50 protein-coding genes, 1 tRNA gene, 1 pseudogene and 1 riboswitch (2 of these 53 running past the window's edge) are annotated in these 56,186 nt (G+C 73.0%); of the genes and pseudogenes, 27 read left to right on the forward strand and 25 right to left on the reverse strand.

Annotated elements, in window-relative coordinates; translation table 11 throughout:
- The 4 genes from ACZ6JS_RS28305 to ACZ6JS_RS28320 form a co-directional block, all read right to left on the reverse strand.
- Window positions 1–1,639 carry the 5' portion of a DUF4118 domain-containing protein gene (locus ACZ6JS_RS28305; protein WP_469302048.1) on the reverse strand. 1,076 nt of this gene lie to the left of the window's left edge, so 1,639 of the gene's 2,715 nt are visible here — the first part of the coding sequence; its start codon is at window positions 1,637–1,639; its stop codon lies off the left edge, out of view.
- 206 nt (window positions 1,640–1,845) lie between these two features.
- Window positions 1,846–2,631 (reverse strand): DUF3710 domain-containing protein, encoded by a 786-nt coding sequence (locus tag ACZ6JS_RS28310; protein ID WP_469302050.1) that lies wholly within the window; start codon window positions 2,629–2,631, stop codon window positions 1,846–1,848.
- 1 nt (window position 2,632) lies between these two features.
- Window positions 2,633–3,178 carry a dUTP diphosphatase gene (dut, locus tag ACZ6JS_RS28315; RefSeq protein ID WP_469302051.1) on the reverse strand — a complete coding sequence of 182 codons (546 nt, stop codon included), beginning with the start codon at window positions 3,176–3,178 and terminating at the stop codon, window positions 2,633–2,635.
- On the reverse strand, window positions 3,178–3,762 hold the full coding sequence (locus tag ACZ6JS_RS28320) for a PaaI family thioesterase (RefSeq protein ID WP_469302054.1): 585 nt from the start codon (window positions 3,760–3,762) through the stop codon (window positions 3,178–3,180). Before ACZ6JS_RS28320 ends, dut begins: the two co-directional genes overlap by 1 nt.
- A gap of 58 nt (window positions 3,763–3,820) precedes the next feature.
- On the opposite strand from ACZ6JS_RS28320, the gene ACZ6JS_RS28325 reads away from it, so the two are divergent.
- Complete coding sequence (locus ACZ6JS_RS28325) at window positions 3,821–4,276, forward strand: DUF3093 domain-containing protein (RefSeq protein WP_469302056.1); 456 nt, start codon at window positions 3,821–3,823, stop codon at window positions 4,274–4,276.
- Between the two features lie 216 nt (window positions 4,277–4,492).
- Here the strand turns inward: ACZ6JS_RS28325 and ACZ6JS_RS28330 are convergent, their stop codons facing one another.
- The 4 genes from ACZ6JS_RS28330 to ACZ6JS_RS28345 form a co-directional block, all read right to left on the reverse strand.
- Window positions 4,493–5,416: a hypothetical protein gene (locus ACZ6JS_RS28330; RefSeq protein ID WP_469302057.1), complete on the reverse strand. Its 924-nt coding sequence runs from the start codon at window positions 5,414–5,416 to the stop codon at window positions 4,493–4,495.
- A 12-nt stretch (window positions 5,417–5,428) separates the two neighbouring features.
- Window positions 5,429–5,725: a DUF4193 domain-containing protein gene (locus tag ACZ6JS_RS28335; protein ID WP_030036261.1), complete on the reverse strand. Its 297-nt coding sequence runs from the start codon at window positions 5,723–5,725 to the stop codon at window positions 5,429–5,431.
- 383 nt (window positions 5,726–6,108) lie between these two features.
- Complete coding sequence (locus ACZ6JS_RS28340; protein WP_469302058.1) at window positions 6,109–7,353, reverse strand: sensor histidine kinase; 1,245 nt, start codon at window positions 7,351–7,353, stop codon at window positions 6,109–6,111.
- A gap of 4 nt (window positions 7,354–7,357) precedes the next feature.
- Entirely contained in the window at window positions 7,358–8,011 is a 654-nt protein-coding gene (locus ACZ6JS_RS28345; protein WP_030008767.1) for a response regulator transcription factor, read from the reverse strand.
- A 246-nt stretch (window positions 8,012–8,257) separates the two neighbouring features.
- Between ACZ6JS_RS28345 and ACZ6JS_RS28350 the strand changes: the two genes are divergently transcribed.
- On the forward strand, window positions 8,258–8,437 hold the full coding sequence (locus ACZ6JS_RS28350) for a hypothetical protein (protein ID WP_031146582.1): 180 nt from the start codon (window positions 8,258–8,260) through the stop codon (window positions 8,435–8,437).
- A gap of 86 nt (window positions 8,438–8,523) precedes the next feature.
- Here ACZ6JS_RS28350 and ACZ6JS_RS28355 read toward each other — a convergent pair whose 3' ends face one another.
- Window positions 8,524–9,327 (reverse strand): inositol monophosphatase family protein, encoded by an 804-nt coding sequence (locus ACZ6JS_RS28355; RefSeq protein ID WP_469302060.1) that lies wholly within the window; start codon window positions 9,325–9,327, stop codon window positions 8,524–8,526.
- Window positions 9,324–10,499, reverse strand: a complete 1,176-nt coding sequence (locus tag ACZ6JS_RS28360; protein WP_469302062.1) for a ferrochelatase — start codon at window positions 10,497–10,499, stop codon at window positions 9,324–9,326. Before ACZ6JS_RS28360 ends, ACZ6JS_RS28355 begins: the two co-directional genes overlap by 4 nt.
- A gap of 172 nt (window positions 10,500–10,671) precedes the next feature.
- Here ACZ6JS_RS28360 and ACZ6JS_RS28365 point away from each other — a divergent pair, with 172 nt between their 5' ends.
- Together ACZ6JS_RS28365 and ACZ6JS_RS28370 are read left to right on the forward strand one after the other, a co-directional pair.
- The gene (locus ACZ6JS_RS28365; RefSeq protein WP_469302063.1) at window positions 10,672–11,925 is read left to right on the forward strand and encodes an MFS transporter; all 1,254 of its coding nucleotides are present in this window, start codon (window positions 10,672–10,674) and stop codon (window positions 11,923–11,925) included.
- On the forward strand, window positions 11,876–13,204 hold the full coding sequence (locus tag ACZ6JS_RS28370; protein ID WP_469302065.1) for a D-arabinono-1,4-lactone oxidase: 1,329 nt from the start codon (window positions 11,876–11,878) through the stop codon (window positions 13,202–13,204). Before ACZ6JS_RS28365 ends, ACZ6JS_RS28370 begins: the two co-directional genes overlap by 50 nt.
- Before the next feature lie 9 nt (window positions 13,205–13,213).
- Here the strand turns inward: ACZ6JS_RS28370 and ACZ6JS_RS28375 are convergent, their stop codons facing one another.
- The gene (locus ACZ6JS_RS28375; protein WP_469302066.1) at window positions 13,214–13,990 is read right to left on the reverse strand and encodes a hypothetical protein; all 777 of its coding nucleotides are present in this window, start codon (window positions 13,988–13,990) and stop codon (window positions 13,214–13,216) included.
- 527 nt (window positions 13,991–14,517) lie between these two features.
- Between ACZ6JS_RS28375 and sepH the strand changes: the two genes are divergently transcribed.
- Window positions 14,518–15,543, forward strand: a complete 1,026-nt coding sequence (gene sepH / locus ACZ6JS_RS28380) for a septation protein SepH (protein WP_469302068.1) — start codon at window positions 14,518–14,520, stop codon at window positions 15,541–15,543.
- Window positions 15,544–15,618: 75 nt separating this feature from the next.
- Here sepH and ACZ6JS_RS28385 read toward each other — a convergent pair whose 3' ends face one another.
- Entirely contained in the window at window positions 15,619–16,464 is an 846-nt protein-coding gene (locus tag ACZ6JS_RS28385; protein WP_469302070.1) for a sulfurtransferase, read from the reverse strand.
- A gap of 176 nt (window positions 16,465–16,640) precedes the next feature.
- Here ACZ6JS_RS28385 and ACZ6JS_RS28390 point away from each other — a divergent pair, with 176 nt between their 5' ends.
- Window positions 16,641–17,426, forward strand: a complete 786-nt coding sequence (locus tag ACZ6JS_RS28390) for a VOC family protein (RefSeq protein WP_469302072.1) — start codon at window positions 16,641–16,643, stop codon at window positions 17,424–17,426.
- A 32-nt stretch (window positions 17,427–17,458) separates the two neighbouring features.
- On the opposite strand, the gene ACZ6JS_RS28395 is transcribed toward ACZ6JS_RS28390, so the two are convergent.
- Window positions 17,459–18,721: an MFS transporter gene (locus ACZ6JS_RS28395; protein WP_469302074.1), complete on the reverse strand. Its 1,263-nt coding sequence runs from the start codon at window positions 18,719–18,721 to the stop codon at window positions 17,459–17,461.
- Between the two features lie 116 nt (window positions 18,722–18,837).
- Between ACZ6JS_RS28395 and ACZ6JS_RS28400 the strand changes: the two genes are divergently transcribed.
- The 6 genes and pseudogenes from ACZ6JS_RS28400 (at window position 18,838) to ACZ6JS_RS28425 (ending at window position 24,728) form a co-directional block, all read left to right on the forward strand.
- Complete coding sequence (locus tag ACZ6JS_RS28400) at window positions 18,838–19,872, forward strand: ABC transporter substrate-binding protein (RefSeq protein ID WP_469302075.1); 1,035 nt, start codon at window positions 18,838–18,840, stop codon at window positions 19,870–19,872.
- A complete protein-coding gene (locus ACZ6JS_RS28405; RefSeq protein ID WP_469302077.1) occupies window positions 19,862–21,031 on the forward strand; it encodes a FecCD family ABC transporter permease in 1,170 nt (389 codons plus the stop codon). The genes ACZ6JS_RS28400 and ACZ6JS_RS28405 overlap by 11 nt, the downstream gene beginning before the upstream one ends.
- A 62-nt stretch (window positions 21,032–21,093) precedes the next feature.
- A pseudogene (locus ACZ6JS_RS28410) lies at window positions 21,094–21,846 on the forward strand (ABC transporter ATP-binding protein); the annotation flags it as partial.
- Entirely contained in the window at window positions 21,843–22,742 is a 900-nt protein-coding gene (locus tag ACZ6JS_RS28415) for a Rossmann-like domain-containing protein (protein WP_469302079.1), read from the forward strand. The pseudogene ACZ6JS_RS28410 and the gene ACZ6JS_RS28415, both read left to right, overlap by 4 nt.
- Window positions 22,739–23,809, forward strand: coding sequence for a GHMP family kinase ATP-binding protein (locus ACZ6JS_RS28420; protein WP_469302081.1), 1,071 nt, complete (start codon window positions 22,739–22,741; stop codon window positions 23,807–23,809). Before ACZ6JS_RS28415 ends, ACZ6JS_RS28420 begins: the two co-directional genes overlap by 4 nt.
- Window positions 23,730–24,728, forward strand: a complete 999-nt coding sequence (locus tag ACZ6JS_RS28425; protein ID WP_469302082.1) for a pyridoxal-phosphate dependent enzyme — start codon at window positions 23,730–23,732, stop codon at window positions 24,726–24,728. The genes ACZ6JS_RS28420 and ACZ6JS_RS28425 overlap by 80 nt, the downstream gene beginning before the upstream one ends.
- On the opposite strand, the gene ACZ6JS_RS28430 is transcribed toward ACZ6JS_RS28425, so the two are convergent.
- Window positions 24,729–24,800: transfer RNA gene (locus ACZ6JS_RS28430), tRNA-Cys, on the reverse strand.
- 264 nt (window positions 24,801–25,064) lie between these two features.
- On the opposite strand from ACZ6JS_RS28430, the gene ACZ6JS_RS28435 reads away from it, so the two are divergent.
- The 10 genes from ACZ6JS_RS28435 (at window position 25,065) to ACZ6JS_RS28480 (ending at window position 35,456) form a co-directional block, all read left to right on the forward strand.
- Window positions 25,065–25,499 (forward strand): DUF6325 family protein, encoded by a 435-nt coding sequence (locus ACZ6JS_RS28435; protein ID WP_469302083.1) that lies wholly within the window; start codon window positions 25,065–25,067, stop codon window positions 25,497–25,499.
- 95 nt (window positions 25,500–25,594) lie between these two features.
- Window positions 25,595–25,873, forward strand: a complete 279-nt coding sequence (locus tag ACZ6JS_RS28440) for an SHOCT domain-containing protein (protein ID WP_469302085.1) — start codon at window positions 25,595–25,597, stop codon at window positions 25,871–25,873.
- 37 nt (window positions 25,874–25,910) lie between these two features.
- Complete coding sequence (locus ACZ6JS_RS28445) at window positions 25,911–27,278, forward strand: chloride channel protein (protein WP_469302086.1); 1,368 nt, start codon at window positions 25,911–25,913, stop codon at window positions 27,276–27,278.
- 73 nt (window positions 27,279–27,351) lie between these two features.
- Window positions 27,352–27,792, forward strand: a complete 441-nt coding sequence (locus ACZ6JS_RS28450) for a DUF7144 family membrane protein (protein ID WP_469302088.1) — start codon at window positions 27,352–27,354, stop codon at window positions 27,790–27,792.
- A gap of 6 nt (window positions 27,793–27,798) precedes the next feature.
- The gene (locus tag ACZ6JS_RS28455) at window positions 27,799–29,298 is read left to right on the forward strand and encodes a gluconokinase, GntK/IdnK-type (protein ID WP_469302090.1); all 1,500 of its coding nucleotides are present in this window, start codon (window positions 27,799–27,801) and stop codon (window positions 29,296–29,298) included.
- Window positions 29,299–29,656: 358 nt separating this feature from the next.
- Window positions 29,657–30,112: a GMC family oxidoreductase N-terminal domain-containing protein gene (locus ACZ6JS_RS28460; protein WP_469302092.1), complete on the forward strand. Its 456-nt coding sequence runs from the start codon at window positions 29,657–29,659 to the stop codon at window positions 30,110–30,112.
- 230 nt (window positions 30,113–30,342) lie between these two features.
- A complete protein-coding gene (locus ACZ6JS_RS28465; protein WP_469302094.1) occupies window positions 30,343–31,182 on the forward strand; it encodes an SDR family oxidoreductase in 840 nt (279 codons plus the stop codon).
- A 103-nt stretch (window positions 31,183–31,285) separates the two neighbouring features.
- A complete protein-coding gene (locus ACZ6JS_RS28470) occupies window positions 31,286–32,782 on the forward strand; it encodes a cytochrome ubiquinol oxidase subunit I (protein WP_469302095.1) in 1,497 nt (498 codons plus the stop codon).
- Window positions 32,779–33,831 (forward strand): cytochrome d ubiquinol oxidase subunit II, encoded by a 1,053-nt coding sequence (locus ACZ6JS_RS28475; RefSeq protein ID WP_469302097.1) that lies wholly within the window; start codon window positions 32,779–32,781, stop codon window positions 33,829–33,831. Before ACZ6JS_RS28470 ends, ACZ6JS_RS28475 begins: the two co-directional genes overlap by 4 nt.
- 341 nt (window positions 33,832–34,172) lie before the next feature.
- Entirely contained in the window at window positions 34,173–35,456 is a 1,284-nt protein-coding gene (locus ACZ6JS_RS28480) for a DUF2254 domain-containing protein (protein ID WP_469302099.1), read from the forward strand.
- 183 nt (window positions 35,457–35,639) lie between these two features.
- Here ACZ6JS_RS28480 and ACZ6JS_RS28485 read toward each other — a convergent pair whose 3' ends face one another.
- The 4 genes from ACZ6JS_RS28485 to ACZ6JS_RS28500 form a co-directional block, all read right to left on the reverse strand.
- Complete coding sequence (locus ACZ6JS_RS28485) at window positions 35,640–36,290, reverse strand: thymidine kinase (protein WP_469302101.1); 651 nt, start codon at window positions 36,288–36,290, stop codon at window positions 35,640–35,642.
- A 75-nt stretch (window positions 36,291–36,365) separates the two neighbouring features.
- Complete coding sequence (locus ACZ6JS_RS28490) at window positions 36,366–37,568, reverse strand: alkaline phosphatase family protein (RefSeq protein ID WP_469302103.1); 1,203 nt, start codon at window positions 37,566–37,568, stop codon at window positions 36,366–36,368.
- The gene (locus ACZ6JS_RS28495) at window positions 37,568–38,167 is read right to left on the reverse strand and encodes a DUF5998 family protein (protein WP_030838227.1); all 600 of its coding nucleotides are present in this window, start codon (window positions 38,165–38,167) and stop codon (window positions 37,568–37,570) included. Before ACZ6JS_RS28495 ends, ACZ6JS_RS28490 begins: the two co-directional genes overlap by 1 nt.
- Before the next feature lie 50 nt (window positions 38,168–38,217).
- Window positions 38,218–41,001, reverse strand: coding sequence for a bifunctional acetate--CoA ligase family protein/GNAT family N-acetyltransferase (locus ACZ6JS_RS28500; protein ID WP_469302104.1), 2,784 nt, complete (start codon window positions 40,999–41,001; stop codon window positions 38,218–38,220).
- A 184-nt stretch (window positions 41,002–41,185) separates the two neighbouring features.
- Here ACZ6JS_RS28500 and ACZ6JS_RS28505 point away from each other — a divergent pair, with 184 nt between their 5' ends.
- Window positions 41,186–41,467, forward strand: coding sequence for an HPr family phosphocarrier protein (locus tag ACZ6JS_RS28505; protein WP_030026990.1), 282 nt, complete (start codon window positions 41,186–41,188; stop codon window positions 41,465–41,467).
- Between the two features lie 255 nt (window positions 41,468–41,722).
- Here the strand turns inward: ACZ6JS_RS28505 and ACZ6JS_RS28510 are convergent, their stop codons facing one another.
- From ACZ6JS_RS28510 to ACZ6JS_RS28525, 4 genes are all read right to left on the reverse strand, one after another.
- On the reverse strand, window positions 41,723–42,400 hold the full coding sequence (locus ACZ6JS_RS28510) for a GntR family transcriptional regulator (protein ID WP_469302106.1): 678 nt from the start codon (window positions 42,398–42,400) through the stop codon (window positions 41,723–41,725).
- A 208-nt stretch (window positions 42,401–42,608) separates the two neighbouring features.
- The gene (locus ACZ6JS_RS28515; protein WP_469302108.1) at window positions 42,609–43,409 is read right to left on the reverse strand and encodes a M23 family metallopeptidase; all 801 of its coding nucleotides are present in this window, start codon (window positions 43,407–43,409) and stop codon (window positions 42,609–42,611) included.
- A 13-nt stretch (window positions 43,410–43,422) separates the two neighbouring features.
- A riboswitch (cyclic di-AMP (ydaO/yuaA leader) is annotated at window positions 43,423–43,581 on the reverse strand.
- A gap of 215 nt (window positions 43,582–43,796) precedes the next feature.
- Entirely contained in the window at window positions 43,797–45,164 is a 1,368-nt protein-coding gene (locus tag ACZ6JS_RS28520; RefSeq protein ID WP_469302236.1) for a M16 family metallopeptidase, read from the reverse strand.
- Between the two features lie 20 nt (window positions 45,165–45,184).
- On the reverse strand, window positions 45,185–46,552 hold the full coding sequence (locus tag ACZ6JS_RS28525; protein ID WP_469302110.1) for a M16 family metallopeptidase: 1,368 nt from the start codon (window positions 46,550–46,552) through the stop codon (window positions 45,185–45,187).
- Window positions 46,553–46,793: 241 nt separating this feature from the next.
- Between ACZ6JS_RS28525 and ACZ6JS_RS28530 the strand changes: the two genes are divergently transcribed.
- On the forward strand, window positions 46,794–49,250 hold the full coding sequence (locus tag ACZ6JS_RS28530) for a DNA gyrase/topoisomerase IV subunit A (protein ID WP_469302112.1): 2,457 nt from the start codon (window positions 46,794–46,796) through the stop codon (window positions 49,248–49,250).
- A gap of 106 nt (window positions 49,251–49,356) precedes the next feature.
- Entirely contained in the window at window positions 49,357–51,447 is a 2,091-nt protein-coding gene (locus ACZ6JS_RS28535; protein WP_469302114.1) for a restriction endonuclease, read from the forward strand.
- A gap of 409 nt (window positions 51,448–51,856) precedes the next feature.
- Here the strand turns inward: ACZ6JS_RS28535 and ACZ6JS_RS28540 are convergent, their stop codons facing one another.
- A complete protein-coding gene (locus ACZ6JS_RS28540) occupies window positions 51,857–52,033 on the reverse strand; it encodes a hypothetical protein (RefSeq protein WP_469302116.1) in 177 nt (58 codons plus the stop codon).
- Between the two features lie 207 nt (window positions 52,034–52,240).
- On the opposite strand from ACZ6JS_RS28540, the gene ACZ6JS_RS28545 reads away from it, so the two are divergent.
- On the forward strand, window positions 52,241–53,035 hold the full coding sequence (locus ACZ6JS_RS28545) for a CAP domain-containing protein (protein WP_469302118.1): 795 nt from the start codon (window positions 52,241–52,243) through the stop codon (window positions 53,033–53,035).
- 22 nt (window positions 53,036–53,057) lie between these two features.
- On the opposite strand, the gene ACZ6JS_RS28550 is transcribed toward ACZ6JS_RS28545, so the two are convergent.
- Together ACZ6JS_RS28550 and ACZ6JS_RS28555 are read right to left on the reverse strand one after the other, a co-directional pair.
- Window positions 53,058–54,152, reverse strand: a complete 1,095-nt coding sequence (locus ACZ6JS_RS28550) for a CobW family GTP-binding protein (protein ID WP_469302120.1) — start codon at window positions 54,150–54,152, stop codon at window positions 53,058–53,060.
- A gap of 24 nt (window positions 54,153–54,176) precedes the next feature.
- A complete protein-coding gene (locus ACZ6JS_RS28555) occupies window positions 54,177–55,337 on the reverse strand; it encodes a citrate synthase/methylcitrate synthase (protein WP_469302122.1) in 1,161 nt (386 codons plus the stop codon).
- A gap of 80 nt (window positions 55,338–55,417) precedes the next feature.
- On the opposite strand from ACZ6JS_RS28555, the gene ACZ6JS_RS28560 reads away from it, so the two are divergent.
- Window positions 55,418–56,186, forward strand: partial view of a citrate synthase gene (locus tag ACZ6JS_RS28560; protein WP_469302123.1) — the 5' portion only. The gene runs 467 nt beyond the window's last position; only the first 769 of its 1,236 coding nucleotides appear in the window; it begins with the start codon at window positions 55,418–55,420; its stop codon lies beyond the right edge, outside the window.

The following is a 56,186-nucleotide window of genomic DNA, read 5'->3' on the forward strand; positions in this document are numbered from 1 at the left end:
GGCCGACGCTGCCGGCCGGTTTCCACGGCTCCAGGTCGTCGGCCCGCTCCAGCAGGGCCACCGACTCCATGGCGAAGGTCTCGCGCACCCGCTCCAGCAGCGCGTCCAGCGTGGTCTCCCCCCGCAGCACGCTCCCGGCGAGGAAGGAGAGGATCTCGGACTCGGCGCGCAGCCGGGCGGCCTGGTGGGTGCGGCGGGCCGCCAGGTCCACCACCGAGGCCACCGAGACGGCCACGCCGAAGAAGACGGTGATGGCGACGATGTTCCGGGGGTCGGACACCGTGAACCGGTGCAGCGGCGGCGCGAAGAAGTAGTTCAACAGCAGCGAGCCGAGGGCGGCGGAGGCGAGGGCCGGCCAGAGCCCGCCCAGCAGCGCGGCGGCCACCGTCAGCGCCAGGAAGAGCAGCATGTCGTTGGCGAGCCCGAGGTCGGCGTCGACGTGCGTGAGCAGCAGGCACAGCAGTACCGGGAGGACCGTTCCCACCACCCAGCCGGCCACGATCCGGTTGCGGCCGAGCCGGGCCGCCGAGCGGGCGACGGGCAGGCCGCGCCCCTTGGCGACCTCCTCGTGCGTGACGATGTGGACGTCGAGGTCGGGCCCCGAGTCGCGGGCCACGCTGGCGCCGACACCGGGGCCGAAGACGTACTGCCAGGAGCGGCGGCGGCTCGAGCCGAGCACGATCTGCGTGGCGTTGACCCCGCGCGCGAAGGCGAGCAGGGCGTCGGGGATGTTGTCGCCGATGACGTGGTGAAACGTTCCTCCGACGTCCTCGACCAGCGTCCGCTGGACCGCGAGCTCTTTCGGCGAGGCGGCGGTCAGGCCGTCGCTGCGGGCGATGTAGACGGCGAGGATCTCGCTGCCCGAGCCCTTTGCCGCCATCCGCGAGGCGCGCCGGATGAGGGTGCGCCCCTCGGGCCCGCCGGTGAGCCCGACGACGATCCGCTCCCGCGCCTGCCAGGTCGAGCGGATGCCGTGCTCGCCCCGGTACTGCTGGAGGTACTCGTCCGCCCGGTCGGCCACCCACAGCAGCGCGAGTTCGCGCAGGGCGGTGAGGTTGCCCGGCCGGAAGTAGTTGGAGAGGGCCGCGTCGACCTTCTCGGGCGTGTATATGTTCCCGTGCGCCATGCGCCGGCGGAGCGCCTGCGGGGACATGTCGACCAGCTCGACCTGGTCGGCCCGGCGGACGACCTCGTCGGGCACGGTCTCCCGCTGCCGCACCCCGGTGATCGCCTCGACCACGTCCCCGAGGGACTCCAGGTGCTGGATGTTGACGGTGGACACGACGTCGATGCCGGCCCGCAGCAGCTCCTCCACGTCCTGCCAGCGCTTGGCGTTGCGCGAGCCGGGGACGTTGGTGTGCGCGAGCTCGTCCACGAGCGCCATGGCCGGCCGGCGGGCGAGGAGCGCGTCGACGTCCATCTCGGTGAAGGTGGCGCCGCGGTAGGTCAGGGTCCTGCGTTCCACCTGTTCGAGGCCGTGCAGCATGACCTCCGTGCGCGGCCGCCCGTGGTGCTCGACGAAGCCGACGACGCAGTCCGCGCCCCGCTCGGTCCTGCGGTGCCCCTCGGAGAGCATCGCGTAGGTCTTGCCCACGCCGGGTGCCGCGCCGAGGTAGATCCTGAGCTTGCCGCGTCCCATGGGCTCATTCTCGGGGACGTCCGGGCCGGGCACGCACCGATCCCGGCCCGGTGGCCGATCCCTGACGGATCCCTGATGCCTGCCGCGCAGCGCCCGGCGCGGTGCGCGAAAGCCGGTGGCCCCCACCCCGAAGGGGGGACCCACCGGCCGGAAAACACGACACGCCCCCGGGCCCCCTGTGCGCGGGGGCCGTGGGGGTCTGCGGGTCAGCGGACCTCGGTGATCTCCGGGCCGCGCTCGAGCTGGCCCATGCCGCCGCCGAAGCGGGAGCCCTCCTGCTCCTCCGTCTGCACGCCGTCCGGCACCATCTGGGCGTCGTTCGGCAGCTTCAGGACGATCGGGTCGCGCGGGGCCATCGGGCCGTCGCCGCGGACGACGACGGTGTCCCGGAAGATCTGCTCCAGCACGCCCGCCGACTCGGGGCGCACCGCGCCCTGGCCGGAGATGACGCCCCGCAGGAACCAGCGCGGGCCGTCCACGCCGACGAAGCGGACCAGCTGTGCGCCGGTCTGCCCGTCCGGCAGCGGGACGGGAACCTGCGCACGCAACTCCCAGCCCAGCGACCCCTGGACCTCGTCGATGATGCCGCCCTGCTGCGTGATCCCCGCGGCGATCTCGTCGCGGACCTCGCCCCAGATGCCTTCCTTCTTGGGCGCGGCGAAGGCCTGCAGCTGCACGGCGCTGTCGCCGAGCACCACGGTGGCGGCCACGATGGCGTCCCCGGCGACCTCGACGCGCAGTTCCATGCCGTCGACACCGGGCACGAAGATGCCACCCAGGTCGACCCGGCCGTCGGCCGGGTTCCCGAGCACTTCGGAGACGTCCCAGGGGCCGTCCGGCCGCGGGGCCGGGGGCAGGTTGATCCGGCGCGGCGCGGCAGCGCCGTCCGGCTCGCCCGCGTCGTCCTGCTCAGCGGCGGCGACGCCGTCTACGACCTGCTCGGCCGCGCCGCCGTCCTTGGCGGAGTCGTTCTTCTTGCGACGTCCGAACACGTCACTGTCCTTCCCGGTCGGTTACGACCGAAGCGTAGCCATTCCCACCCTGCTGACCAGCCCCGGATCCGGCCACGGCCGCATGCCCGCCGGTGGAGCCGAAGCCCCCCTCGGCCCGGGCCGAGCCGGGAAGTTCCGCCACCTCGTGGAAGCGCACCTTCTCGACCCGCTGGACAACCAGCTGGGCAATGCGGTCGAAACGCTCGAACCGGACGCTCTCGCGAGGGTCGAGATTGACCACGATCACCTTGATCTCTCCACGGTACCCGGCATCCACCGTCCCCGGGGCATTCACGAGCGCGAGCCCGCAGCGTGCGGCCAGACCCGAACGCGGGTGAACGAAGGCCGCATACCCGTCGGGCAGGGCGATCGAGACTCCGGTGGGCAGCACCGCGCGCTCGCCGGGCTCCAGTACGGCGGCCTCGGTGGTGACCAGATCGCAGCCGGCGTCGCCGGGGTGCCCATACGCCGGAATGGGAACCTCCGGGTCGACGCGGCGAATCAGCACGTCCACGGCATGGCGGGATGCGTTGTCGTTCAGGGACATCAGGGGTTCACCTCGAAGGCGCGTGCGCGCCTGACCTGGTCCGGGTCGGCCATGGCCGCCTGGATCTCCTCGGGTCGTCCGTTGTCGATGAAGTGGTCGACCTTCACTTCGATGAAGAGCGCGTCGGCGCGGACCGCGACCGGGCCCTCCGGGCCGCCTATCCGGCCCACGGCCGTGCAGTAGATCTTCCGGCCGGCGACGGCCGTGACCTCGGCCTCCAGGTACAGCACGGTGTCCACGGGCACCGGCCGCACGAAGTCCGTCTCCAGCCGTCCGGTCACGGCGATCACGCGCAGCAGCCAGTTCAGGGAGCCCAGCGTCTCGTCGAGTGCGGTGGCGAGCACGCCGCCGTGGGCGAGCCCGGGCGCGCCCTGGTGGGCGGGCCTGACGGTGAACTCGGCGGTGATGCGCACGCCCTCGCCGGCCCGGGCCTCCAGGTGGAGTCCGTGCGGCTGGCCCCCGCCGCAGCCGAAACAGTGCTCGTAGTGGGCACCGAGGAGCTCGCCGGGTGCCGGCGCGTCGGGATGCCGGACCGGTGCCGCGGCACCGGCCGGGGGCGTCAACGCTGTGTTTCGTCCACTCACAGCCGCAGACCTTACCCGCGCGGCTACCCGCCGGTCGCCTCGTGGCAGGCTTGAGCACATGCAGCTTTCCACCGCGCACCACGACGAACGCCTGACCGCCCCCCGCTCCTGGTGGGGCATCGCCGTCATGACCGGCCTCGCGGGCGCCCTGATGCTGCTGCCCCTGGGCACCCTGCCGCTGCTGGCGGGCCTCGTCGGCGGCACCGCGCTGGCCGGGCTGGTGGTGAGCTCGTACGGCTCCGCGCGCGTGCGCGTGGTGAACGGCGCGCTGGCCGCGGGCGACGCGCGGATCCCGGTGTCGGCGCTGGGCGAGCCCGAGATCCTGGACGCGGAGGAGGCTCGCGCCTGGCGCACGTACAAGGCGGACACCCGGGCCTTCATGCTGATGCGCAGCTATGTGCCGACGGCGGTCCGCATCGAGGTCACCGACCCCGCCGACCCGACCCCGTACGTCTACGTCTCCACCCGCGAGCCGCAGGCCCTGGTCTCGGCCCTGCGCGCGGCGCGCGGCTAGGGCGCGTCCGGCGAGGGCCCGCGCCGCCGTCGGCCGCCGCAGTGGGACGCGTGCGATGTGCCATGGCGGTGGCCGGGGTGCCCGGCAGGTCGTGTCGCGCCGGTCGACCGCACTGCGCAGCCGTGATCAAACCTGTTCGAACGCAAGGGGGTTGCCGGCCCGCAGGCGCAGGGGCCGGCCCGCGGGCCCGCGGAGCCCGTGCGGACGACCTCAGCCCTACGGAGCCGAGCCCCACCCTTCCAGGGCGGCCCTGGTGGCCTCGGGAAGGGGCTCCAGGGGCCGTTCCAGGGGCGGCAGGGCGCGCAGGGCCTCCCAGGCCACCGCCTGCCTGCGCAGGTCTCCACGGACCTTCTCGGCGAGTTTGCGGGTGTCGCGGCGGTTCATGACCGCTCCGACCGCCGCGCCCACCATGAACGGCATGAGGTTCGGCAGGCTGCGGATCATCCGCTTCAAGATCTGCTGGCGCAGTTCGCGCTTCATCTGCCCGCCGAGCGCGGCGTTCAGCGTGGTGGGTTTGGTGAGGTCGACGCCTCGCTCCTCCGTCCACGCGGTCAGGTAGGCGAACGTGCGCTCCTTGAGGTTTCCGTGCGGCCGCTGGCCGTAGACCTCGTGGAGTTCGGCGATGAGCTTCAGTTCGATCGCCGCGACGCCGGTGATCTCCGCGGCGAGTTCGGCGGGCATCGCGGGCGGCACGGGCAGCATGGCGGCCGCGCCGATACCGGCGCCGACGGTCGCCGAGGCCGCGGCGGCGCCCGCGATCAGCTTGTCGGCGAGTTGGTCGGGGCCGAGGCCGGGGAACTGCGCGCGCAGCGTCGCGAGGTCCCGGACCGGAACGCGCGGTGCGTTCTCGATGATCCTGTCGGTGACGTAGAGGGCGGCGCCGCGCACGCCTTCGCCGCCCCTGCGCACACCGTTCTTGACGGCTTGCAGCCGACGGCTCCCGGCACCGCGCCGGGCTCCCTCGCCGGGCTCCGCCGCCGACGCCGCCGGGGCGGTGCCGGAGGGAACGGCGAGTGCCGCACTGGCGGAGCCGCCGGGGGCTTCGGGACCCGTCTCCGGGTCCGTGGTCGCCACCTGCGTCTCCGCCGGATCACCCTGCTTTCGGAAGGGGCGCCTCCGAAAGGGTGTCGAGCCAGCCACGGCCTACGCCTCTCAGTCGCAGTCGCGACAGATCGGCTGACCGTTCTTCTCACGTGCCAGCTGGCTGCGGTGGTGCACCAGGAAGCAGCTCATGCAGGTGAACTCGTCGGCCTGCTTGGGCAGGACTCGAACGGCCAGCTCCTCGTTGGAAAGGTCCGCGCCGGGAAGCTCCAGGCTCTCGGCCGAGTCGAATTCGTCCATGTCGACGGACGAGGACGACTTCTCGTTGCGTCGAGCCTTCAGCTCTTCGATGCTGTCGTTGTCGACGTCGTCGTCGGTCTTGCGCGGGGTGTCGTAGTCCGTTGCCATTGTTCGCTCTCCCCCTCTGGGTGTTAGCGGTGTCTCAGCGCACGTAACGCACGAGAGGCCGGACTTGTGCCCGACCTGAGGCGGAGATTTTGCCTCACATCAAGGTCTGTTACTCAATCGACACCCAGCCGCCCGCCTGGAGGGGCGATCGGCTGGGATGACGACCGGGACCGTACACGGTCCGGGCGCCGTCTTGCACAAACGCCACCCCGTGTATTTCCCGCCATTCGGGGGGCCGGAAACCCGGACTTCCCGGGCGTTCCGGCCGCCCTGAAGTCACCGAACGCACAGGGCCCGCCACCGCCGACTGTGATCGATCACACAGGGGCGAATGGATTCAGAGGCCAAGTATTCAGCCAAAAGCGAACACGGGGTGGGGGGTCTCACAAAGGCAGAGTGACACGCATCACGAGGCCACCGCCCTCCCGGGGCATCGCCTGGATCCTGCCGCCGTGTGCGCGCGCCACGGAACGCGCGATCGACAGACCCAGTCCGACACCCTTGTCACTGCCCGTGCGCTCCGTACGCAGCCGCCTGAACGGCTCGAAGAGGTTGTCCACCTCGTACGCGGGAACCACGGGACCCGTGTTCGACACCAGAAGCACCGCCTGGCCGTGCTGGGCCTCGGTGGTGACCTCCACCCAGCCGTCCTCCGCCACGTTGTACCGGACGGCGTTCTGCACCAGGTTGAGGGCGATCCGCTCCAGCAGGACGCCGTTACCCTGCACGACGGCCGGCTCGCGCTCGCCGCGGATCTCCACGCCCTTGGCCTCGGCCTCGCCCCGCACCTGGTCGACGGCGCGCGAGGCGACCTCCGCCAGGTCCACGGGCTTGCGCTCGACCCTCTGGTTCTCGCTGCGGGCCAGCAGCAGCAGCCCCTCGACCAGCTGCTCGCTGCGCTCGTTGGTGGCGAGCAGGGTCTTCCCGAGCTGCTGGAGCTCCACCGGGGCACCCGGATCGGACAGGTGCACCTCCAGCAGGGTCCGGTTGATCGCCAGCGGCGTCCGCAGCTCGTGCGAGGCGTTGGCGACGAACCGCTGCTGGGCCGTGAAGGCCCGCTCCAGCCGGTCGAGCATCTCGTCGAAGGTGTCGGCGAGCTCCTTGAGCTCGTCGTCCGGCCCGTCCAGCTCGATCCGCCGCGTCAGGTCGGAGCCGACCACCCGCCGGGCGGTACGGGTGATCTTGCCCAGCGGCGAGAGCACCCGGCCGGCCATCGCGTAGCCGAAGGCGAAGGCGATGATGCTCAGCCCCAGCAGGGCCATCAGCGAGCGGCTCAGCAGGTCGTCCAGGGCGTGCCTGCGCTGTTCGAGGGCGCACTTGCTGATCGCCGCGTTGAACTGGTCGTACGACTGGCCGATACCCACACCGGGACAGGCGGTGCTGGCGACCTGGACGTTCTGCCCGCCGACGATCTGGAACGTCATGGCGTTGCCCTGCCGCAGTGCCTGCGCCGCCAGCAGGTAGATGATCGACAGCAGCAGGATGCCCGCAATCAGGAACATCCCGCCGTAGAGCAGCGTGAGGCGTATCCGGATGGTCGGCCTCAGCCACGGGAAGGGACCCTCGGGCTGACCGGGGTCCCAGGTCGGTTTCGGGGGCGCCGTCGGTGGCGCCGGAGTGGTCGCCACGTGGTCAGATCCGGTATCCGGAGCCGGGCACCGTCACGATGACGGGCGGCTCTCCCAGCTTGCGGCGCAGGGTCATCACCGTCACGCGCACCACGTTGGTGAACGGGTCGGTGTTCTCGTCCCAGGCCTTCTCCAGCAGCTGCTCGGCGGAGACCACGGTCCCCTCGCTGCGCATGAGGACCTCCAGCACCGCGAACTCCTTCGGGGCCAGCTGCACCTCCTTGCCCTCGCGGAACACCTCGCGCCGGTTCGGGTCGAGCTTGATCCCGGCCCGCTCCAGTACGGGCGGCAGCGCGACGGTGGTGCGCCGGCCGAGCGCCCGCACGCGGGCGGTCAGCTCGGTGAAGGCGAAGGGCTTGGGCAAGTAGTCGTCCGCCCCCAGCTCAAGGCCCTCCACGCGGTCGCTCACGTCACCGGAGGCGGTCAGCATCAGCACGCGGGTCGGCATGCCGAGCTCGACGATCTTCCGGCACACGTCGTCACCGTGCACGAGGGGGAGGTCCCGGTCGAGCACGACCACGTCGTAGTCGTTCACACCGACCCGCTCCAGGGCGGCGGCGCCGTCGTACACGACGTCCACGGCCATGGCCTCCCGGCGCAGGCCGGTGGCCACCGCATCGGCGAGCAGCTGCTCGTCCTCGACGACGAGTACGCGCACGTCGTTTCCTTCCTCCGAGCCCAGAAGGGCACACGTGTATTGCGTCGTACATCCTGCCCGTTTCAGCCGTAAACCGGCTGTAAGACGGGTCATGGAGGGGCCCGCGGGGCGGAAGTGAGGATTCCTTCGCCTCGAGAGGTTTCTGCGCCCAGGGTGCCGGGGAGGACGTGAGAACACCCCATCCACTCCCTGACGGCGGTATTGCCACGTGCCGCCGCCGACCCACGAAGAGGGGGCGAACCCATCATGGACGCATTCACCGCGGGTCTCCTGCAGCGCATCAGGGCCACGCAGTCGGACCTCAGGCACGCCCGCGAGACGGGCGACGACTTCCTCGCGGAAGTGGAACAGGCGGAGCTGGAAGACCTCCAGCGCTTGGCCGCCGAGCACGGCGTTCCGGTCACGGCCGCCGTGCCCGCCTGCTGACCGGCGGCCGAGCGCCGACTCGAGGACGACGTGGACCCCGGCCGCCCGAAGGGGCGGCCGGGGTCCACGTGCGTCCACCGCCGCGCTCAGTCGTGCCAGGCCCCGGCCTCTTCCAGCAGCGGCTGGAGCGAGGCGAACACGGCCGGGGTTGCGGCCAGCGCCAGCTCGCCCGAGGCCGGCTCCCCGGGGCGGCCGCCGGTCACGGCCCCCGCCTCGCGGGCGATCAGGTCACCGGCGGCCAGGTCCCAGGGGTTCAGGCCGCGCTCGTAGTAGCCGTCCAGGCGCCCCGCGGCCACGTCGCACAGGTCCAGGGCCGCCGAGCCGCCCCGCCGGATGTCCCGCACCAGCGGGATGATCCGCTGCGCCACGTCGGCCTGGTGCGCCCGCCGGGTCTGGACGTAGGCGAAGCCGGTCCCGACGAGCGCCTGGTCCAGCGGGGCCGCCGGACGGCAGGCGAGGCGTGTCGTACCCAGCCAGGCGCCTGCGCCGAGCACCGCGTGGTAGACCTCGCCGCGCATCGGTGCGGCCACGACGCCCACCACGGTCTCGCCCCCGTACTCGGCGGCGATGGACACGCCCCAGCTCGGGAGCCCGTAGAGGTAGTTCACGGTGCCGTCCAGCGGATCGACGACCCACCGCACCCCGCTCGTCCCGGGGGTGTCCGCTCCCTCCTCGCCCAGCAGCCCGTCCTCGGGCCGCCGCTCGGCGAGGATGCCGGTGATCAGCTTCTCGGCCGCGATGTCCATCTCGGTCACCACGTCGATCGGGCTGGTCTTCGTGGCCGCCACCGCCAGATCGGCCGGCCGGCCGTCCCGCAGCAGGGCGCCGGCCTGCCGGGCGGCCTCCATGCCGACGTCCAGCAGTTCGGCCTTCAGCTCTTCGGGGATCACGCTTGCGCTCCTCGTTCCCGCTCGTACGGGCTGTCCGCGCCCGCGGCGGCCGGCCGCGGGGCCCGCGCCGGGCAGCAGCCCACCGCGCACCGGTCGTGGCTCTGTCCCAGCATGCCCACCCAGCACTCCTCGGCCGGCTCGCCGCGCTCCTTGGCGGCCCGCTCCAGGACGAGCTCCCGCACGGCCTCGGCGAAGCGCGGGTCGGCGCCGACGGTCGCGGAGCGCGCGACGGGCAGGCCCAGCTCGGCGGCCTTGGCGGTGGCCTCGGTGTCCAGGTCGTACAGGACTTCCATGTGGTCGGAGACGAAGCCGATGGGGACCATGACCACGGCGGGGGCGCCCTCGGCGTGCAGGGCCTCCAGGTGGTCGCAGATGTCCGGCTCCAGCCACGGGATGTGCGGGGCGCCGCTGCGGGACTGGTAGACGAGCTGCCAGGGGCGGGCGACGCCGGTCCGCACCGCGACCTCGTCGGCGATCACCCGGGCGACGTCGAGGTGCTGCTTGACGTACGCGCCTCCCTCACCGCCCCCGGTGTGGTCCTCGACGGGGCCGGAGGTGTCGGCGGCGGCCGTCGGGATGGAGTGCGTGGTGAAGGCGAGGTGCGCTCCGGCGCGCACCTCCTCGGGCAGGGCCTCGAGCGAGGCCACCACGCCGTCGATCATGGGCTCCACGAAGCCGGGGTGGTTGAAGTAGTGCCGCAGCTTGTCGACGTGCGGCGGCTCCACACCGTCCCGCTCCAGTGCGGCCAGGGCGTCGGCGAGGTTCTCGCGGTATTGCCGGCAGCCCGAGTAGGAGGCGTACGCGCTGGTGGCGAGGACCGCGATCCGGCGGCGCCCGTCGGCGGCCATCTCGCGCATCACGTCGTCCAGGTACGGGGCCCAGTTCCGGTTGCCCCAGTAGACGGGCAGGTCCAGCCCGTGTCCGGCGAAGTCCTTGCGGAGCGCGTCGAGCAGCTCGCGGTTCTGCCGGTTGATCGGGCTGACCCCGCCGAAGCCGAAGTAGTGCTGCCCCACCTCCTTGAGCCGCTCGCGCGGGATGCCGCGACCGCGCGTGACGTTCTCCAGGAACGGCACGACGTCGTCGGGTCCTTCGGGGCCTCCGAAGGAAAGCAGCAGGAGTGCGTCGTACGGGGCGGCGGAGTCGGCGCCGGGAGCACGGAACTGGTCTGACATGCCTCGAATCCTGCCACTCGGCGCCCCCGCCCGGTAACGGACCCGGCGCCGTCCCACACACCGGACGACAGGTAAGGTCACCCTAAGTTCCTGTCCGGCGCTTTCCCCGTGCGTGTGCTTCGCCGGCAGACGTAATCTGTGTGAGCCGATCCAGTCCCTTACGGAGGGCACCGTGCCCAGTCCCTACCGCGCGATATTCGCGACCCCCGGCACCAAGGGGTTCACAGCCGCCGGCCTGATAGGCCGGATGCCGCTGTCCATGGTGGGCATCGGTGTCCTCACGATGATCACCGAGCTGGGCGGCAGCTACGCCCTGGCGGGCGGGATCACGGCCACGATCGCCCTGTCCGCCGCGGCTGTGGGCCCCCAGGTCTCCCGGCTGGTCGACCAGCACGGACAGCGCCGGGTGCTCCGCCCCGCGACCCTGATCGCGGCCGCTTCGGTGACCTGCCTGCTGATCGCGGCCGCCCGGGGCTGGCCGAGCTGGACGCTCTTCGTCTTCGCCGTCGTCGCCGGGTGCGTGCCCAGCGTCGGTTCGATGGTCCGGGCCCGCTGGACGGCCCTCTTCCGCGACACCCCCCAGCTGCACACGGCCTACTCGTTCGAGTCGATCGTCGACGAGCTCTGCTTCATCATCGGTCCGCCGCTCGCCGCGACGCTCTCGGCCGGCTGGTTCCCCGAGGCCGGCCCGGTGGTCGCCGTCGTCTTCCTGGTGACGGGTGTCTGGTGGCTGACGGCCCTGACCGCGACCGAGCCGAAGCCGCATCCGCGCCACGAGCATTCGGACCTCTCGTCCGCGCTGCGCTCCCCCGGCCTGCAGGTACTCGTGGCGACCTTCGTCGCGACCGGCGCGATCTTCGGCTCCGTGGACGTGGCCACCCTCGCCTTCGCTGAGGAGCACGGCAGCAAGTCCCTCGGCGGCGTCCTCCTCGCGGTGTGGGCCTTCGGCTCCTGCCTGGCGGGGATCGTGTTCGGCCTGCTGCACTTCAAGGGCAAGGCCGAACCTCGCTGGATCGTGGGCATCAGTGCGATGGCCGTGAGTATGATCCCCCTCCTACTGGCCGGGAACCTTCCGTTTCTGGCCGTGGCGCTCTTCGTCTCGGGCCTCGCCATCGCTCCCACGATGATCACCACGATGGCCCTGATCGAGGCGCACGTACCACACGCGAAGCTGACCGAGGGCATGACCTGGATCAGCACCGGCCTCGCGGTCGGTATCGCGCTCGGGTCCTCCGTGACCGGCTGGGTCGTCGACGCGGCCGGCGCGCGGACCGGGTACGTCGTCTCCATCTCGGCGGGGGCGGCCGCGGCGGCGGTGGCGTTCGCGGGATACCGCCGGCTGACGAGGCCGGCGCAAGGGGAGGAGCCAGCAACCGATGGGGACGGCGACAGCACGGAACGGCAGCACGGCGACCGCGTGGCGTAACTGGGCGGGCAACGTCACGGCCACGCCCACCCGCGTGGTGACCCCGGCCTCGGTCGGGGAGCTCCAGGAGGCGGTCCGCCGGGCCGCCGAGGACGGGCTGCGGGTGAAGGCGGTCGGCACCGGCCACTCCTTCACCGCGGCCGCCGCGACCGACGGGGTTCTCGTCCGCCCGCAGGCCCTGGCGGGGATCCGGTCGGTCGACCGCGCCGCGGGCACCGTCACGGTGGCGGCGGGCACGGCCCTCAGGGATCTGAACCGGGCCCTGGCGGCCGAGGGCCTCTCGCTCACCAACATGGGCGACATCATGGAGCAGACGGTCTCCGGCGCCACCAGCACCGGCACCCACGGCACCGGCCGCGACTCGGCCTCCATCGCCGCCCAGATCCGCGCCCTGGAACTGGTCACCGCCGACGGCGGTCTGCTGACCTGTTCCGAGAAGGAGAATCCGGAGGTCTTCGCGGCGGCCCGGGTCGGCATCGGCGCCCTCGGCATCGTCACCGCGATCACCTTCGCCGTGGAGCCGCTCTTCTTCCTGACCGCCCGTGAGGAGCCCATGGGCTTCGAGCGGGTGACCGCCGAGTTCGAGGAGCACTACGCGGAGAACGAGCACTTCGAGTTCTACTGGTTCCCGCACACCGGCAACTGCAACACCAAGCGCAACAACCGCAGCCAGGGACCCGCCGCCCCGCCCGGACCGGTGAGCGCCTGGGTCGAGGACGAACTGCTCTCCAACGGCCTCTTCCAGGCCGTCAACACGCTGGGCCGCGCCGTCCCGGCCACCATCCCGTCCATAGCCCGCGTGGCCAGCCGCGCCCTGTCGGCGCGTACCTACACGGACATCCCGTACAAGGTGTTCACCAGCCCGCGCCGGGTGCGGTTCGTGGAGATGGAGTACGCCCTCCCGCGCGAGGCCGTGGTCGAGGCGCTGCGCGAGCTGCGGGCGATGGTCGACCGCTCCCGGCTGCGGATCAGCTTCCCGGTGGAGGTGCGGACGGCTCCGGCGGACGACATCGCGCTGTCCACGGCCTCCGGGCGCGACACCGCCTACATCGCCGTGCACATGTACAAGGGCACCCCCTACCAGGCCTACTTCACCGCGGCCGAGCACATCTTCACCGCGCACGGCGGCCGCCCGCACTGGGGCAAGGTGCACACGCGGGACGCGGAGTACTTCTCCCGGATCTACCCGCGCTTCGGCGAGTTCACCGCGCTGCGGGACCGCCTCGACCCCGACCGGGTCTTCGGCAACGACTACCTGCGGCGCGCCCTGGGGGCTTAGACCCCCGGGTCAGGAGGAGCTCGGCCCTGCGGACGGTGCGGCGCCGCCGCCCGGTGTCGGGGCCGGGTCCGGCGCCGGGGGCGTGGGTGTCGGCGCCGGCCCGTGCGTCGGCTCCGAGGGGCCGGGCGCCGGCTCCCCGGAGCGCGACGGGCCCGGGTCCGCGCCCGGGCTGCGGCCGCCGTCCGGACGGGAGGGGACCGGGGAGCCGCCCGGGCCGGGGTCGCGGGCGCCGCCGCGTCGCTCCTTCCCCCCGTCGGCCGGAGCCCGTTCGGACGGGGCGGGCCGCTTCTCGCCCGCCGTGCGGGTTCCGCCGGAGAAGAGCGTGCCGCCGCCGCTGCTGACGGAGGTGCCCGCCATCGCCTCGTAGGCGCCGAGACCTCCGACGGCGATGGCGAAGGCCGCGCCGGAGGCCACCGCGGTGCGCTTCCACCCCCGCATCCGGGTGCCGTGCACGGTCGGCTCGCCGAACTCCTGCGCCGCTGCGGTGACCGCGGCCTCGGCCGCCCGTTCCCCGCGGGACGGCGGCACCTGACGGGCCCTCGGCCGGGCGCTCTCGCGCAGCTGGTCGCCGGTACGCCGGAAGAGGTGCTGGATGACCGGTCCGCCGGCGGTGGCGACGACGCTGACCACGCCCGCGCCGAGGATGGTCCCGTAGACGCCCATCTTCGAGGCGAGCAGGGCGGCCGCGACGGTGGCGAGGGAGGATCCGGCGACCTGTGCCACGCTCAGGTCGAGCTTCTTCTCCTCCCGTTCGGCCCCGACGTCACGCGTCGTCTTCTGACCCATCGCCATCCCCTGTGTGCCCGACCTCTCGTGCTTCTCCTCTTTCAGCAGGTACTGACAGCCGAGCGAAGGGGATAGTTCCGTTTCGGGTGATTCTGTGAAGCATGACACCCGGGTTCGACAGCCGGACGCAGGTGGGACCCGACAGCGGGCACGCCGACTCCCGCCGTCCGAGGAAACTTCGGCGGCGCGGCGGTCCACCCAGGTGGCCCGAATGGAGTACTGTGGCGAGCCCTGGGTCTGTCCTTCCTTTCGGATGTCCGGATCCGGGAGAGGGGGCCGGCTGACGGAATGCGGCACTCGAAGACCGGTGATGCCGCGGCATTGCACGGATCCTGCTGCGCACAGTAACCACTCAGTCACTGTGCGTACCCAACAGGTAACCGTGCCATAACGGCGATCAAGGGCGCATGCCCGACACGCCGGTTTAACTCGGCAAGGTTGTGGCAGGCTGCACCCGGGCAGGCCACACTCGACTAGCGGAAGCAGCGACGCACGTGACGTCGGCAGGCACCACCCGGGAGGTCCCCATGCCCGAACTGCGTGTCGTGGCCGTCTCCAATGACGGCACACGACTGGTGCTCAAGGCTGCGGACAGTACGGAGTACACGCTTCCGATCGATGAGCGGCTTCGGGCTGCCGTACGCAACGACCGTGCGCGCCTGAACCAGATCGAGATCGAGGTCGAGAGCCACCTCCGCCCCCGCGACATCCAGGCCCGCATACGAGCCGGTGCCTCCGCGGAGGAGGTCGCCCAGCTCGCCGGCATCCCCGTCGACCGCGTCCGCCGCTTCGAGGGCCCCGTGCTCGCCGAGCGTGCCTTCATGGCCGAGCGCGCCCGCAAGACCCCGGTGCGCCGCCCCGGCGAGAACACCGGGCCGCAGCTCGGCGAGGCCGTGCAGGAACGCCTGACCCTGCGCGGGGCCGAGAAGGACTCCGTCCAGTGGGACTCGTGGCGCCGCGACGACGGCACCTGGGAGGTCCTCCTGGTGTACCGGGTCGCAAGCGAGCCGCACTCGGCGAGCTGGACCTACGACCCGCCGCGCCGGCTGGTCGTGGCCGTGGACGACGAGGCCCGCTCGCTCATCGGCGAGTCCGAGGACCTGCCGGCGGCGCCGGAGCCGAGCTTCCCCTTCGTGCCGAGGATCGCGCGCCTGCCGCGCGACCGGCCGCTGGACCGCGCCCTGGACCGGCAGCTGGAGCGGGCCGAACCCCGGCCGGCTCCCGTACCGGAGCCGGAGGAGGAGCGGGACACGCTGACCAGCCTGCTGGAGGCGGTGCCGAGCTTCCGCGGCGACATGGTCGTCCCGGAGCGCACCGAGCCCACGGACACCGAACCGGAGGCGGAGGAGCCGCCGGCGCCCGCCGCGTCGGCGGGTGCGGGCGCCGCGTACGCCGATGTCCTGATGCCCCGCACGGTGGCGGGCCACCGTGACCGGCTGACGGGCACCACCGACCGGCAGGCCGAGGCCGACGGGGTCCGCCCCGGGCGCCGTGCGGCGGTGCCGAGCTGGGACGAGATCGTCTTCGGCACCCGCCGCAAGAAGCAGGAGTAGCTCCCGCCGACACCCGATGGCGGCGGGCCTGGCGTCCCGGTGGGGCCGGCGAGCGCGCCGGCCCCGCCGCTGCGGCTACTGGGGTTCCGGACCCGTGGCCACCGGGCGGGCCGGGTCCGCGCACCAGTGCGACCAGCTGCCCGCGTAGAGGTCGGACTCGATACCGGCCACTTCCAGGGCGAGCACCTCATGGGCTGCCGAGACCCCCGAGCCGCAGTACACGCCCACCGGAGTCCCCTCCGACGCGCCGAGCGCCTCGAACCGGGCCCGCAGCGCCTCCGGCGACAGGAAGCGGCCGTCGGGGCCGACGTTCTCGGTGGTCGGGGCCGACAGCGCGCCGGGGATGTGGCCGCCCACCGGGTCGATCGGCTCGACCTCACCGCGGTACCTCTCCCCCGCCCGGGCGTCCAGGAGGACGCCCTCGCGCGCCCGCCGCGCCGCCGCGTCCGCGTCGAGCAGCCCGAGCGCCCCAGGGGTTGGCTTGAAATCACCCTCAGCCGGAATCACCCGTTCGGCCGTGAGCACGCCTCCCGCGGCCGTCCACGCCGCCAGGCCGCCGTCCAGGACTCGCACGTTCGGGTGACCCGTCCAGCGCAACAGCCACCACGCGCGGGCCGCCGCCCAGCCCTGCCCGCCGTCGTACACGACGACGGGGGCGTGCGCCGGGACCCCGGCCCTGCGCATCGCCGCGCCGAAGGCCTCCGGGTCAGGCAGCGGGTGGCGTCCGCCCGACCCGGCCGGACCTGCCAGTTCGCTGTCGAGGTCGACGTAGGCGGCGCCCGGCAGGTGCCCGGCCTCGTAAGCGGGCCGCTGGTCGGGGCCGCCCAGCTGCCACCGGACGTCCAGCAGGACCGGCGGCGTGGCGCCCGCCAGTTCGTTCCGCAGTTCGGCGGCGGAGAGGATCGCAGTTTTCGCAGTCATGGCGGTCATCTTCCTCCCCGCCCGGCACCCGTGTAACAGGGCCGTCATCGGCGGTGCACCCTGATCCGGTCAACTCCGCTCCGGGCCACCGGAATGCGGCGCGGTCGGGACGCGCCGCGTCCGCCGGAGTGGAACCATCAGGCACCGGTGACGGCACGACGGAGGAGACGGCTGACATGACCGAGGCAGCGGAAGCGACCCGGCGCACCCCCGGCACGCCGTGCTGGGTGAGTCTCATGGTGCACGGTCTCGGGAGCACCGAGGACTTCTACGCCGACCTGTTCGGCTGGGAGTACGTCCCCGGGCCCGAACAGCTCGGGCCGTACGTCCGTGCCGTGCTGGACGGCCAGGAGGTGGCGGGGATCGGCGAGATGCCGCCGGACGGCCACCTTCCGATGGCGTGGACGACGTACCTGGCCACGGACGACGCGGACGCGACCGCCGAGTCGGTCCGGGCGTGCGGCGGGACGGTCGCGGTGGGGCCGCTGGACGCCGGCGTCGCGGGGCGGGTGGCGATCTGCTCGGATCCGCTGGGAGCGGTCTTCGGGCTGTGGCAGGCGCAGGCCCGCCGGGGCGCCCGGCCGCACGGCGGTCCGGGCACCCCGGTCTGGCACGAGCTGATCACCCAGGACACCTCGGCGGTCGGCAAGTTCTACGAGCACGTATTCGGCCACGAGGCGCAGACCGACGTCACCGCCTCGGACGACTTCGACCACGTCACCCTGAACCTGGCGGGGCGGCCCGTCGCCGCCGTGCACGGCGTGGGCCGTTCGCTGCCGCACGACCGGGGGCCGCACTGGCTGGCCTACTTCGAGGTGGAGGACACCGACGCGGCGGCGAGGCGGGTCGAGGAGCTCGGCGGACGCGTCGTCGAGCCGCCCCGGGAGGGCATGCGCGGGCGGCAGGCCACGGTCGCGGACCCGGAGGGGGCGGTGTTCGCGCTCGTACGCTCACGGCCCTGAGGGCCGCCGCGGCCGGACTCGGCCGGCGGGATTCAGCCGGCGGGCCGCGCCGGCGGCCGCCCGAAGTGCCGGGCCGTGGGCACCAGCGCGGCCGCCGCCGGGACGAGGAAGCAGGCGGCGGCGCACACGCCGAGGACGGGGGCGGCCCCGAAGGCCTGGACGGCCGGGGCGATGAGCGCCAGGCCCGCCGGGGCCAGGCCGTAGGACACGAGGAAGTCCAGTGAGGAGACCCGGGCGAGCTTGTCCGGGGCGACCTCGCGCTGGGTGGAGGTGAACCAGGGCACGTTGAACAGCTCGATCCCGATGCCGGCGACCGCGTAGGCGCCGACGACCACGGCCGGGTGCACCGGGAACACCAGGCTCAGCGGCGCGAAGCCGTAGGCGGCCAGGCCCGCGAAGGCGGCCCAGCCCTGGGAGCGCGGCCGGAAGCGGGCGGTGATCAGGGCCCCGCCGAGCGCGCCCACGGTGTAGGCGGTCATGGCGGCGGCCAGCACCCACTCGGTGTCGTAGCGGTCGCGGCTGATCAGAGGCAGGGCGACGCTGGTGGCGGAGTAGCCGAGCGCGATCACGGCGGTCAGCGCCCCCAGTCCGGCGAGGAACCAGGGGTGGCGGCGCGCCTCGCGTATGCCGTCGACGAACTCGGCGCGCAGGGAGGCGCGCTGCGGCCGGGGCGAGCCGGACGCGGCGGCCGCGGCACCCCGGCCCGGCAGGAGGGCGGCGACCAGCCAGAGCAGGCCGATTCCGAGCAGCAGGGTCGCGACGTTCGTGAAGGCGGCGAGCAACGCCGTCAGGGCGGGCCCGGCCAGCGTGGAGGCGCGTACCGCCAGGGTCGTCGCGGCGTTGGCCTGCTGCCTGCGATCGGCGTCGACGACCTCGGCCGTGAGCGCCTGGAAGGCGGGGCGGCAGGCTCCCTGGCCGGCGCCGGCGAGGGCGGCGGCCGCCGTCATCAGCAGAAGGGAGCGGCCGAGTCCTACGGCGAGGAGGGGTGCGGCGGCCGCGGCCGCGAGGGCGGACCAGAGGACGACGGCCCGGCGGGAATGGCGGTCGGCCAGCACCCCGCCGACGGCCACGGCGGCGAGGAAGCCGGCGGTGCGCGCCGCGAGGACGAGCCCGAGGCCGGCCGCGCCCAGTTCCCGCTGCAGGACCGCGAGGCCCAGGACGAACGGCAGGGCCCAGGTAGCGAGGCCGGAGGCGGTGGTGCCGGCCCACAGGCGCAGGAAGGCGGCGTCGCGCAGGACAGAACGCGTCTGCGGTGGACGGTTCCTGGGCTCCGTGGGGGCAGGTGTGGTCGCCACGATGTGGTGCTCCTCATTCCATTAATGAAAACGATAACCATTACAGTACTGTGTGAACGCGGCACTTCTGCCCGGTGCACGACCACACCCACATCCACGCCCCAGACGGAGAACCCATGCGCCACCGCGCCCGAACCGGCCTCGCCCTGACCCTCGTTCTCGCATCCGCGGCCGTCGCCGCAGGCTGCTCGACCACCGACCGCAGCAAGGACCGCAACGCGCAGGGCGCTCCCGCCACCACGACGGCCGTCACCAGCTGCGGCAGCCGACTCGCCTTCGACGGACCTCCGAAGCGCACGGTCGCCCTGGACCAGACCTCGACCGAGACCCTGCTGGAACTGGGCCTCCAGGACCGGATGGCCGGGACCGCCAACCTCAAGACGAAGATCCCCGCGCAGTACCAGGAGGCGTATGCGAAGGTCCCGGTGATCGCCCCCAAGATCGCCACGGCTGAGCAACTGCGTTCCGCCACGCCCGACTTCGTGGTGGCCGGCTCCACCGACCTCTACACCAAGGACCGGGCGGGCACCCGGGAGGAACTGGGCGCGCTGGGGGTCCCCGCCTTCGTCAGCGCCGTGGACTGCCCCCAGCAGAACGAGGCCGGGAAGTCCCCCTTCGAACTGCTCTTCTCCGACTACGAAGCGCTCGGCAAGGTCTTCGGCGCCGAGGAACGGGCCGCCGCACTCGCCCGGGAACAGCGCGCCGCCGTCGCCAAGGCCGGCGAGAACGCCGCCGGGACGGCCCGGGACGGCAAGCAGCCCACCGTCGTCTACCTCTACTCCGTCTTCAACCGCATGCCGTACGTCGCGGGCCGGACCGGGCTGCCCAGCGAGATGAGCCGGATCGTGGGCGCGAAGAACGCCTTCGACGACGTCGAGGAGGACTGGCCGGAGGTGTCCTGGGAGGAAGTCGCCCGGCGCAACCCGGACTTCATCGTGATCGGCGACCTCTCCGAACGCGGCCGCCCCGGTGACAGCGCTGCCGAGAAGCGCAAGGCGATGGCCGAGGACCCGGTGGTCTCCCGACTGGCGGCGGTGCGCGAGAACAGGATCGTCGAGGTGCCCGGCATCGAGCTGGACCCCTCCGTGCGCTCCGTGCACGCGCTGGGCCTGCTGGCGGCCGGGATGAAGGACCTCGGGTATGTCCGCTGACGTGGGCGGGCGGGCGGGACCGGCGGTGGGCGCGGCGGACCCGGAGCCGGCCCCGGAGCCGGGTCCGTCCGTCGACCTGCTGCACCCCTCGGCCCGCACGCCGATGCCCGCCGCCTCCGCGCCGGCGCTGCCTCCGTCCTCCCGGTACGGCGGACCCGGGCGTACGGGCCTCCTCCTCGCCATGGCGCTCGTCCTGGCCGCTTCGGTGGCGGCCGCCACCGGTGTCGGCACCGCCGAGGTGGGGTGGACCGACCTGGCCCGGGTGCTCGGGGGGCGGCTCGGGCTGGACACCGAACCGCTGCCGCCGCTGCTGGACTCGCTCGTCTGGGACCTGCGGCTGCCGCGGGTCCTGATGGCCGCCCTGGTCGGCGCCGCGCTCGCGGTCTGCGGCACGGTCCTCCAAGCCGTCACGCGCAACGCGCTCGCCGACCCGTACCTGCTCGGGGTCTCCTCGGGCGCCGGGGCGGGCGCGGTCGCCGTGGTCGTCCTCGGCGTGGGCGCAGGCACCCTCGGGATCACCGGCGGCGCGCTCGCCGGAGCGCTGCTCGCCTTCGCCGGCCTGCTGCTCCTACTGCGCCGCACGGGACTGGACTCGGTCCGCATCGTGCTGACCGGCGTGGTCGTCGGCCAGCTGTTCACCGCTCTGACCTCGCTCGCCCTGATGGCCTCGGCCGACGCCGACACAACGCGCGCCGTCACCCACTGGCTGCTGGGCTCGATGGCCCCGGCCCGCTGGGACGCGGTGGCTGTCTGCGCGGTCGTCACACCCCTCGGGCTGGCCGCGGCCTGGCTGTGCGCGAACGCCCTCGACGGACTCGCCTTCGGCGCGGACACCGCCGCCTCCCTGGGGATCGGCGTACGGCGCACCCGGATGCTGCTGCTCGTGGTGACGGCCGTGCTGACGTCGGTCGCGGTGGCCACCGTCGGTGCCATCGGCTTCGTCGGGCTGATCGTCCCGCACGGGGTGCGCTTCCTGGCCGGGCCGCTGCACCGGGTGCTGCTGCCCCACGCGGCGCTCGCGGGCGCGGTGTTCCTGGTGTGGACCGACGCCCTGGCGCGGGTGGCCTTCGCACCCCGGGAGGTACCCGTCGGCGTGATCACCGCGCTGTTCGGGGTCCCGCTCTTCCTGCTCGTCCTGCGCAGGAGGGGGGAGCTGTGAGGATCACCGCCGAAGGGCTGGGCTGGTCGGCGTCGGGCACGCCCGTCGTCCGCGGGGTCGGCCTGGACATCGCCCCGGGCGAGACCGTCGGGCTGCTCGGCCCCAACGGCTCGGGCAAGTCCTCGCTGCTGCGCTGCCTGGCCGGCCTGCGCGTGCCCGACGCGGGCTCGGTGCGCTACGACGGCGTGCCCGTGCGGGACTTGAGCGCACGTGCGATCGCCCGCCGGGTCGCCTTCGTCGCGCAGGACTCCGGCCTCGACACCGACCTGCGCGTCGCCGACGTCGTCGGACTGGGCCGGACCCCCTTCCGCGACCGCTGGCGCGGGCCGGGCGCCCACGACCGGGCCGTCGTCGCCGCCGCGCTCGAACGCGTCGGCCTCACCGCACTCGCCGAGCGCCCCTGGCAGAACCTGTCCGGCGGCGAGCGGCAACGGGCCCACATCGCCCGCGCCTTCGCCCAGCAGCCGTACGGCCTGCTCCTCGACGAACCCACCAACCACCTCGACGTCAAACACCAGTTGGAGCTGATGGCGCTCCTCGCCGACGCCGACCAGACGGTCCTCGTCGCCCTGCACGACCTCACCCTGGCCGCCCGCCACTGCGACCGGCTGCTGCTCATGCACGAGGGCGAACTGGTCGCCTCCGGCACCCCCGCCGACGTCCTGACCCCCGAGAACCTCGCCCGGATCTTCGAGGTGGACGCCGAACTGTCCGCCGACTCCCTCGGCCGGCCCGCGGTCACCTACCGCGGGCCACTCCGCGGCACCGCGCCCGGATCCCCTTTCCGACCCCCTCTCCGACAAGGAACCCCATGACGACCCGGTCCCCGTCCCCGTCCCCGTCCGAGTCCCGGTCCCAGACCCCGGATCCGGCTCCTGTTCCGGCTCCGGCTCCGACCGCCCCGGCGGCCGGCGTCGACACCCTGATCGAGGCCGTACTGGCCGGCGGGCACGGCCCGCTGCCCTCCGCTCTGGTGGCGACCAGCGTGTTCTGGATCCACCACGGCACCCGGCTGGCCGGCGGCGACACCACCTACCTCAACCAGTACGTCCTGGTCAGGCTCGGCGACTCCTTCGGGGGCTGTGCCTTCGAGGCCGGCGAGATCGACCCGGCCGTCTGCCGCGACTCCTCGGGCGCTCCGCTCGACGTCCTGCTGCGCGAGGCGCCGCGCCCGCTGCGGATCGCCGCCCTCGACGCCTACCTGGCCCAGCGGCGCCCGCACCGCGACGCAGGGGCGGAGGCTGTCACCCTGCCCGCCGGCACCCCCGAGGTGCGCGCCCGGGCCCGCGACGCGGCCATCGCCGGGCTGCTGGACATCGACCGCGGCGCCGCGGTCGGCCTCATCGGCGTGGTGAACCCGCTGGTCGCGGCGATCCGCGAACGCGGCGGCGAACCGCTGCCCTGCGACTTCAACCTCAGGGCCACCCAGTGGGGCGACCCCGTCACCACCGACATGCACGAGGTGCTGGAGCGCGCCGACGCCGTCGTCGCCACCGGCATGACCCTCAGCAACGGCTCCTTCGACACCATCCTCGACCGCTGCCGCACACGGGGGATCCCGCTCGTCGTGTACGCGCAGAGCGGCAGCGCCGTGGCCCGCGCCTTCCTCGGCTCCGGAGTGACCGCCCTGTCCGCGGAGCCCTTCCCCTTCTCCCAGTTCAGTGCCGACCCGACCGTGCTGTACCGCTACCGGACTGCGGGCCCGGCATGATGCCGGCGGCCCGGCGGGACTCCCCCGGCGCCGACCGCCCCGGCGCCGACCGACGCGGCACCGGCCGCGCCTCCTGCCACCACGGCGAGATCCTCCAGGGTGTCTTCCTCGACTCCGCCGGGCGCCGGTGCGCCGGCCTGGTCACCCTGCCGATGGACGGCCCGGGCAGCAGGGCCGAGTTCACCCGGCGGGCCGGCACCCCGCCGGAACGGCTCACCGTACGGCCCGCAGACCGTACGAAGGCCGCCCGTGCGGCGGCCCTGGCCGTCGAGGAGTGCGCCCGGCGGTGCGGCGAGCCGCCCTGCGGCGGGGAGCTGCTGATCTGCGGCGACATCCCGGTGGGCCTGGGCATGGGCAGCTCCACCAGTGACGTCATCGCCGTGGTCCGTGCGGTCGCGGACTCCTACGGCATGCGGCTCCCGCCCACTGCCGTCGCCCGGCTCGCGGTCCGCGCCGAGCTGGCCTGCGACCCGCTGATGCTCGACGCCCGCCCGGTGCTCTTCGCCCAGCGCGAGGGGCGGGTGCTGGAGGTGCTCGGCCGCCGCCTGCCTCCCCTCGTCGTCGTGGGCTGCGCGCTGGGCGGGGGCGCGCCCGTGGACACGCTCTCCCTCCCGGCCCCGGCCCACGACGACCACGACGTGCGCGCTTACGAGCGGCTGCGGTCGCTGCTGCGGCGGGCCGTGGCCACGGCCGATGCCGCGCTGCTCGGCCGGGTGGCGACGGCCAGCGCCCGGCGCGGGCAACGCCTGCTGCCCCGAGCGGAGTTCGACACGCTCGTCGGCATCGCGCGGCGGCTCGGGGCGGTCGGCGTCCAGATCGCGCACAGCGGCTCGGTGGCCGGGCTGCTGCTGGACCCGGCCGCTCCGGGGCTGCGCCACCGGGTCCGCGGCTGCGTACGGGCTCTGGAGAGCGACGGCATTCCCTTCACCCGCACCTTCACGACCTTCCCGAACTGCCCGAAGTTCCCGACGCCCAAGGAGTCCCCGAGTGGACCAGCACATCGCGGAGGCCATCGGCCGACCGGACCTGATACGCCTCGACGACCGGCTCGTCTGCCTGCGCTTTGAGACGATGAAGGTGGTCTCCGCGCTCGCCGCGGTCCGCCACCTGCTCGACACGGGAGCGGTGCGGCCCGGCGACACCCTGCTGGACAGCTCCAGCGGGATCTACGCGTACGCGCTCGCCCTGGCCTGCCACCGGCACGGCATGCGGTGCCACATCGTCGGCTCGACGACGGTCGACCACACCCTGCGCACCCAACTGGCCGTCCTCGGGGCGACGCTGGAGCAGATGGAGCCCTGCAGCGACCTGAAGCTGGACCAGAAGCGGCGCGTCGAGCGCGTCCACGAGATCCTGGCCGAGCACCCCGGATACCACTGGATGCGGCAGTACCACGACGACGTCCACTACCTGGGCTACCGGGCCGTGGCCGACCTGGTCCGCACGTCCACGGAGGGCCAGGAGCTCACCGTCGTCGGCGGGGTCGGCTCGGGCGCGTCCACCGGAGCCCTCGCCCACTACCTGCGCCAGGAGGCCCCCGGGACCGAGCTGGTCGGCGTACAGCCCTTCGGCAGCGTCACCTTCGGTGCGGAGCACGTCGCCGACCCCGAGATCATCATCGCTGGCATCGGCAGCTCCATCCCCTTCGGGAACGTCCGGCACGCGTCGTACGACACGCTCCACTGGATCTCGTTCGACGCCGCCCTGGCCGGCGGTGTCGACCTGCTGCGCCGGCACGCGGTGTTCGCCGGACTGTCCACCGGGGCGGGCTACCTCGCGGCCCGCTGGGAGCGCGCCCGGTCCCCGCAGCGCACGGTGCTCTTCATCGCCGCCGACACCGGACACCGCTACGTGGACACCGTGTACGCCCGGCACCGCGAGGCCGTCCCCATCGACTCGCTGGCCCCCCGGCAGGTCACCGGCCGGGACGGGCTGGCCCTGCCCTGGTCCCGGATGGACTGGAACCGGGCGGATCCTCCGTCGTAGAGACCGTGGCGGGATTCGAACCCGCGTCACCGGATTTGCAGTCCGGCCCCTGGGCCACTCGGGCACACGGTCGTGGTGGCGCTTCGGGTACGACCGTAGGCGCGGTCCCCGGCCCGGGTGAAGGGCACGCCGCGGCACGACACACGACTGCCATACGCCGTTCACGAAGCGGTGTGCCCGCCGCGTCGCGGCCCGGTGGCCGAAGGTGCGAAGGCGTCGTGGGGGTGCTGCAATGAGCTGGGGGCTGCCCCGCCGCCGTGTGCCGCAGAAGGCGTCGTCGGAGCCGGCGGCGGCCCACTGCGCGGTCACCCCACCGCATCGCACCGAGGAGTGGTGATGAGCGACGACATCGAGACGATGGGGCCTGTCGACTACCTGGTCGTCGAGTTCCCCGGCAACCGCATGACCGGTGAGGGCTTCCCCCTGCTCGTCGATCTGGTGGATCGCGGGATCATCCGCATCCTCGACCTGGTCTTCGTCCGCAAGGACGCCGACGGTTCCGTCATGGCGCTGGAACTGAAGGACGTCGGCGGCGGCGAGATGGACCTGTCCGTCTTCGAGGGCGCGGCCTCGGGTCTGCTCGGCCAGGACGACATCGACGAGGCCGGTGCCGCTCTGGAGGCGGGCAACTCCGCCGGGATCCTGGTCTACGAGAACGTCTGGGCGGCGCCCTTCGCCCGTGCCCTGCGGCGCGGCGGGGGCCAGCTGGTGGCGAGCGGCCGGATTCCGGTCCAGGCGCTGCTGGCCTCGCTCGACGCGATGGAGGCGTGAACCCGGGCCGCACGGCCGCGGCCCTGCTTGCCACCCGAGGACCGGCCGCCCGGCGGCCGCCTCGGGCCCCTGAACAACCTGGGAGATGACGATCCATGCCCGGACTTCTTCGCGGTGTAGCCCGTACCGCCGTCGTGGCGGGAACCGCCACCGCGGTGTCCAACCGCGTGTCACGGCGGCAGGCGGGCCGCTGGGCCCAGCAGGAGGAGCAGCAGGCCGCACCGCCCCCGCCCCCTCCGCCTGCGGCCGGACCCCCGCCCGGCGACGACATGAGCAGCAAGCTCGACCAGCTCAAGCAGCTGGGTGAGCTGAAGGCCCAAGGGGTGCTCACCGAGGAGGAGTTCGCCGCGCAGAAGGCCAAACTCCTCGGCTGAGTGGCCGCTCGGCCACGGGGACGGGAAGGGACGACCCATGACGGCACCGCGTACCCCGGCTCCGCCACCGGCCGAAGAACCCGCGGAGGGCGACCGGCTGCGGGACATGCTGCGCACGCCGGGCTACCTGAAGCTGCTCCTCTTCTGTGCCCTCATCGGCGTCCCCGTCTCCCTCGCGGCGTTCTGGTTCCTGGTCGCGCTCCACGAGCTGGAGCACGTCGTGTGGGCCGACCTCCCCCAGGCGTTCGGCTGGGACGCACCGCCCTGGTGGTGGCCGCTCCCCCTGCTGCTGATCGCCGGCGTCCTGGTCGGGCTGGTGGTGACCCGCCTGCCCGGCGCGGGCGGCCACATCCCCGCCTCCGGACTGCACGCGGGAGGAGCCGCGTCGGCCGCCCTGCCGGGCGTCGTCCTGGCGGCGGTGCTCAGCCTCCCGCTCGGTGCGACCCTCGGCCCGGAAGCCCCGCTCATCGCACTCGGCGGGGGGCTCGCGCTGCTGTTCCGGGACCTGGCCCAGGCGCCCGCCACCGCGCAGAGCACAGTCATCCTCGCTGCGGCCGGAGCCGCCGCGGCCATCTCCGCGATCTTCGGCAATCCGCTGGTCGGCGCCGTGCTGCTGATGGAGGTGGCCGGAGTGGGCGGACCGCAGCTGTTCGCGATCATGCTGCCTGCGCTGCTCTCCAGCGGAATCGGCGAGCTCGTGTTCACCGGCTTCGGCCGTTGGACGGGCCTGTCCTCCGGCAGCCTGATGCTGGACCTGGACATCCCCTTCCCCCGTCTCGACGCCGGCGACGTCGTGTGGTCGGTGGTCCTGGCGGCCGCCCTGGGCGTCTTCATGCACTTCGTCCTGGCCGGCGGCCGGTACGCCGCCGTGTACGTGGCCGGTCGGCCCGTGGCCCGCACGACCGTCTGCGCCCTGGCGGCCGGCGCCTTCGGCGCGCTGTACGCGCTCGTCACCGGCAACTCCCCCGTCGACGTGGCCTCGTCCGGCCAGGCGACGCTGGGGAGCATGGCGGCGGATCCGCAGGCCTGGGGCATCGGGGCGCTGGTCGCGGTCCTGCTGTGCAAGGGTGCGGCGTACGCACTCTGCCTGGGCAGCCTGCGCGGCGGCCCGATCTTCCCGGCCCTGTTCCTGGGCGCCGCCGCGGGTGTGCTGTTCGCGCCGTTGCCGGGCCTGGGCGTCGTACCCGGCCTCGCGGCCGGGATGGCGGCCGCGGCCACCTGCGCGCTGAGGCTTCCGGTCAGCAGCGTGGTGCTCGTCGTACTGCTGCTCGGCAGCGGCGCGATGATCCCCGTGGTCATCCTGGCGTCCGTGGTCGCCTTCGTGGTCACCGAGCTGCTGCCGCCCGGGCCCGAGGTCCCACCTGTGGGCAAGGCGGTCGGCACCCCGGCGCCCGCCGCGAAGTGACCGGCGGCCGGCGCACGCCGACGGGGCCCGCCCGGCACGGGCCCCCGCTGATCCGGATCGGAAGGAGCGTGTCATGACGAGTCACGTGGGCGGAACCCGCCCGGACGGTGCTGCCCCGGCTGCGCGGAAGGGCGGCTTCAGCGCCCGCAACGGCTGGCTGTACTTCGCCGGGTTCCTGATGGTGTTCGGCGGACTGATGATGGTGTTCTCGGGCATCTCCGCGATCGCCAGGGACGACGTCTTCATCCCGACCCCCCACTACGCCTACGAGTTCAACCTCACGGGCTGGGGCTGGATCCACCTGATCCTGGGAGTCGTGATCTTCTGCGCAGGGCTGGCCGTGGTACGGGGCGCCCTGTGGGCCCGCGTCGTCGGCCTGGCGCTCGCGGGCCTCAGCATGGTCGCGAGCTTCATGTGGCTCCCGTACACGCCGTTCTGGGCCCTGGTGCTCCTGGCGATCGACGGCCTGATCGTCTGGGCGCTGTGCACGGCGCCCGGTCTGACGGGGGACTGAGCGCCGGTGCCGGTGGAGGCCGCGCCGCCGACCCCGCTGGTGCTCGTCGTCGGCGTGTCCGGCTCGGGCAAGACCACGGTGGCCCGGCTGCTCGCGGACCGGCTCGGCTGGTCCCACCGGGACGCGGACGAGTTCCATTCCGCGGCCAACCGCGCCAGGATGGCCGCCGGGCACCCCCTCGGCGACGCCGAGCGGGCCCCGTGGCTCGCGGCCATCGGCGCCTGGATGGACGAGGAGGCCGGCGCGCAGCGCCCGGCGGTCGTCACCTGCTCGGCGCTCAAGCGCTCCTACCGGGACCGGCTGCTGCGCGGGCGGCCCGGGGCACGCCTGCTGTACCTGCGCGGCACGCCGGCGCTCGTGCGGGCCCGCCTGGAGGCCCGGCACGGCCACTTCTTCCCGCCCGCCCTGCTCGACAGCCAGTTCGCCGACCTCGAGGAACCGGGACCCGACGAGCACCCGGTGGTCGTGGAGATCGACCAGCCGCCGCGGGCCGTGGTGGCGGCAGCGCTGTCGCTGCTGGGCCTGGCCGCCCCTGCCCCGATGTCCGAGGAGGCTCCCATGTCCGCGCAGACGCCCCGGCCCGCAGGCCCGACCGGCGAGCAGTGGGAGCTGCGCCACGGCGGGCAGAGCGCCGTGGTGGTCGAACTGGGCGGCGCCCTGCGCCACTACGAGGCGGACGGCGTGCCCCTGCTGGACGGCTTCGCCGCCGACGAGCCCGTCACCTCGGGGCGCGGGCAGCTCCTCGTGCCCTGGCCCAACCGGTTGGGCGGCGGCCGCTACCGCTTCGACGGCGCGGACCTGCAACTTCCGCTGAGCGAGCCGGAGAGGCACAACGCGATCCACGGGCTGCTGCGCTGGACCCCGTGGCGGCTGCTCGCCCACTCCGGTGACGCGGTGCGGGTGGGCACCACCCTCCACCCGCAGCCCGGGTACCCCTTCCTGCTGGAGGTGTTCGCCGAGTACCGGCTGGGTGACGACGGCCTGGCGGTCCTGGTCCGCGCCGTCAACGCGGGCGGGTCGAGGGCTCCGTACGGCGTGGGGCAGCACCCGTACCTGACGGTCGGCACCGATCTCGTCGACACGGCGCTGCTGACCGTGCCCGCCCGCCACCGGCTGACCACCGACGACGGGGGCCTGCCGACCGGCGAGGTGACCGTCGAGGGCACGGACTACGACTTCCGCTCCGCCCGGCCCATCGGCGCACGGGCACTGGACACCGCTTTCACCGGGCTCGAACGCGACGCGGAGGGGCGGGCCGTGGTCCGGCTGGCGCACCCGGCGGGACACCGCGGCACCGACCTGTGGCTCGGCGAGGGCACCCGGTACGTGCAGGTCTACACGGGTGACACGCTGGCCGAGCCCGGGCGGCGCCGACGCGGGGTCGCCGTGGAGGCCATGTCCTGTCCGGCGGACGCCTTCCGCACCGGCAGCGGCCTCACCGTTTTGGAACCGGGGGCCGGCCATGTGCTCCGCTGGGGGCTGCGCCCCTGGGGAACAGCCGGCTGAGGCGGCGATCCGTTGACCTCGCACCCCGAACGGCCCGTCGCGCCGGCCATGAGTGCGGCGGACGTCCGCACGCTGTACGAGCGGCTGCGCCGGCCAGGCCCGGTCCGGCCCGGACGGCGGCCGGCGCGGGGCGCTGCGCCATCTGACGCCCGCCCGCGTCGCGGCTGCCGCGGCAGAGGTCCGGCTCGGCCGCACGGTGTCCCTGGCCGCGCCGATCGAGACCCGGCCGGGCGTGCCGTACTCCACGCAGGCCGAGCACCTCCACCGTGTGCACGGGCGGCACGGGAGGACCCCGGCGAGGGGCCGGTGAGCGCCCAGTACGCCTACCCCCGTCGAACACGAGCCGCGCATCCAGCAGTTGAGCGACGATCCGGAGAAGAAGGGGCTGCGTCCCTTCCACCTGCCCATCGGGGTCGACCTCGTCCGGGACGCCGACGGCAAGGCCGTTCCCTCCAGCCCGTGCATCCGCTGCAACCGGGTGGACGGCTTCCCGTGCCTGGTCCGCGGCAGGTCCGACGCCCAGGTGATCTGCGTGGAGCCCGCCCTCGAACACCCGGGCGTGGAGCTGGTCACCGGCGCCCATGTGGTCCGGCTGGAGACCGACGCGACCGGGCGCACGGTCACGGCCGCCGTCGCCAGGCTCGTCGACGGCTCCGAGACCCGCTTCCGGGCGGACGTCGTGGTCGTCTCCTGCGGCGCGGTCAACTCCGCCGCCCTGCTGCTGGCCTCGGCGAACGACCGCCTCCCCGGGGGCTGGCCAACAGCTCCGACGTGGTGGGCCGCCACTGCGTGCGGCACAACAACCCGTCCCTGACCGCCATCGCCAACGCCCTGCGGGTCGGCGACCACCTTGTGGCCCGGCTGAACTGACCTTTCGGGAGCCGGAGCCGACCTGCGCCGACCGGAGGAAGATCGTCGGCCGAACGGCGCAACCGGGGCCCGCCCGGCGGGCCACCCGCAACGGCCGGTGATTACGTGGGCGGTCGGTCCGGCCCGTTGCGGCCGGGGCGGGGCCGGGCCCGCTCGTCGAGGAGGCAGCACAACGTGGATTCCACCGTGGGCGCAGCAGGCAGTGTGCTTCCGGCTCACCTGCTGAAGGGCCAGAAGGCCCTGGTCACCGGCGCCAACTCGGGCATCGGCAGGGCGACCGCCCTCGGGCTCGGCAGGGCCGGCGCCGAGGTGGTCGTCAACTACGTGGCGGACCAGGAGTCCGCCGAGGCGGTCGTCCGGGAGATCACCTCGTTCGGGGTGCGTGCGGCCGCGTACGAGGCGGACGTGTCCCAGGAGGACCAGGTCGTCGCCATGGTGGACCGGATGGTCCGGGAGTTCGGGACGATCGACATCATGATCGCCAACGCCGGTCTGCAACGCGACGCCCCGTTCACGGAGATGACCCTCGCCCAGTGGCAGAAGGTCCTGGACGTCAACCTGACCGGGCAGTTCCTGTGCGCCCGGGAGGCGACGAAGGAGTTCGTGCGGCGCGGCGTCGTGCCCGAGGTGTCCCGGGCGGCCGGGAAGATCATCTGTATGAGCTCGGTGCACCAGCTCATCCCGTGGGCGGGCCACGTCAACTACGCCGCCTCCAAGGGGGGCGTGCAGATGATGATGGAGACCCTGGCCCAGGAGCTCGCGCCGCAGAAGATCCGGGTCAACGCGGTCGCCCCCGGAGCCATCAGGACGCCGATCAACCGCGGCGCCTGGGAGACCGAACAGGCCCGCGAGGACCTGCTGAAGCTGATCCCGTACGACCGGATCGGCGACCCGGACGACATCGCCGACGCGGTGGTCGTCCTCGCCTCCGACCTCATGGACTACGTGGTGGGCACCACCCTCTACGTCGACGGCGGGATGACCCTCTTCCCCGGGTTCGCCACCGGCGGCTGACACCTCCGGGCATCCGCGCCGCCCCGCCCTTCGCGCCGCCCCTGCGCCGACCGCACCCCCGCGCCGCCCGACCTCGACGCCGTTCCTAGCAGCGAAGGCACGCATGCACACCACGTTTCTCCTGCTGGCGGCGGACGCGCCGGCCCAGTTGCTCCCGGCCCGACAGCTCATGGCCTTCACCCTGGCCTCGCACATCATCCTGGTGCCGATGGGCGTCGCCCTGCCGTTCATCACCCTGCTGATGCACTACCGGGGAATCCGCCGCAACGACCCCACAGCCCTGCTGCTGGCACGGCGCTGGTCGGCGGTCATGGCGGTGCAGTTCGCCGTCGGGGTCGTCACCGGGACCGTCCTGTCCTTCGAGTTCGGCCTGCTCTGGCCGGGCCTCATGGGCAGGTGGGGCGACGTGTTCGGCATCGGCTTCGGTATCGAGGCGTGGGCGTTCTTCCTCGAGGCGGTGCTCATCGCCGTCTACCTCTACGGCTGGCGCCGGCTCAAACCCCGTACGCACTTCCTGCTCGGGCTGCCGCTGCCGGCCGCCGCGCTGATGGGGGCGTTCGGCATCCTCGCCGCCAACTCGTGGATGAACACCCCGCGCGGCTTCAGCCTCGACTCCGCGGGAAACCCGGTCGACGTGAACATCTGGAAGGCCATCTTCACCCCGATGTTCGGTCCGCAGTACTGGCACTTCGTCGTGGCGATGCTGCTCACCGCGGGGTACGTGGTGGCCGGGGTCTACGCCGTGGGCTGGCTGCGCGGCCGCCGCGACCACTACCACCGGCTCGGCTTCACCGTCCCGTTCACCGTCGCGGCCGTCGCCACCCCGATCCAGTTCTTCCTGGGCGACTCCATCGCCCGGCAGGTGTTCCAGAAGCAGCCGGTGAAGTTCGCCGCCATGGAGATCGTCTGGAAGACCGACACCCACATGCCCGAGTACCTGTTCGGCCGCCTGCACCCGGACGGAACCGTCACGGGCGGCATCAAGATCCCCCAGCTCGACTCCGTCCTGGCCGGCTTCAGTCCGGACACCGAGGTGTTGGGGCTGTCCTCCGTCCCGGAGAGCGACCGGCCGAACGCCACCCAGGCGACCATCGCCCACTGGGCCTTCGACCTCATGGTCGTGATCGGATCGGTGCTGGTACTGCTCGCCCTCTGGTACGCGCTGGTCTGGTGGCGGCGCCGCAGGCTGCCGGAATCCAGGTGGTTCTGGCGCGGCGCGGCCTGCGCGGGCGTCGCGTCCGTCGTGGCCGTGGAGTGCGGCTGGATCACCACGGAGGTGGGGCGCCAGCCGTGGATCGTCTACCAGAACATGCGGGTCGCCGAGGCGGTCACGGCGACCCGCTCGACGACCTTGTGGATCATGTTCGGGCTGGTGATCGTGGTGTACGTGTTCGTCTTCGGCGCGTTCCTCACCGTCCTCCTCAAGATGCGCACCAGATGGCGGCTCGCCGACGCGCAGCAGGAGGCGGGGCATCCGGTCGAGGCGCCGGAGGCGGACACCCCCTACGGACCGCGCCCGCCCGTCCCGTCCACCTCCTCCGGCTCTTCCGCCTCTTCCGGCTCGTCCGGCTCGTCCGGATCCGGGGACGGCCGCTCGTGACCGCCGATGTCATCGCCTTCGTGCTGCTGCTCGCCGTGACCGCGTACACCTGCGCCGGCGGCACCGACTACGGGGCCGGGTTCTGGGACCTGACCGCGGGCGGGGCAGAGCGGGGCAAGCGGCCGCGGTGGCTCATCGACCACGCCATGGCTCCGGTGTGGGAGGTCAACAACGTCTGGTTGATCTTCATCTTCGTCATCATGTGGACGGGGTTCCCGGTCTTCTTCCAGACGGTGTTCTCCGCGATGTGGGTGCCGCTCGCCCTGGCCGCCGTCGGCATGGTCCTGCGCGGCGCCGGCTTCGCCTTCCGCAAAGCCTCCCGGCGGCTCGCCGGGCGGCGCCTGTTCGGAACCGTGTTCGCCGTGTCCTCGCTGGTGACGCCCTTCTTCCTCGGCGCGGCCGTCGGCGGGGTCGCCTCCGGCCGGGCCGCTCTCGGCACGGAGGCGTCGGCGGAGGCCTGGTCCAACCCGACCTCCCTGGTGTTCGGGCTGCTGGCCATCGCGACCACGGCCTTCCTCGGTGCCGTGTTCCTCTCCGGCGACGCCCGCCGCTTCGACGCACCCGACCTCGTGGACCACTTCCGGGGGCGGGCGCTGGTCGCGCTCGCCGTGGTCGCCGTACTGGCCGTGTCCACGCTGTTCGTCACGCGCGCCGACGCCCCCCACATCTGGCACGGCCTCACCCACGGCGTGGGGCTCCTCTTCGTCCTCCTGGCCGCGGCGGCCACGTTCGCCACGGCATGGCTGCTGCTGCGCCCGCCCGGCGCCTGGGTGCGCGTCACCGCGGTGGGGGTCGTCGCCGCGGCGGTCCTCGCCTGGGGCATGGCCCAGCGGCCCTATCTCATCCCCACCTCGCTGACCGTCACCGACGCCGCGGGCGCCCCCTCCACCCTGACGTGGCTGGCGTTCGTCACGCTGGTCGCCCTGGTGATCGTCGCCCCGGCCGTCGCCCTGCTGTACTGGCTGGACACGCACGGCGAGCTGGAGTCCCTCACCGACGCCGACCTCCGGCGCGGCGGCGCCGAAGGCGAGCGCTCCGATGGGGACTGAGGACCGCCCGACGAACCGCGTCGGGCTCCGTCGCACCGCAGGCGTCCCGGCGGGAACGCCGCTGTGAGCGAGGACCAGATCCTCCTCGGCCTCGCCCTGACGGTGGCGCTGGCCGCCTTCTCGCAGATCCTCTCCGGCAGGCTGCGCGTGCCCGCGCTGATCCTGCTGCTCCCGGCCGGTACGGGCGGCGTACGGAGGGCGGAGGGCGGTGGGCGGCCTTACCGTGGGGCTGCGGTCCGTCCCGCACCGCGAACCGGAGGTCGGAGGTCACCCGTGCCGCTGCCGCACAGACATACGAAGGTGCCCGTCGGGCCACCGGAATCCCCCTTCGGCCCCGGGTGATGACCTGGGCTTCCCGCTTCCGGCTGCTGCAGTACACGAAGGCCAGCCTCTGGATCGTGCCGCTGCTCGGTCTGCTCGTCGGCGTACTGCTCGCGGAATGGGCGGTCGCCGTGGACGCCACGGAGTGGCTCCCGGCCGGCTGGCGGTACTCCGCCTCGACGGCCAGCGGCGTGCTCACCGCCATCGTCGGTGCGATGATCGCCCTGCTCGGATTCGTCGTCACGATCGGCGTGCTCGTCGTCCAGCAGGCGACGGGCACCCTGTCCCCGCGCTACATGCGCCTGTGGTACCGCGACCGGCTGCAGAAGGCGGTGCTGGCGACCTTCGCCGGGACCTTCTCCTTCTCCTTCGCCCTGCTGCGCACCATCGAGTCGGACTCCGTGCCCGACCTCGGGGTCACCATGGCCGGGGCGGCCGTTTCCGTCAGCCTGTTGCTGCTGCTGGTCTACCTCAACCGCTTCACCCACAACCTCCGGCCCGTCGCCATCGCCGAACTGGTCGCACGGATGGGCGAGACGGTCCTGGTCCGCGTGGAGGGCACGGTCCTCGGCGCCCCACCGCACGCCGGGGACCCCGCCGCGCCGGCGGACGGCGGTCCGATCTCGTACGTGCGGTCCGAACGCGGCGGCGTCATCCAGGCGTTCCACCCGGAAGGACTGACGGCCCTCGCGGCGCGCCACGACTGCGTCCTCGTCGTCACCCGCCTGGTCGGCGACTACGTGCCGCCGGGCGCCGTCGTCGTCGAGGTCCGCGGTGGGACGCCGCCTCCCGAGCCGCGCAGGGTGACCGCACTGATCGCCTTCGGCTCGGAGCGGACCATCGAGCAGGACCCCGCGTTCGCGCTGCGGGTCCTCGTCGACATCGCCGTCCGGGCACTCTCCCCCGCCGTGAACGACCCGACCACCGCGGTCCAGGTGCTCAACCAGATCGAGACGTTCCTCCACGCGGTCGGCCGGGCCGGCCTGCGCGACCGCTACGTGCTGGGCGACCGCCGCGGCACGCCGCGGCTGGTGGTCCAGGGCCGGGACTGGGAGGACTTCCTCCAACTGGCCGTGACCGAGATCCGGGAGTACGGCACGTCGTCCGTCCAGATCTGCCGGCGCCTCCGGTCCCTGCTGGAGGGCCTGCTCACGGCCCTGCCGCCCGGCACCATGGCGGCCGTCCGCACCGAACTGGCCCTGCTGCGCGAGTCGGTCGAGCGCGAGTACACCGACCCCGCCCGCCGCACCCTGGCCCGCACGCCCGACCCCCAGGGCATCGGCGGCCGCCACCGCCAGGGGTGACCGGCGCGCCGGTCAGCCGTGGAAGACGAGAATCCGGTCGGGCACCACCCGGACGACCCCACGCTCGCGTCAGACGAAGGCGCCGGCGTCCTCTCCCTCCCGGCCGCCGCCCGCATCCGGTAAGAGCGGGCCCGTCGCCGCTGCCGGTCCCGTGCGCCGGTCACGGTCCCGCCGGTGGGCCGGTCAGGGGTGGTTGACCGGGAGGACGTCCGGGGAGAGGGCGGCCGCGTGGGCTGCGGCGCTGGTCATGTGGCGGCGGTGGTGGCGGCGGCAGAGGACCTCGTAGCCGATCTCCTCCGCCGGGCGGTTCACGTCGCCGACGACGACCTGCTCGCCCTCGACGACCATCACGCCGCCGACCGTCCGGGCGTTGTGCGTGGCCCGGGCGCCGCACCAGCACAGGGCCTCGACCTGGAGCTGCTCTATCCGGTCGGCGAGCTCGATCAGGCGCTGCGATCCCGGGAAGAGCTTCGTGCGGAAGTCCGTGGTGATGCCGAAGGCGAAGACGTCCATGTCGAGGTCGTCGACGATCCGGGCCAGCTGGTCGATCTGCTCCGGGGCGAGGAACTGGGCCTCGTCCACGATCACGTAGTCCGCCCTGCCGCCCTTGGAGAGCTGCGCGACCAGGTACGCGTACAGGTCCATGCCCTCCGGCGCCTCGACCGCCTCCGTCACCAGGCCCAGACGGGACGACAGCTTGCCCTCGCCCGCCCGGTCGTCACGGGTGAAGATCACGCCCTGGAGGCCCCGTGCGTCGCGGTTGTGCGCGATCTGGAGCGCCAGAGTGCTCTTTCCGCAGTCCATCGTTCCGGAGAAGAACACCAGCTCGGGCATGGGAAGTAAGGGCCTTTCGGGTCGTGGGCGGATCGGGTGCCGGGCCGGACCGGAGCCGCAGCGGAGCGGAACTGGTCAGGTACGGATCTCGAGCAGGGGGACGAGCTGTTCCGCCGCGGTCATGGAGCCGTGCATTCCGGCGAGCGCGGACTCGTTCGGCTCGTTGCGCGACGCGGTGATCGCGACGTCGGCCTGGGCCGCCGCGACCACGTCGCCGATCCGGCCGAGGACGCGCTCGTCGCATTCCCCCGGCGGGCCGAACCAGCCCAGTTCCAGGGCTTCTTCGCGGCTCGCGACCCAGAAGCGGTCACCGAGCACCTCGCGCCACACGGTCAGCACGTCGGCTTCCGCCCCCGGCACCGCGTACACGTGCCGGGCCCGGCCCTCGCCGCCCAGCAGGGCGACGCCGGCGCCCAGCTCCCAGTCCTCGTCGAAGTCGATGCGCGCGTCCTCGTCGAAGGGGATGTCGACCATGCCGTGGTCGGCGGTCACGTACAGCGCGCTGCGCGGCGGGAGCTGCTCGGCGAGCCGCTGGACGAGCCGGTCCACGTACATCAGCTGGCCGCGCCAGGCGTCCGAGTCCACGCCGTGGCGGTGGCCGGCCCCGTCGAGCTCGCTGTAGTAGGTGTAGACGAGAGAGCGGTCACCGGCAGCGAGGCGTTCGGCGGCCAGGTCCATCCGCTCCTCGCCGGTCATCCGGCCGAGGAACGTGCCGCCGCTGAGGGCGACCTTGGTGAGCGGGGTGGTCTGGAAGGCGGGCGAGGAGACCTGCGCGGTCGCCACGCCGGCCTTGTCGGCCTCCTGGAAGACCGTCGGGTAGGGCTGCCACGGCTTCGGCGAGGTCCACGGGTGCCAGCGGAGCTGGTTCATCAGCTCGCCGGTGGCGGGGTTGCGCACGGTGTAGCCGGGCAGCCCGTGGCGGGCCGGCGGCAGGCCGGTGCCGACGGAGGCCAGGGAGGTCGCGGTGGTCGCCGGGAATCCCGCGGTGATCGGGCGCCCGGTGCCGCCGCGCGAGCTGCCCAGGAGGGAGGCGAGGTACGGGGCCTCGTCCGCGTGGGCCTTGATCTGCTCCCAGCCCATGCCGTCGACGAGGAACACGCAGTTGCGGTCGGCCGGGGCCAGCTCGGCGATGGCGGCGCTGTAGCCGGGGACACCCTGTCCGGCCACGAGCGTCGGCAGCAGGTCGGCGAGCGACCCGGCGCCGTACTCCGGGACGGGCGCGCCGGCCAGGTCCAGCAGCTCCGGCTCGGTCCAGTCCTGCGGTGCGGAGTACACCATCAGCGGGCGGATGTGGAGGACGTGGCCGCGGTCGCCTCGCTCAGTGCCTGTGCGAAGAGCAGCGTCTGGCGCACCGCCTCCGGCCCGTCCCCGGCCTCGCTGACCCGCAGGCTGAGGTCGTCGGCGGTGGAGTTGCCGGTGTAGCCGTGGTCGGAGTCGCAGTTGGGGTCGCCGCAGGCGGCCGGCTCCAGATCGATCCGGGAGACCGCGCCCCAGCCGATGGTCAGGACGACCTCGCGGGGCAGGGTGCCGGGGGTGTAGGACTCCGGATTGGCGACGACGCGGCTGAGCACAACGGAGGAGATGCTGGAGAGCTTGACCGACTCGGTGGAGGTCGTCGCGTACGGGGACGGGGAGCCGGCGTCGGCGGCCTGCTCGTCGGTGTGGCTGACGATGAAGCGGTTGCCGGTCAGGACCAGCACGGTGACGTGGCGGCGCACCTCGTTGGAGTCGAAGGTCGTCTCCTGGTGGACCAGGTACGACGAGATGGGCTCGCCGCCCACCGCGGCCTCCACCGCCTCGGCCACGAGGGCCGGGTAGTAGCCGCTGCGCTCGATCGCCGTGCGCAGCCCCTGGGTCGTCGTACCGGATTTCGCCATGGGGTCAATGGTAAGGCCCATCGGGTGCCCTCCTACCGCCCTGTACCCGCTCAGTAACTGGGGAGGGTCCGCGGGCCGAGATCGCCGCGGGCGGGCGGATGGGCGACCCGGACCGTGGCGCTGAGCACGGAGATCCCCTCGACGGCGACGACGACCGGCTCCAGGCAGACGCCGATCACCTCGGGATGGTCGTCCACGAGCCGGGACAGCCGCAGGAGCACCTCCTCCAGGGCGGGGGTGTCGACCGGGTCGCTGCCGCGCCAGCCGAAGAGGAGGGGCGCCGCCCGGATGGACCGGACCAGTGCGGCGGCGTCCCGGTCGGTGGCCGGGACCAGCCGGTGGGCGGTGTCGCCGAGCAGTTCGGAGGCGACGCCGGCGAGTCCGAAGGAGAGGACGGCGCCGGCGGCCGGGTCGATCACGGACCGGACGACGGTGTCGACGCCCCGCGGCACCATGGCCTGGACCACGGGCTGGAGCTCGGCCGGCTTGCCCAGCGCGTCGGTGAGCTCCTCGTACGAGCGCCTCAGCTCGGCCTCGTTCGTGAGGTCGAGCCGTACGCCGCCCAGGTCGGCGCGGTGGCGCAGGTGCGGGGCGGTGGTCTTGAGGGCGACGGGGTAGCCCAGGACCCCGGCGGCCCGGACGGCGGCATCCGCGCTGGGTGCGGGAAGGGTGGGCAGGACCCGGATCCCGTACCGCGCGAGGAGTTCGCGGGCGTCCCAGTCGCTCAGGGTCAGCACGGCCCCGCCGTCGACGTCGGCGAGCAGCCCGGCGAGCTGGGTGGCGGCGCCGGCCTCGTCGATGTCCTCGTACTCGGGGACCTGCCCGGCGTCGGCGAGGGCCCGCCGCCACTGGCCGTAGCGCACCGCCTCGGCGACCGCCTTCACCGCGCGTTCGGCGGCGGGGTAGCTGGGGATCCGGTCCGGATCGGCGGTGGCGCCGGCCGTGTGGGCGGCCGGGGTCCGGGGGGCGCCCTCCGCGGGGCGGTCCGGCGCCTCGGCGGCGGGTCCGCGGGTCGCGGACAGGGCCTGCACCAGCTCGGCCAGCTCCACGTGCACGACCGCGACCGGCTTGCCGGGGGCCTCGGCGACGGCTTCGCGGAGCGCGTCGGCCAGGTCGTCGGCGAGGGCGTGCTCGCTGACCCACGGGATGGCGGTCACCACCACCGCGTCGCAGTCGTCGGAGGCGAGCGCTGCGGCGAGCGCCGTGCGGAAGTCGGCCGGGGAGGCGGCGGTCGTCAGGTCCAGCGGCGGCAGCGGCCGCAGCCCCTGGGTCAGGCACGCGTCGTAGGTGAGGACCCCGAGGGACTCGGAGTTGCCGAGGATCGCGATCCGGGGTCCGGCGGGCAGCGGCTGCGAGGCCAGCAGCAGGCCGACGTCCACCAGCTCGGTGACCGTGTCGACCCGGATGACGCCGGCCTGCCGCAGGAGGGCGGAGACGGTGTCCTCCGACAGCCGGGTGTCGGGGACGACGTGCCCGGCCGGGGTGTGCCGGCCGCCCTTGGCGACGACCACGGGCTTGACGGCGGCCGTCCGGCGGGCGAGGCGGGTGAATTTCCGCGGGTTGCCGAGGGTTTCCAGGTACAGCAGGGCGACGTCGGTGGCCTCGTCCTCGTACCAGTACTGGAGGATGTCGTTGCCGGAGACGTCGGCCCGGTTGCCCGCGGAGACGAAGGAGGACAGGCCTTCGCCGCGCCGGAGCAGCGCCGAGAGCAGGGCGATCCCGATCGCGCCGGACTGCGTGAACAGGCCGGTCCGGCCGCGCATCGGCATCGGCGCGGGGGTCAGCGAGGCGTTGAGCTCCACCTCCGGGGCGGTGTTGATCACCCCGTAGGCGTTGGGGCCGATGAGGCGCATCCCGTACGAGCGCACCTGCCGCAGCAGCTCGCGCTGTCGGGCGAGTCCGGCCGGGCCGCTGTCCCCGTATCCGGCGGAGAGGACGACGAGCCCCTGCACGCCGTGCTCGCCGCACGCGGCCACGGCGTCGGGCACCCGGTCGGCCGGGACCGCGATCACCGCGAGGTCGACGGGGGCGCCGATGTCCTCGACGGACCGGTAGGCCCGCACGCCGTCGAGGAGGTCGCGCGTGACGGCCTCGTTGACGGCGTAGAGGTGGCCGTGGAAGCCGCTGTCGCGCAGGTTGCGCAGCGCGGCCGCGCCCACGCCGGCGCCGGAACGGCTGACTCCGACGACGGCCACCGAGCCGGGGGCCAGCAGGCGCTGCACCGAGCGGGCCTCGGCGCGCTGTTCCCGGGCGCGCTGCACGGCGAGGGACTGGGCCGTGGGTTCGAGGTCGAGGGTGAGGTGGACGGAGCCGTCCTCGAAGCTGCGCTTCTGCTCGTAGCCGACGTCCGTGAACACCTTGATCATCTTGGTGTTGGCGGGCAGCACCTCGGCGGCGAACCTGCGGATGCCCCGTTCGCGGGCCACCGCGCCGATGTGTTCGAGGAGTGCGGAGGCGACCCCGCGGCCCTGGTGGGCGTCCTGGACGAGGAAGGCGACCTCGGCCTCGTCGGCAGGGGCGGAGGCGGGCCGGCCGTCGGGGCCGATGCGGTCGTAGCGGACGGTGCCGATGAACTCCTCGCCGATCGTCGCGGCGAGGCCCACCCGGTCCACGTAGTCGTGGTGCGTGAAGCGGTGCACGTCGCGGTCGGAGAGGCGGGGGTAGGGCGCGAAGAAGCGGTAGTACTTCGACTCGTCCGAGACCTGCTCGTAGAAGCTGACGAGCCGGCCGGCGTCCTCGGTCGTGATGGGCCTGATCCGGGCGGTTCCGCCGTCACGGAGGACGACGTCGGCTTCCCAGTGGGCCGGGTAGGACGGGTCCGACTCTATGGTCATGCGCATACCTTACGGCCGCACCGGGCCGGACAGCGCTCGCGCGGCGTAGTAGGCAAGCCGGACGAAGCGGTGCAAGCTGGGGAACGTCGACGAGCGGCGAAATCCGGACCGGAGGCCGGTCGGAGCATTGGGGGTGCCGTGAGAGACTGGTCTAGACAACCGTAAGAACCTGAAGGGCATCACCATGGCAGAGCGCCGCGTCAACGTCGGTTGGGCCGAGGGCCTGCACGCTCGTCCCGCCTCGATCTTCGTCCGTGCGACGACCGCTTCCGGCGTCCCGGTGACCATCGCGAAGTCCGGCGGCGACCCCGTCAACGCCGCCTCCATGCTGGCGGTGCTGGGCCTCGGCGCCCAGGGCGGCGAGGAGATCGTCCTCGCCTCCGAGGCCGAGGGTGCGGAGGCCGCACTGGACCGCCTCGCGAAGCTGGTCGCCGAGGGCCTCGAAGAGCTCCCCGAGACCGTCTGACCCTTCGGGTTCACCCCGCGCAGCACGGCGAAGCCGCGGCCCCCACCGGGGGGCCGCGGCTTCGCCCTTCCCGAACCCCTGTGACGGGAAACCGGAGCCCGAGGGGACCCGCACCTCGGGGAATTGCGCCTCGACGGAAAAGAAGACCGGCGCCGGCGCGGCATGCGATATTCCACCCGCCCCAGCGGAATTCGGCGCGGACAATTGTCCCGCACGCCGAATTCTCGCGATCCCGTCCTTTGTATACGGCTCCTGTTAATGCCGGCCGCTCGCCATGTTTACGGCAGGTTGCGAAGTGCTCACCGCCGGCCGCTGCCGAAGCCGGTGCGCGGCCGCAGCGCGGTCGGCGTGGACCGCGGCCAGGGTCCGCGCCCGCTCGGCGTCCCCGCGGGCCACCGCGTCCACGATCGCGCCGTGCTCCGCCCAGGACTCCGCGGGCCGGGCCGGCGCCTCCACCACGAACATCCACGCCACCTTGTGCCGCATCTGCGTGAGCAGGGCGATCAGCCCGGGGCTGCCCGAGGCCTGCGCGAGCGTCTCGTGGAACCAGCCGCCGAGCGCCCGCAGATCCTCGCCCTGGCCCCGCCTGGCCCGCTCCTGACCCAGCCTGACCAGCCCCCGCAGCACCTTGAGGTGCGCGTCGGTGCGGCGCCGGGCGGCCCGGGCCGCCGCCAGCGGCTCCAACAGCACCCGCAGCTCCAGCAGATCCGCCGCCTCCTGCGCGGTCGGCTCGGCCACACAGGCCCCCGCGTGCCGCCGCGTGGTCACGAAGCCCTCGGACTCCAGCGTCCGCAGCGCCTCGCGCACCGGTACGCGCGAGACCCCGTACCGGCGGGCCAGCACCTCCTCGGTCAGCCGACCGCCCGGCTCGAACACCCCGGAGACGATGTCGTCGCGAATTGCCGTGCATACCGCGTGCGCAGGAATACGCAAGACCGAACCTCCGTCTATTTCCGACCGCCAGTCCCCGTGCGCACTCACGCGCACGCTCCGACTCTATTGCAGCACAGCATAATTTCGAGAGCGGACGGAAATCCGAAACATTGCGCCGGAGCACGAAAACACGAAGACCCCGGCTCAGGAGGCGGGGTCTTCGTGAAGCCGTGCGCGGCGCGCAGTGCCCGATGGGCGGCGCGGAGGGTCAGAGGCTGACGCCGTGCGAGCGCAGGTACGCGATCGGGTCGATGTCCGAGCCGTACTGCGAGCCGGTGCGGGCCTCGAAGTGCAGGTGCGGGCCGCTGGAGTTGCCGGTGGAGCCCGACAGGCCGATCTGCTGGCCCGGGGTGACCTGCTGGCCGACGGAGACGTTCAGCGAGGACAGGTGGCCGTACTGCGTGAAGGTGCCGTCGTTGTGCTTGATGACGACGTTGTTGCCGTACGCACCGCCCCAGCCGGCCTCGACGACGGTACCGAAGCCCACCGCCTGGACCGAGGTGCCGGAGGCGGCGTGGAAGTCGATGCCGGTGTGGCTGCCGGAGGACCACATGCCGCCGCCCGCCTTGTACTGCGTGCTGACGTACGAGTCGTCGAGCGGGGAGACGAAGGTGTTGAGGCGCTTGCGCTCCTCCTCGCGGGCGGCGCGCTCGGCGGCCTCGCGCTCGGCCTTCGCCTTGGCCTCGGCGAGGCGCTTGGCCTCGGCGGCCTTCTGCTTGGCGTCGGCCTCGGCCTGCGCCTTGGCGGCGGCGTGCTCGGCGGCGCGCTGCTGGGACTCGGCCTGGTCCGCGATGTCGCCCGCGAGGTCCTCGGCGACGACGACGGCACCCAGCCCGTTCTCCGGGGCGGAGCTGCTGTGGTTGTCCGCGGCGAAGGCCGGGGCGGCGAGGGAGCCGACCACGCCCGTGGTGGCGATCGCGGCGATACCGGCGTAGCCGGCGGTCTTCTTGCTCAGGCGGCTGGAACCACGGTGCTTGCCGGTACCAGCGGGACGACTGCCAAACGCCATGAAGGGTTTGATCCTTTCCTTCCTTCTCGCCTACCGGGTTAGCTGACGGGTTCGGAGCAGGAAGGTCTCCTACGGGCCTCCTCTTGCGAGGGGGTCCGATTCACCCCAGGGACTGATGTGGGTCCCCGGCTCCCCAGGCTCGCGCCTGACGGGGACTCGGCGATCGCTGTCCGGTGCCGCGGGTGCGGCGGGCACAACTGACGGACAGCACGCCCGACGCTAGGCGGATCATCAGTCAATCGCCAAACAGACGCGCCTTTTTGTTGCGTACGCCACATCACATACAAGCAACCTCACCACTAAACGGACAAAAAGGGGCTCCGGCGGAAACCCGCCGGAGCCCCTTGTCCAGTGCGTCAGTTGCCCGTCATCCGGGCGCCCGTGGCATCAGTTGGTGACGACCGTGACGTCACCGATCCCGAGGGCCCGCACGGGCTCCTCGATCAGCGCGGCGTCTCCCACCAGGATCGTGACCAGCCGGTCCGCCGGGAACGCCTTCACGACCGCCGCCGTCGCCTCCACCGTGCCGGTTTCGGCCAACTGCGCGTACAGCTGCGCCTGGTAGTCGTCCGGCAGCTCCTGCTCGACCTGGTCGGCCAGGGTGCCGGCGACCGAGGCGGCCGTCTCGAACTTCAGCGGGGCCACACCCACGAGGTTCTGCACGGCCACGTCGCGCTCGGCGTCGGTCAGACCGCCCTCCGCGAGGGTGCGCAGCACCTTCCAGAGGTCCTCGAGCGCGGGTCCGGTGTTGGGGGTGTCCACCGAGCCGCTGATGGCGAGCATGGAGGCGCCCTTGCCGTCGGCGGTGGAGCGCAGCACCTGGCCGAAGGCCCGCACGCCGTAGGTGTACCCCTTCTCCTCGCGGAGCACCTTGTCCAGGCGGGAGGTGAGGGTGCCGCCGAGGCAGTACGTGCCCAGCACCTGGGCCGCCCAGACCCGGTCGTGGCGGTCCGGTCCGATGCGGCCGATCAGCAGCTGCGTCTGGACCGCGCCCGGCCGGTCGACGATCACCACGCGGCCGGTGTCGTCGGCGGTCACCGGCGGCACGGGGCGGGCCTCGGCGGTGTCGCCGGTCCAGGCGCCCAGGGTGTCCGCCAGCACGGCGTCCAGGTCGATGCCGGTCAGGTCGCCGACGACCACCGCCGTGGCGGTGGCGGGGCGGACGTGGGCCTCGTAGAAGGCGCGTACGGCGGCGGAGTCGATCCGCGCGACCGTCTCCTCGGTGCCCTGGCGCGGCCGGGACATCCGCAGGGACGCCGGGAAGAGCTCCTTGGAGAGCTCCTTGGCGGCGCGGCGCTGCGGATTGGCCAGCTCGTGCGGGATCTCGTCGAGCCGGTTGCGCACCAGCCGGTCGACCTCGGCGTCGGCGAACGCGGGCGCACGCAGCGCCTCGGCGAGCAGGCCCAGCGCCTTGGCAAGCCGGGAGGCGGGCACCTCCAGGGAGACCCGCAGGCCCGGGTGGTCGGCGTGCGCGTCGAGGGTGGCCCCGCAGCGCTCCAGCTCGGCCGCGAACTCCTCGGCGGAGTGCTTGTCGGTGCCCTCCGACAGGGCGCGCGCCATGATGGTCGCCACGCCGTCCAGGCCCTCGGGCTCCGCGTCGAGGGGGGCGGTGAGGTTGATCTCGACCGCGATCACCTGCTGGCCCGGGCGGTGGCAGCGCAGCAGGGTCAGCCCGTTGGACAGCGTCCCGCGCTCAGGGGCCGGGAAGGCCCACGGCTGGGGCTCACCCGCCTGCGGGCGCGGGTGGAAGGTCATCGTGACGGCTGCGGTGTCGCTCACTGCTCCGCCCCCTCGTTCTCGTCGCTGTCGGCGTTCTCTTCGCCCTCTTCGCCCTCGGTGCCGTCCGCCGCGAGCGGCTCGTAGACGAGCACCGCCCGGTTGTCCGGGCGCAGTCGGGCCGCGGCCACGGCCTGCACCTCCTCGGCGGTGATGTCCAGGACGCGCTGGACGGCGGTGAGGGCCAGCTGCGGGTCACCGAACAGCACCGCGTAGCGGCACAGTTCGTCGGCGCGGCCGGCCACCGTGCTCAGCCGGTCCAGCCACTCGCGCTCCAGCTGCGCCTGCGCGCGCTCCATCTCCTCGGCGGTCGGGCCCTCGGCGGCGAACCGCGCGAGCTCCTCGTCGACGGCCGCCTCGATGGCGGGGATCTCGACCCCGCTGGACGTCTTGACGTCCAGCCAGCCCAGCGACGGCGCCCCGGCCAGGCGCAGCATGCCGAAGCCGGCGGCCACGGCCGTCTGGTCGCGGCGCACCAGCCGGTTGTGCAGCAGGGAGGACTCGCCGCCGCCCAGGATGGTCAGGGCCACGTCGGCGGCGTCGCACTCGCGGGTGCCGTCGTGCGGGAGACGGTAGGCGGCCATCAGCGCGCGTGCCGGGACCTCCTCGACGATCTCCTCACGCAGCTGCTCCCCGATGATGTCGGGGAGCGAGCCGTCGCGGGGCGGCTGCTTCCCGTCGTGGGAGGGGATGGTGCCGAAGTACTTCTCGATCCAGGCGAGCGTCTTCTCCGGGTCGATGTCCCCGACGACCGACAGCACCGCGTTGTTGGGCGCGTAGTACGTACGGAAGAAGGCACGCGCGTCCTCCAGGGACGCGGCGTCCAGGTCGGCCATGGAGCCGATCGGGGTGTGGTGGTACGGGTGGCCCTCGGGGTACGCCAGCGCGGTCAGCCGCTCGAACGCGGTGCCGTAGGGGACGTTGTCGTAGCGCTGGCGGCGCTCGTTCTTGACGACGTCGCGCTGGTTCTCCATCGACTCGTCGTCCAGGGCGGCCAGCAGCGAGCCCATCCGGTCCGCCTCCAGCCAGAGCGCGAGCTCCAGCTGGTGGGTCGGCATCGTCTCGAAGTAGTTGGTGCGCTCGAAGCTGGTGGTGCCGTTGAGGGAGCCGCCGGAGCCCTGGACCAGCTCGAAGTGGCCGTTGCCCGGTACGCTCGCCGAGCCCTGGAACATCAGGTGCTCGAAGAGGTGAGCCAGGCCGGTACGCCCCTTGACTTCGTGGCGCGAGCCGACGTCGTACCAGAGGCAGACCGCGGCGACCGGGGTCAGGTGGTCCTCGGACAGCACCACGCGCAGGCCGTTGGCCAGCCGGTGCTCGGTCGCTGTCAGGCCGCCGGAGCCGGCCTGGGCTGTGGCCGTGTGACCCATGGGCATGTGGTCCCTTCGATCGCGATGCAGAGATTTCCGTCAGACCTGCCACTGTATGCAAGCGCGTCGGCCACCGGATAAGTTCCCGGGCCAGACCTGGGTCGGAGTCGGCGTTGTCGGTCCCTAGGGCCACAATGGTCGGCGTCGTACCCCCGCCGGACTCCGGCAGCACCCAGCCCGACCCCGCCAGACCAGCCAGACACCCAGCACATCCCATTCTTGGTTAAGGAGCCGCGCAGCGATGGCCCGCCGCAGCACGAAGACCCCGCCGCCGGAGGATTTCGAGGAGAAGATCCTCGACATCGACGTCGTCGACGAAATGCAGGGCTCCTTCCTCGAGTACGCGTACTCGGTGATCTACTCCCGTGCCCTGCCCGACGCGCGGGACGGCATGAAGCCGGTGCACCGCCGCATCGTGTACCAGATGAACGAGATGGGCCTGCGTCCCGACCGCGGGTACGTCAAGTGCGCCCGCGTCGTCGGCGAGGTGATGGGCAAGCTCCACCCCCACGGCGACGCCTCGATCTACGACGCGCTCGTGCGCATGGCCCAGCCCTTCTCGATGCGGCTGCCGCTGGTCGACGGCCACGGCAACTTCGGTTCGCTCGGCAACGACGACCCGCCGGCCGCGATGCGCTACACCGAGTGCCGGATGGCCGACGCCACGTCACTGATGACGGAGTCGATCGACGAGGACACCGTCGACTTCACCGCCAACTACGACGGCCAGGAGCGGGAGCCCGTCGCGCTGCCCGCCGCCTACCCGAACCTGCTGGTCAACGGCGCGTCCGGGATCGCGGTCGGCATGGCGACCAACATGCCCCCGCACAACCTCGGCGAGGTCATCGCGGCGGCCCGGCACCTCATCCGCCACCCGCACGCGGACCTGGAGGCGCTGATGCGCTTCGTACCGGGTCCCGACCTGCCCACCGGCGGCCGGATCGTCGGCCTCTCGGGCATCAAGGACGCCTACGAGAACGGCCGCGGCTCCTTCAAGATCCGCGCCACGGTGGCCGTGGAGAACGTGACGGCGCGCCGCAAGGGCCTGGTCGTCACCGAACTGCCCTTCACGGTCGGCCCCGAGAAGGTCATCGCGAAGATCAAGGATCTGGTCGGCTCGAAGAAGCTCCAGGGCATCGCCGACGTCAAGGACCTCACCGACCGCGCCCACGGCCTGCGCCTGGTCATCGAGATCAAGAACGGCTTCCACCCGGAGGCCGTGCTGGAGCAGCTCTACAAGCTGACGCCGATGGAGGAGTCCTTCGGCATCAACAACGTGGCGCTGGTGGACGGGCAGCCGCTCACCCTCGGGCTCAAGGAGCTGCTGGAGGTCTACCTCGACCACCGCTTCGAGGTCGTCCGGCGGCGCAGCGAGTACCGCCGCACCAAGCGCCGGGACCGGCTGCACCTCGTCGAGGGCCTGCTCGTGGCCCTCATCGACATCGACGAGGTCATCCGGCTCATCCGGGACAGCGAGAACTCCGCCCAGGCCAAGGCCCGGCTCATGGAGCGGTTCTCGCTCAGTGAGACCCAGACCCAGTACATCCTGGACACCCCGCTGCGCCGGCTCACCAAGTTCGACCGCCTGGAGCTGGAGTCCGAGCGCGACCGGCTGACGGGCGAGATCGACGAGCTGACCGGGATCCTGGAGTCCGACAACGAGCTGCGCAAGCTGGTCTCCGCGGAACTGGCCGCCGTCGCGAAGAAGTTCGGCACCGAGCGCCGGACGGTCCTGCTGGAGTCGGCGGGCACCGCGGTGGCCGCCGTCCCGCTGGAGGTCGCGGACGACCCGTGCCGGGTGCTGCTGTCCTCGACGGGCCTGCTGGCCCGTACGGCGAACGGCGAGCCGCTGCCGCAGGAGGAGGGCGCCGCCCGGGCCAAGCACGACCTGATCGTCTCGCAGGTCGCGGCGACCGCGCGGGCCGACGTCGGTGTGGTCACCTCCGCGGGCCGGCTGCTGCGGCTCTCGGTGATCGATCTGCCGCAGCTGCCGGACACGCACGCCGCGCCGAACCTCGCGGGCGGCGCGCCGGTCTCGGAGTTCCTCTCCGGACTGGAGGCGGACGAGAAGGTGGTCTGCCTGACCTCGCTGGACGAGTCCTCTCAGGGGCTCGCGCTCGGCACCGAGCAGGGCGTGGTCAAGCGCGTCGTGCCGGACTACCCGGCGAACAAGGACGAGCTGGAGGTCATCACCCTCAAGGACGGCGACCGGATCGTCGGCGCGGTAGAGCTGCGCACGGGCGAGGAGGACCTGGTCTTCATCACCGACGACGCCCAGCTGCTGCGCTACCCGGCGTCCCAGGTGCGCCCGCAGGGCCGTCCGGCGGGCGGCATGGCGGGCATCAAGCTCTCCGAGAACGCCAAGGTGATCCACTTCTCGGCCGTCGACCCGGGCCGGGACGCCGTGGTGTTCACGGTGGCCGGCGCGCACGGGACCTTGGACGACTCGATGCTGTCCGGGAAGCTGACCCCCTTCGACCAGTACCCGCGCAAGGGCCGGGCCACCGGCGGTGTGCGCTGCCAGCGTTTCCTGAAGGGCGAGGACCTGCTGGTGCTGGCCTGGGCCGGTGGCGCCCCCGCCCGCGCGGCGGCGGCGAACGGCGCTCCGGCCGCCCTTCCCGCCCCGGACCCGCGCCGGGACGGCTCGGGTGCGGCCCTGCCGGCGGTCGTGGCGACGCTGGCGGGACCCGCGCTGTAGGGGTTGCGGACCATTCGGGTGGTACGTCCGGGGGACGTACCACCCGAATGGCGACTAGTGTTTTCCCTCTTGGCACTGTCGGGTGGGGCGGGAGAACACAGAGCTGATGAGTCGTCGGTCGGGCGGATTGATCGGGGACTGGGCCGAGGCCCAGCGCAGGATGCAGCAGACACAGCTGATCCAGCACCGCGAGGCGGAACGCCGCCGACGGGCGTACGAACGCGAGGCGGCCCGGGGGCAGCGCGAGCAGCAGGCCGCCTACCGGCAGCACCGCGAGGCGGAGGCACGGCGGCGTACCGAGCGCATCGAGGCGGAGGTGGCCGCGCTGCAGGGGCTGCTGGCCGCGGGCTGCCGGGCACCGGCGTTCCGTACGGCCGCACTGGTCAGGCCGGAGCAGCTGGAGCCCTTCGCCCCGGGCAATCTCGCCCATCCGCTGCCGATGCCGCGCCTCGAGCAGTTCCAGCAGCAGAGCAGCGGCTGGACCCTGGGGTCGAACCGCCGGGCGCAGGCGGAACGCGAGGCGCACGCCCGCTACACCCAGGCCTGGCAGGCGGCGCATGCCGCGGAGACGCAGCGGCAGCAGCAACTGGCGGCGTACCGACAGCAGTACGACCAGTGGGCGGCGCAGCAGCTCGCCGCGATCCGGGAGCACAACAACGGTCTCGCCGAGCTGGCCAGGGCGCTGCGCGCGGGTGACGCCGATGCCGCCGTGGAGTACTTCTCGGCCGCCCTCTACGCCTCCACCGCCTGGCCCGAGGCACTGCCCAGGCAGTTGGCCGCCGCCTACGATCCGGGCGGGCGCGAGCTGGTGCTGGACTGGCAGCTGCCGGGGTTCCAGGTGGTCCCCGAGGCCAAGTCGGTCCGGTACATGCCGAGTACGGACCAGGACAAGGAGACGGCTCGCCCCGCCACGCAGCGGCGCGCGCTGTACCGGGACCTGCTGGCACAGTGCCTGCTGCTGGTGGCGCGCGAGCTGTACGCGGCGGACGAGTTCGGCGCGCTCGAGTCCGTCGTGGTCAACGGCTTCGTGGACGACCACGATCCGGTGACGGGGCAGGAGGCGCGGATCGTGCTGGCTTCGGTGTCGGCGGCCCGCTCCGCCTTCGCGGGTCTTCGGCTGGAGCAGGTCAGCGCGGTGGACTGCCTGGTGGAGGGGTTGCGCGGCCAGCTGTCGGCGCGGCCCGACCAGTTGACGGCGGTACGCGCGGGGCGCAGGCCCGACGAGGTCGGCGGCGGAGTCGTCAGCCACGGCGGGGACGGGAGCGACAGCGAGGACGAGCCGGACCTCTTCGCGATGGACCCGATCGCCTTCGAGAACCTGGTGGCAGAGCTCTTCCGGGCGATGGGCATGGAGGCGGTGACCACACAGCGGTCCGGCGACGGCGGCGTCGACATCGAGGCGAACGACCCTTCTCCGATCACGGGCGGGCGGATCGTGGTCCAGGTCAAGCGCTACCGCAACACCGTGCCGCCCACCGCGGTACGGGACCTGTACGGCACGGTCCAGGACAAGGGCGCGAACAAGGGGGTGCTGGTCACCACCTCGTCCTTCGGGCCGACGTCCTACACCTTCTCGGGCGGCAAGCCGCTGGAGCTGGTTCCCGGGGAGAAGCTGGTGGAGCTCCTGCACCAGTACGGGCTGCGCGGGCGCCTCGGCGGCGGCCCGGCGGCGCCGGTCCCGGCGCAGCGCGCCGCGGAACCCGCCCCTCCGGACGACCACAACGTGCTCGGCATGACCTGGTCGGGCCGGGTCGCGCTGGACGTGTGCGCCCTCGTCTGCGCGGGCAACCGGGTGCTCGGCGAGGACCACTTCGTGTTCTTCAACAACCCGCGCACCCCCAACGGTTCGGTACGGGCCCGGCCGCACGCGGCGCCGGACAAGGCGGCGCTGGAGGTCTCCTTCGACTCCCTGCCGAGCGAGGCCGACCGACTGGTTCTCGTGGCCGCCGTGGACCCCGAAGCCGATCCGCATGCCGACCTCGCCGGTTTCACCGACGCCCGGATCCGGCTCCTGGACGCGGCGGGCGCGGAGACCGGCCAGCTGGAGGTCTCCGACGGCCGGGCGGGCGAAACCGCGCTGGTGCTCGGCTCGTTCCGGCGCAGGCCGAACGGCGACTGGGACTTCGTGATCGGCGGCAAGGGCTACCGCGGCGGTCTGGAAGACCTTCTGCGCGAGTACGGTGTCGAGGTCGCATAAGGGGTGGAGCAGGCAGAAGAATCCGGCGACCGGTCGCCGGAGCCGTTCCGGCCGGTGGCCGCGAAACGTCCTGCCTCATGGCGCGGCGTCGGTGCGGAGCCGGCGGCCGGGAACTGCCCGCCGGGACGTAGTGCGGGGGCCGGGGGCGAATGGGTCACGGTGGCGGGGGAACGCCACACCGGCCGGTGGATCGTCATCGACACCGCGGTGCGCCACCTGAACGGCTGCCGGCCGCGGCTCGGCCACGCTCCGCTCGTCCTAACGGCTGGGCGAGCACCGGTACGCGCACGGCTTCGCCACGGCGGGCTGCGCGGTGGACGCCTCCGCGAAGCTGAAAAGGAAAGCGGCACGTGCGCCGGTGCGGCGCCGAGACGGCTGTGAGGAGTCCGAACCCGGACCGCTGCCTGTGTCAGGCCTGCCTCACCGGCTGGGCGGCATACGCAGACGGCCCCGACGTTCCGGCCGCCGCCCGGTCAGCACGGATCGGGCCGATCACACGGACGATCCGGATCACGCGGACCACCCGGACCCACCCGATCACCCGGACCACGCGCATCAGGCGCATCACGCGCATCACGCGCATCACGGGGAGAAAGTGTTATCGCCGCCCGTCCCCCAGGTCTCCTCTCGTGTCAGGGCGAGTGGGCCGTCACACCTCGGAGGAGAGGCGATGCAGTTGCGCGACGACGAGTTCGGGCAGGACGTGGACGGGGCGGGGAGGGGTCGGCCGTCCGGGCCGCGTCATGCGGGCCGGGGAGCCCGGCGCCGCCTCCGGACCCGAAGGAAGGTGTCCGTGCCGACAGCGGTCGCCACCGTGGTCCTGCTCACCGGAGCCGGAAGCGCGTACACCGTCGTATCCGGCGACGCTCCCGCGCGCACCTCGGCGACCGCTTCGTCCTCGTCCCCCGATGCCGGGGGCGGGGACACCGTGGACGGCCCGGGCTCCGTGGGCGGCCCGCCGGCCGCCCCGGCATCACCAGCCGCCGGGCCTGGTACACCGGAGGGGACCCCCGGGCCCGAGGCGACGCCGAGCCCGAGTGCAACGGCCTCCGCCTCGCGTGCCGCGGCTTCGGCCGGGCCCTCGGCCGAACCGTCCGTGAAGGCCGACCGGCCCCCGCAGCCGGACCGCGGCCTTTCGGGCCGCGGTCCGGTGGGGCCGGACCCGAAGGTGCCCGGTGCGCGCGTCTCCACGCAGGGCGTGCAGACGGCCCAGACGCTGTCCCTGCAGCTGCTGAACACCGAACGGGCCACCGTCGGCAGGCCTCCCCTCGTGCTCAGGCAGGACCTCAGCGACTTCGCCCGCGGATGGGCCGAGCACATGAAGAAGAACGGATTCGGCCACTCCTCCGACCAGGAGCGCGCCCACCTGAACACCGGCTCGCGTACCTGGACGGGAGAGAACATCGTGTGGTGGAGCGATGCCTCGATGACCGCACAGGAAGCCGCCGAGAAGTTCCAGTCGATGTGGCGCCACAGCCCCGGCCACTACAAGGCCCAGATCAGTGCGGAGTTCACCGAGGTCGGCGTGGGCCTGTACCACGACGCCTCCGGCTGGTGGGGCGTCCACACCTTCTCGGACGGCAGGTAGGCGGCTGCTCGGCACCCCGTGATCAATCCGTCCGGGGCGCCTCGGACGTGTCCGGCTCGCGGGCGTCGCCCCAGGCCTCCGCGGGCCGGTCCACGTAGCGCAGCACGCCCCACATGCTCTCGGGGCTGGCGTCCTGCGGGGCCTCTTCACGACAGGCCTCCAACTCCCTCAGCAGTCCCTCGCCGTCGGTGCCCGAGCCGATCAGGACCAGCTGCGTCAGGCGTGGTTCGCCCCGCCCCCAGGGCTGCGGCGCAAAGCGGAGGAACCGGCCGACCGCCTGGATCTCGTAGCGCTCCTCGTATCCGGGGACCCCGAAGCGGACGAAGCCCTTGATCCGGTAGAGCCCGGCCGGTCGCCGGTCGAGGAAGTCCATGAATCGGCGCGGGGAAAGGGCCTGCTCCGAGCTGAACTCCGTGCTCTCGTAGGCGGCGTGCGCGTGGGTGCAGCGGTCGTGGCCCCCGGCCTCCGCGAGCAGGTCCTCGAAGGACAGCTGTCCCCGGGTCTCGGTCCAGGGCCGGCGGTCGAAGAGCAGCTCCGGGTCGATACGGCCGTGGTCGGCGCCCACGACCGGAGTGCCCGGCGTGCACAGCGCGGCGAGTTCGTTCTCGATCCTGGCCCGCTCGCCCGCGTCGACCCGGTCGGTCTTGTTGAGGACCACCAGGTCCGCGACGGCGAGGTGGCGGTCGGTCTCCGGGTGCCGGGCCCGGGTCGCGTCGAACTCCGCCGCGTCCACGACCTCCACCATGCCGCCGTACCGGACGGCCGGGTTCTCGTTGGCCACCAGCATGCGGATCATCTCCTGGGGCTCGGCCAGGCCGCTCGCCTCGATGACGATCACGTCGATCCTGTGGGCGGGCGCGGAGAGCTTCTCCAGGTACGCGTCCAGCTCGCTGCCGTCGACGGCGCAGCACAGGCAGCCGCCGCCGAGGGAGACCATCGAGTCTCCGACCTGCCCTGCCACCGACATCGCGTCGATCTCGATCGAACCGAAATCGTTGACGACGACCCCGATGCGGGTGCCCCCTCGGCTGGCGAGGAGGTGGTTCAGGACGGTGGTCTTCCCGGATCCGAGGAATCCGGCGAGGACGACGACGGGGATGGGCTGCCTGCTGTTCACCCGGTCGATCGTAGCCAGGCCCGATCAGTGCAACGGCGGCACCGGCTGCGGCGGGGTGGGTCCGCAGTACCGGGCGGCCGGTCGGATGATTTTGGAGTCGTTGGACTGTTCCAGGATGTTCGCGCTCCACCCGACGACCCGGGCCGCGCAGAAGGTCGGGGTGAACATCTCGCGCGGCAGCCCGCACAGCTCCATGACCACACCTGCGTAGAACTCCACGTTGGTGTGCAGTTCCCGGCCGGGCTTGAGTTCGGCGAGGATCCCCTCGACCTGCCGTTCGACCTCCACCGCGAAGTCCGCGAGGGGGCCGCCGAAGCCGAGGGCGATCTCGCGCAGCATGCGTGAGCGGGGATCCTCGGTGCGGTAGACGGGGTGGCCGAAGCCCATGATCCGGTCGCCGGCGAGGACGCGTTCGCGGATCCACGGCCCGATCCGGTCCACGGTGCCGATCGCGTCGAGGGTATCCAGGGCCCGGCTGGGCGCGCCGCCGTGCAGCGGCCCGGAGAGCGCGCCGATGGCCCCGGTCAGGCAGGCGGCGACGTCGGCGCCGGTGGAGGCGATCACCCGGGCGGTGAACGTCGAGGCGTTGAAGCCGTGGTCGACGGTGGATATCAGGTACCGCTCGACCGCCCGGGCCCGGGCGGGATCGGGCTCCTCGCCGGTCAGCATGTAGAGGTAGTTGGCCGCGTACGGAAGGTCTTCGCGCGGCTCGACCGGTTCCAGGCCCTGACCCAGCCGGTGCAGCGCGGTCAGCAGGGTCGGCACCGCGGCGCAGGCCGCCAGCGCGTCCGCGGCCCGGCGCTCGGGGGTGAGGTCGTACACCGGCCGGAAGCCGGCGGAAGCGCCGAGCAGCGAGAGCGCGGTGCGCAGCCCGGCGAGGGGGCCGGAGAGCCGGGTGGCGCGCGCCAGGTCCGGAAGGACCGCCCGCACCTCCTCGGGGAGTCGGCGCAGCGCGGCGGTCTCGGCGGTGAAGGCGGCCCGCTCGGCGCGGTCCGCCGGGAGCGTGCCGCGGAACATCAGATGCCACACGTCCTCGAAGCTGCGGTCGGCGGCGAGCTCCACGGCCGAGTACTGGCGGTAGTGGTAGAAGCCCTCGCGGCCCCGGACGTCGCCCAGCGCGGTGTCGGTGACCACGACTCCCGCGAGGCCCCGCGGTGCTTCGGTGGTGCTGTCGATGGTGTTCATGCACCGACCATCCATGATGGATTGAATCGCTGTCAATATTGATTGAATCAATACATCGCTCCCTCTGTAGGGTGTTCGCCATGAGTGACCAGACGGACGGCGGACGCAGGCTCAGCACGCAGGAGGCGGCGCGAGTACTCGGGGTGAAGCCGGCGACGGTCTACGCCTATGTCAGCCGGGGCCAGCTCGCCAGCCGCCGCGATCCCGCAGGGCGGGGCAGCACCTTCGACGCCGCCGAGGTGGAGGCGCTGGCCCGGCGCAGCCGGCGCGAAGCGGCGGCTGCGCCGGCCGGTGAACTCCCCGTCCGCACGGCGCTCACCCTCATCGAGCCCGACCGGTTCTACTTCCGGGGCGTCGACGCCGTGACCCTGGCCTCGCGGTACCGCTACGAGGAGGTCGCCGAGTGGCTCTGGACGGGGGCCCTCACCCGCGGCGCCCGGTTCACCGCTCCCGCGGAGATGCTGGAGGCGGCCCGGCAGGCGGTGGACGCGATGCCGGGGCACAGCGGCCCGATCGACCGGCTGCGGGTGGCGGCCGCCGCCGCCGCGGTGGCGGACCCGCTGCGCTTCGACCTGTCCGAGGAGACAGTGCTCGGCTCCGCGCGCTGCCTGATCCCGACACTGGTCGGCGCACTGCCCGCGGCAGGCACCGGGTGGGCCGGAGACGGCCGGATCGTCCGGCAGCTGTGGTCCCGACTGACGCCGCGGGAGCCGGACCCCGACGCGCTGGGCGTACTGGACCTGGCCCTGGCCCTGCTGGTCGACCACGACCTGGCAGCGTCCACGCTGGCCGTACGGGTGGCCGCGTCGGCGCGCGCGCATCCGTACGCGGCTGTGTCGGCGGGGCTCG

Source organism: Streptomyces sp. NPDC046349, from assembly GCF_055587885.1.

Bases quoted from the DNA above. Each gene is read 5' to 3' on its own strand.
- ACZ6JS_RS28470 (WP_469302095.1), top strand. From the start codon at position 31,286: ATGCACACCACGTTTCTCCTGCTGGCGGCGGACGCGCCGGCCCAGTTG.
- ACZ6JS_RS28435 (WP_469302083.1), top strand. From the start codon at position 25,065: ATGAGCGACGACATCGAGACGATGGGGCCTGTCGACTACCTGGTCGTC.
- ACZ6JS_RS28485 (WP_469302101.1), bottom strand. From the start codon at position 36,290: ATGCCCGAGCTGGTGTTCTTCTCCGGAACGATGGACTGCGGAAAGAGC.
- ACZ6JS_RS28490 (WP_469302103.1), bottom strand. From the start codon at position 37,568: ATGGTGTACTCCGCACCGCAGGACTGGACCGAGCCGGAGCTGCTGGAC.
- ACZ6JS_RS28370 (WP_469302065.1), top strand. From the start codon at position 11,876: ATGGGGACGGCGACAGCACGGAACGGCAGCACGGCGACCGCGTGGCGT.
- ACZ6JS_RS28405 (WP_469302077.1), top strand. From the start codon at position 19,862: ATGTCCGCTGACGTGGGCGGGCGGGCGGGACCGGCGGTGGGCGCGGCG.
- ACZ6JS_RS28325 (WP_469302056.1), top strand. From the start codon at position 3,821: ATGCAGCTTTCCACCGCGCACCACGACGAACGCCTGACCGCCCCCCGC.
- ACZ6JS_RS28350 (WP_031146582.1), top strand. From the start codon at position 8,258: ATGGACGCATTCACCGCGGGTCTCCTGCAGCGCATCAGGGCCACGCAG.
- ACZ6JS_RS28520 (WP_469302236.1), bottom strand. From the start codon at position 45,164: ATGACCTTCCACCCGCGCCCGCAGGCGGGTGAGCCCCAGCCGTGGGCC.
- ACZ6JS_RS28360 (WP_469302062.1), bottom strand. From the start codon at position 10,499: ATGTCAGACCAGTTCCGTGCTCCCGGCGCCGACTCCGCCGCCCCGTAC.
- ACZ6JS_RS28420 (WP_469302081.1), top strand. From the start codon at position 22,739: ATGATGCCGGCGGCCCGGCGGGACTCCCCCGGCGCCGACCGCCCCGGC.
- ACZ6JS_RS28390 (WP_469302072.1), top strand. From the start codon at position 16,641: ATGACCGAGGCAGCGGAAGCGACCCGGCGCACCCCCGGCACGCCGTGC.
- ACZ6JS_RS28500 (WP_469302104.1), bottom strand. From the start codon at position 41,001: ATGACCATAGAGTCGGACCCGTCCTACCCGGCCCACTGGGAAGCCGAC.
- ACZ6JS_RS28535 (WP_469302114.1), top strand. From the start codon at position 49,357: ATGAGTCGTCGGTCGGGCGGATTGATCGGGGACTGGGCCGAGGCCCAG.
- ACZ6JS_RS28445 (WP_469302086.1), top strand. From the start codon at position 25,911: ATGACGGCACCGCGTACCCCGGCTCCGCCACCGGCCGAAGAACCCGCG.
- ACZ6JS_RS28495 (WP_030838227.1), bottom strand. From the start codon at position 38,167: ATGGCGAAATCCGGTACGACGACCCAGGGGCTGCGCACGGCGATCGAG.
- ACZ6JS_RS28530 (WP_469302112.1), top strand. From the start codon at position 46,794: ATGGCCCGCCGCAGCACGAAGACCCCGCCGCCGGAGGATTTCGAGGAG.
- ACZ6JS_RS28450 (WP_469302088.1), top strand. From the start codon at position 27,352: ATGACGAGTCACGTGGGCGGAACCCGCCCGGACGGTGCTGCCCCGGCT.
- ACZ6JS_RS28415 (WP_469302079.1), top strand. From the start codon at position 21,843: ATGACGACCCGGTCCCCGTCCCCGTCCCCGTCCGAGTCCCGGTCCCAG.
- ACZ6JS_RS28505 (WP_030026990.1), top strand. From the start codon at position 41,186: ATGGCAGAGCGCCGCGTCAACGTCGGTTGGGCCGAGGGCCTGCACGCT.
- sepH (WP_469302068.1), top strand. From the start codon at position 14,518: ATGCCCGAACTGCGTGTCGTGGCCGTCTCCAATGACGGCACACGACTG.
- ACZ6JS_RS28480 (WP_469302099.1), top strand. From the start codon at position 34,173: ATGACCTGGGCTTCCCGCTTCCGGCTGCTGCAGTACACGAAGGCCAGC.
- ACZ6JS_RS28335 (WP_030036261.1), bottom strand. From the start codon at position 5,725: ATGGCAACGGACTACGACACCCCGCGCAAGACCGACGACGACGTCGAC.
- ACZ6JS_RS28440 (WP_469302085.1), top strand. From the start codon at position 25,595: ATGCCCGGACTTCTTCGCGGTGTAGCCCGTACCGCCGTCGTGGCGGGA.
- ACZ6JS_RS28525 (WP_469302110.1), bottom strand. From the start codon at position 46,552: ATGGGTCACACGGCCACAGCCCAGGCCGGCTCCGGCGGCCTGACAGCG.
- ACZ6JS_RS28400 (WP_469302075.1), top strand. From the start codon at position 18,838: ATGCGCCACCGCGCCCGAACCGGCCTCGCCCTGACCCTCGTTCTCGCA.
- dut (WP_469302051.1), bottom strand. From the start codon at position 3,178: ATGTCCCTGAACGACAACGCATCCCGCCATGCCGTGGACGTGCTGATT.
- ACZ6JS_RS28515 (WP_469302108.1), bottom strand. From the start codon at position 43,409: ATGGCGTTTGGCAGTCGTCCCGCTGGTACCGGCAAGCACCGTGGTTCC.
- ACZ6JS_RS28375 (WP_469302066.1), bottom strand. From the start codon at position 13,990: ATGGGTCAGAAGACGACGCGTGACGTCGGGGCCGAACGGGAGGAGAAG.
- ACZ6JS_RS28555 (WP_469302122.1), bottom strand. From the start codon at position 55,337: ATGAACACCATCGACAGCACCACCGAAGCACCGCGGGGCCTCGCGGGA.
- ACZ6JS_RS28385 (WP_469302070.1), bottom strand. From the start codon at position 16,464: ATGACTGCGAAAACTGCGATCCTCTCCGCCGCCGAACTGCGGAACGAA.